At 71.5% G+C, this 57671-nt stretch carries 46 protein-coding genes and 1 pseudogene (1 of these 47 running past the window's edge); 25 read left to right on the top strand and 22 right to left on the bottom strand.

Features of this window, described 5'->3' with window-relative positions; all coding sequences use genetic code 11:
* The 5 genes from IQ279_RS21260 to IQ279_RS21240 form a co-directional block, all read right to left on the bottom strand.
* Positions 1-6, bottom strand: partial view of an NAD(P)/FAD-dependent oxidoreductase gene (locus tag IQ279_RS21260; RefSeq protein ID WP_206350544.1) — the 5' end (the start) only. It extends 1410 nt beyond the left edge of the window; only the first 6 of its 1416 coding nucleotides appear in the window; the start codon lies at positions 4-6; its stop codon lies off the left edge, out of view.
* Positions 3-1250 (bottom strand): MAB_1171c family putative transporter, encoded by a 1248-nt coding sequence (locus tag IQ279_RS21255; RefSeq protein ID WP_206350543.1) that lies wholly within the window; start codon positions 1248-1250, stop codon positions 3-5. The genes IQ279_RS21260 and IQ279_RS21255 overlap by 4 nt, the downstream gene beginning before the upstream one ends.
* A 16-nt stretch (positions 1251-1266) precedes the next feature.
* Positions 1267-1806: a toxin-antitoxin system, toxin component family protein gene (locus tag IQ279_RS21250; protein ID WP_206350542.1), complete on the bottom strand. Its 540-nt coding sequence runs from the start codon at positions 1804-1806 to the stop codon at positions 1267-1269.
* 50 nt (positions 1807-1856) lie between these two features.
* Positions 1857-2480, bottom strand: a complete 624-nt coding sequence (locus IQ279_RS21245; RefSeq protein ID WP_206350541.1) for a hypothetical protein — start codon at positions 2478-2480, stop codon at positions 1857-1859.
* 239 nt (positions 2481-2719) lie between these two features.
* Entirely contained in the window at positions 2720-4273 is a 1554-nt protein-coding gene (locus IQ279_RS21240) for a pectate lyase family protein (RefSeq protein WP_206350539.1), read from the bottom strand.
* An 825-nt stretch (positions 4274-5098) separates the two neighbouring features.
* Between IQ279_RS21240 and IQ279_RS21235 the strand changes: the two genes are divergently transcribed.
* Together IQ279_RS21235 and IQ279_RS21230 are read left to right on the top strand one after the other, a co-directional pair.
* Positions 5099-5746 (top strand): PadR family transcriptional regulator, encoded by a 648-nt coding sequence (locus IQ279_RS21235; protein ID WP_206350538.1) that lies wholly within the window; start codon positions 5099-5101, stop codon positions 5744-5746.
* A 24-nt stretch (positions 5747-5770) separates the two neighbouring features.
* Positions 5771-7492: an acyl-CoA dehydrogenase family protein gene (locus tag IQ279_RS21230; RefSeq protein WP_206350537.1), complete on the top strand. Its 1722-nt coding sequence runs from the start codon at positions 5771-5773 to the stop codon at positions 7490-7492.
* A gap of 222 nt (positions 7493-7714) precedes the next feature.
* Here IQ279_RS21230 and IQ279_RS21225 read toward each other — a convergent pair whose 3' ends face one another.
* From IQ279_RS21225 to IQ279_RS21210, 4 genes are all read right to left on the bottom strand, one after another.
* Positions 7715-7978: a helix-turn-helix domain-containing protein gene (locus IQ279_RS21225; protein WP_206350536.1), complete on the bottom strand. Its 264-nt coding sequence runs from the start codon at positions 7976-7978 to the stop codon at positions 7715-7717.
* On the bottom strand, positions 7978-8475 hold the full coding sequence (locus IQ279_RS21220; RefSeq protein WP_206350535.1) for a DUF2975 domain-containing protein: 498 nt from the start codon (positions 8473-8475) through the stop codon (positions 7978-7980). The genes IQ279_RS21225 and IQ279_RS21220 overlap by 1 nt, the downstream gene beginning before the upstream one ends.
* Positions 8476-8809: 334 nt before the next feature.
* Entirely contained in the window at positions 8810-9412 is a 603-nt protein-coding gene (locus IQ279_RS21215; protein ID WP_206350534.1) for a dihydrofolate reductase family protein, read from the bottom strand.
* The gene (locus tag IQ279_RS21210; RefSeq protein WP_206350533.1) at positions 9409-10290 is read right to left on the bottom strand and encodes a metalloregulator ArsR/SmtB family transcription factor; all 882 of its coding nucleotides are present in this window, start codon (positions 10288-10290) and stop codon (positions 9409-9411) included. Before IQ279_RS21210 ends, IQ279_RS21215 begins: the two co-directional genes overlap by 4 nt.
* Before the next feature lie 48 nt (positions 10291-10338).
* Here IQ279_RS21210 and IQ279_RS21205 point away from each other — a divergent pair, with 48 nt between their 5' ends.
* The 7 genes and pseudogenes from IQ279_RS21205 to IQ279_RS21175 all read left to right on the top strand — a co-directional run bounded on the left by IQ279_RS21205 (position 10339) and on the right by IQ279_RS21175 (position 18132).
* The gene (locus tag IQ279_RS21205) at positions 10339-10740 is read left to right on the top strand and encodes a cellulose-binding domain-containing protein (protein WP_206350531.1); all 402 of its coding nucleotides are present in this window, start codon (positions 10339-10341) and stop codon (positions 10738-10740) included.
* A gap of 203 nt (positions 10741-10943) precedes the next feature.
* Positions 10944-13715, top strand: coding sequence for a glycoside hydrolase family 9 protein (locus tag IQ279_RS21200; protein ID WP_206350529.1), 2772 nt, complete (start codon positions 10944-10946; stop codon positions 13713-13715).
* Positions 13716-14000: 285 nt separating this feature from the next.
* A pseudogene (locus tag IQ279_RS21195) lies at positions 14001-14990 on the top strand (alpha/beta hydrolase); the annotation flags it as partial.
* A gap of 281 nt (positions 14991-15271) precedes the next feature.
* Positions 15272-15841, top strand: coding sequence for a TetR/AcrR family transcriptional regulator (locus tag IQ279_RS21190; protein ID WP_206350527.1), 570 nt, complete (start codon positions 15272-15274; stop codon positions 15839-15841).
* Between the two features lie 109 nt (positions 15842-15950).
* Positions 15951-17177 carry a GDSL-type esterase/lipase family protein gene (locus IQ279_RS21185; RefSeq protein WP_206350525.1) on the top strand — a complete coding sequence of 409 codons (1227 nt, stop codon included), beginning with the start codon at positions 15951-15953 and terminating at the stop codon, positions 17175-17177.
* Positions 17174-17497: a hypothetical protein gene (locus IQ279_RS21180; protein WP_206350523.1), complete on the top strand. Its 324-nt coding sequence runs from the start codon at positions 17174-17176 to the stop codon at positions 17495-17497. Before IQ279_RS21185 ends, IQ279_RS21180 begins: the two co-directional genes overlap by 4 nt.
* Positions 17498-17820: 323 nt before the next feature.
* Positions 17821-18132, top strand: a complete 312-nt coding sequence (locus tag IQ279_RS21175; RefSeq protein WP_206350521.1) for a hypothetical protein — start codon at positions 17821-17823, stop codon at positions 18130-18132.
* 193 nt (positions 18133-18325) lie between these two features.
* Here IQ279_RS21175 and IQ279_RS21170 read toward each other — a convergent pair whose 3' ends face one another.
* The 3 genes from IQ279_RS21170 to IQ279_RS21160 form a co-directional block, all read right to left on the bottom strand.
* On the bottom strand, positions 18326-18481 hold the full coding sequence (locus IQ279_RS21170) for a DUF6131 family protein (protein ID WP_206350519.1): 156 nt from the start codon (positions 18479-18481) through the stop codon (positions 18326-18328).
* A 140-nt stretch (positions 18482-18621) separates the two neighbouring features.
* Positions 18622-19080 carry a CBS domain-containing protein gene (locus IQ279_RS21165; protein WP_206350517.1) on the bottom strand — a complete coding sequence of 153 codons (459 nt, stop codon included), beginning with the start codon at positions 19078-19080 and terminating at the stop codon, positions 18622-18624.
* Positions 19081-19780: 700 nt separating this feature from the next.
* Positions 19781-20353, bottom strand: coding sequence for a helix-turn-helix domain-containing protein (locus IQ279_RS21160; RefSeq protein ID WP_307792464.1), 573 nt, complete (start codon positions 20351-20353; stop codon positions 19781-19783).
* Between the two features lie 255 nt (positions 20354-20608).
* On the opposite strand from IQ279_RS21160, the gene IQ279_RS21155 reads away from it, so the two are divergent.
* From IQ279_RS21155 to IQ279_RS21145, 3 genes are all read left to right on the top strand, one after another.
* A complete protein-coding gene (locus IQ279_RS21155) occupies positions 20609-21406 on the top strand; it encodes an aldolase (RefSeq protein WP_206350515.1) in 798 nt (265 codons plus the stop codon).
* A complete protein-coding gene (locus IQ279_RS21150; RefSeq protein ID WP_206350513.1) occupies positions 21406-22344 on the top strand; it encodes a dihydrodipicolinate synthase family protein in 939 nt (312 codons plus the stop codon). The genes IQ279_RS21155 and IQ279_RS21150 overlap by 1 nt, the downstream gene beginning before the upstream one ends.
* 186 nt (positions 22345-22530) lie before the next feature.
* On the top strand, positions 22531-23061 hold the full coding sequence (locus IQ279_RS21145) for a flavin reductase family protein (RefSeq protein WP_206350511.1): 531 nt from the start codon (positions 22531-22533) through the stop codon (positions 23059-23061).
* Between the two features lie 661 nt (positions 23062-23722).
* Here the strand turns inward: IQ279_RS21145 and IQ279_RS21140 are convergent.
* Entirely contained in the window at positions 23723-24853 is a 1131-nt protein-coding gene (locus tag IQ279_RS21140) for a DUF3103 family protein (protein ID WP_206350509.1), read from the bottom strand.
* Between the two features lie 402 nt (positions 24854-25255).
* Here IQ279_RS21140 and IQ279_RS21135 point away from each other — a divergent pair, with 402 nt between their 5' ends.
* Complete coding sequence (locus IQ279_RS21135; RefSeq protein ID WP_206350507.1) at positions 25256-26902, top strand: YhjD/YihY/BrkB family envelope integrity protein; 1647 nt, start codon at positions 25256-25258, stop codon at positions 26900-26902.
* A gap of 13 nt (positions 26903-26915) precedes the next feature.
* On the opposite strand, the gene IQ279_RS21130 is transcribed toward IQ279_RS21135, so the two are convergent.
* Genes IQ279_RS21130 through IQ279_RS21120 form a run of 3 tightly spaced genes read right to left on the bottom strand, consistent with a single transcriptional unit; the run spans position 26916 to position 30377 of the window.
* Entirely contained in the window at positions 26916-28409 is a 1494-nt protein-coding gene (locus tag IQ279_RS21130) for a phytoene desaturase family protein (protein WP_206350505.1), read from the bottom strand.
* A gap of 1 nt (position 28410) precedes the next feature.
* Positions 28411-29535: a glycosyltransferase family 2 protein gene (locus IQ279_RS21125; RefSeq protein ID WP_206350503.1), complete on the bottom strand. Its 1125-nt coding sequence runs from the start codon at positions 29533-29535 to the stop codon at positions 28411-28413.
* A complete protein-coding gene (locus IQ279_RS21120) occupies positions 29532-30377 on the bottom strand; it encodes a carotenoid biosynthesis protein (protein WP_206350502.1) in 846 nt (281 codons plus the stop codon). Before IQ279_RS21120 ends, IQ279_RS21125 begins: the two co-directional genes overlap by 4 nt.
* Before the next feature lie 283 nt (positions 30378-30660).
* Between IQ279_RS21120 and IQ279_RS21115 the strand changes: the two genes are divergently transcribed.
* Positions 30661-31341 (top strand): Lsr2 family DNA-binding protein, encoded by a 681-nt coding sequence (locus IQ279_RS21115; protein WP_206350500.1) that lies wholly within the window; start codon positions 30661-30663, stop codon positions 31339-31341.
* A gap of 406 nt (positions 31342-31747) precedes the next feature.
* Positions 31748-34489: a cation-translocating P-type ATPase gene (locus tag IQ279_RS21110; RefSeq protein ID WP_206350498.1), complete on the top strand. Its 2742-nt coding sequence runs from the start codon at positions 31748-31750 to the stop codon at positions 34487-34489.
* Between the two features lie 34 nt (positions 34490-34523).
* Here the strand turns inward: IQ279_RS21110 and heR are convergent, their stop codons facing one another.
* The 5 genes from heR to IQ279_RS21085 all read right to left on the bottom strand — a co-directional run bounded on the left by heR (position 34524) and on the right by IQ279_RS21085 (position 42722).
* A complete protein-coding gene (gene heR / locus IQ279_RS21105; RefSeq protein WP_241028493.1) occupies positions 34524-35306 on the bottom strand; it encodes a heliorhodopsin HeR in 783 nt (260 codons plus the stop codon).
* Positions 35307-35623: 317 nt separating this feature from the next.
* Positions 35624-36664 carry a vWA domain-containing protein gene (locus tag IQ279_RS21100; RefSeq protein ID WP_206350497.1) on the bottom strand — a complete coding sequence of 347 codons (1041 nt, stop codon included), beginning with the start codon at positions 36662-36664 and terminating at the stop codon, positions 35624-35626.
* 253 nt (positions 36665-36917) lie between these two features.
* Positions 36918-37715: an aminotransferase class IV family protein gene (locus tag IQ279_RS21095; protein ID WP_206350495.1), complete on the bottom strand. Its 798-nt coding sequence runs from the start codon at positions 37713-37715 to the stop codon at positions 36918-36920.
* 372 nt (positions 37716-38087) lie between these two features.
* A complete protein-coding gene (gene car, locus IQ279_RS21090; RefSeq protein WP_372445200.1) occupies positions 38088-41633 on the bottom strand; it encodes a carboxylic acid reductase in 3546 nt (1181 codons plus the stop codon).
* A 180-nt stretch (positions 41634-41813) separates the two neighbouring features.
* Complete coding sequence (locus IQ279_RS21085) at positions 41814-42722, bottom strand: quinone oxidoreductase family protein (protein WP_206350491.1); 909 nt, start codon at positions 42720-42722, stop codon at positions 41814-41816.
* A gap of 258 nt (positions 42723-42980) precedes the next feature.
* Between IQ279_RS21085 and IQ279_RS21080 the strand changes: the two genes are divergently transcribed.
* Both IQ279_RS21080 and IQ279_RS21075 read left to right on the top strand, forming a co-directional pair.
* Positions 42981-43688 carry a ScbR family autoregulator-binding transcription factor gene (locus IQ279_RS21080; RefSeq protein WP_206350489.1) on the top strand — a complete coding sequence of 236 codons (708 nt, stop codon included), beginning with the start codon at positions 42981-42983 and terminating at the stop codon, positions 43686-43688.
* Between the two features lie 51 nt (positions 43689-43739).
* The gene (locus IQ279_RS21075) at positions 43740-44504 is read left to right on the top strand and encodes a glucose 1-dehydrogenase (RefSeq protein WP_206350487.1); all 765 of its coding nucleotides are present in this window, start codon (positions 43740-43742) and stop codon (positions 44502-44504) included.
* Here the strand turns inward: IQ279_RS21075 and IQ279_RS21070 are convergent.
* Entirely contained in the window at positions 44494-45435 is a 942-nt protein-coding gene (locus IQ279_RS21070) for a ScbA/BarX family gamma-butyrolactone biosynthesis protein (RefSeq protein WP_241028490.1), read from the bottom strand. The two genes, IQ279_RS21075 and IQ279_RS21070, sit on opposite strands and share 11 nt — an antisense overlap.
* Before the next feature lie 152 nt (positions 45436-45587).
* Here IQ279_RS21070 and IQ279_RS21065 point away from each other — a divergent pair, with 152 nt between their 5' ends.
* From IQ279_RS21065 to aroA, 8 genes are all read left to right on the top strand, one after another.
* Positions 45588-46256, top strand: coding sequence for a ScbR family autoregulator-binding transcription factor (locus tag IQ279_RS21065; protein ID WP_206350486.1), 669 nt, complete (start codon positions 45588-45590; stop codon positions 46254-46256).
* Between the two features lie 272 nt (positions 46257-46528).
* Complete coding sequence (locus IQ279_RS21060; protein ID WP_206350484.1) at positions 46529-47674, top strand: IS701 family transposase; 1146 nt, start codon at positions 46529-46531, stop codon at positions 47672-47674.
* Positions 47675-48224: 550 nt separating this feature from the next.
* Positions 48225-49430 (top strand): IS701 family transposase, encoded by a 1206-nt coding sequence (locus IQ279_RS21055; protein WP_206350482.1) that lies wholly within the window; start codon positions 48225-48227, stop codon positions 49428-49430.
* Positions 49431-50004: 574 nt separating this feature from the next.
* Positions 50005-51240 (top strand): 3-deoxy-7-phosphoheptulonate synthase, encoded by a 1236-nt coding sequence (locus IQ279_RS21050; protein ID WP_206350480.1) that lies wholly within the window; start codon positions 50005-50007, stop codon positions 51238-51240.
* Positions 51241-51477: 237 nt separating this feature from the next.
* Positions 51478-52155: an isochorismatase family protein gene (locus IQ279_RS21045; RefSeq protein ID WP_206350478.1), complete on the top strand. Its 678-nt coding sequence runs from the start codon at positions 51478-51480 to the stop codon at positions 52153-52155.
* Positions 52152-54227 carry an anthranilate synthase family protein gene (locus IQ279_RS21040; protein WP_206350476.1) on the top strand — a complete coding sequence of 692 codons (2076 nt, stop codon included), beginning with the start codon at positions 52152-52154 and terminating at the stop codon, positions 54225-54227. Before IQ279_RS21045 ends, IQ279_RS21040 begins: the two co-directional genes overlap by 4 nt.
* Positions 54220-56322 carry a transketolase gene (gene tkt / locus IQ279_RS21035; protein WP_206350474.1) on the top strand — a complete coding sequence of 701 codons (2103 nt, stop codon included), beginning with the start codon at positions 54220-54222 and terminating at the stop codon, positions 56320-56322. The genes IQ279_RS21040 and tkt overlap by 8 nt, the downstream gene beginning before the upstream one ends.
* A complete protein-coding gene (gene aroA, locus IQ279_RS21030; RefSeq protein ID WP_206350472.1) occupies positions 56319-57659 on the top strand; it encodes a 3-phosphoshikimate 1-carboxyvinyltransferase in 1341 nt (446 codons plus the stop codon). Before tkt ends, aroA begins: the two co-directional genes overlap by 4 nt.
* Positions 57660-57671: the final 12 nt, after the last annotated feature.

The raw sequence follows: 57671 nt of genomic DNA, 5'->3' as shown, positions 1-57671 counted from the left end.
TCTCATGGGGCGGGGGTGTCGTTCCATGCGGCGGGTGTGCTCTCCGACCTGGCGGCCACGCTGCGGCGGACCGCCTCGACGATGCTGGGACGGCGCAGTGCCCCGGAGACGGCTTCGACGTCGCGGAGCAGGTTGTCGGGATTCCTCCACTGGGCGCTCCTGCCCGGATCCTCCGCGCGGGCGGCGATCGCGGCGGAGACGGCCACGGCGCCGGCGACGCCCTCGGCCTCCCGGAGGGTGAACCGCCTGCCGAGCAGCTCCCCGAGCACGGGACCGGGGTCGAGGGCCGCCCGGCGGGCCCGGCGGTGCAGCTCGTGGTCCAGATAGGGGGCCAGGGTGTAGAGGCTGTCCCGTATCTCCTTCTCCCTGATCGTCAGGGAGGTGTGGATGTCCGGCTTGCCGACGAGTGTGGAGGGCCCGGCCGGAACGTGCTCCTTCAGCAGCCGGCACAGGGGCAGGAGCCTGCGGTGGCGGAGGGCGGCCTGCCAGAACTCGTAGGCCGCCTGGCCCGCGTGAGGGATCAGGAAGCCCGCGCCGACCAGGATGGAGCCGATGGCGCCGGCCAGCGGGGCGGCCTGGGTGCTGAGCCAGTCCAGGTCGTGGCCGCTCCACCGGCCGACGACCGCGACGGTCTTGAAGCCGTTGAAGGCGAGGGTGGCGATGTAACCGGTGCCCATGAGCAGCAGTCCGGTGCGGAGCCAGGCGTCGACGCCGCGCACCCGGCGTTCCCACGACCACAGCAGCACGAAGTTGACGGTGTTGGCGACGGTGTGGGCCACGATGTAGAGCGTGATCATCTCGCGCAGATACGGCTCGTCGGCGTAGTACGTGTCGAAGTCGCGCAGGCGCTCGACAGCGGGGTCACCGAGGGCGAAGAGCACCCACAGCGCGACGATGACCAGCGAGTACACGGCGATGACCCATCGCATCACGCGGCCGGCCAACGCGGTGGTCCCGTCCCGCCACGCGGTGAGCATCAGCAGGCAGCAGGCGCTGAACGCGGTGAGCAGGCTGTAGACCCAGGGCGCCGCGATGTTGGTCACGCCGGTGGTCCGGTTGATCAGCGCTATGCTCTGGGGCGCCGCGGAGGCGAGGACGAGGAAGGCCATGATCAGCAGGAGACTCGCCACGCGGAGCAGCGATTCGTGCCGTGCGCGGATGGTGGACCGCATTTTGAGGAACAGGGGCAGCAGCGCCACGACCGCCGCGAGGTAGTAGATGTGGGGGATGACGTCTTCGGAGGCGTCCATGGGTGGTCCGGCCGCCTCACCGGGGGCCGAGGGTGGTCCGCAGCCGGGTCACGACCGCGTCGGTACGGGCAGGGCGGGGGACGGCCAGCGGATCGTCCACGAGCCATCTGCGGAAATCCCGGTACAGGCGCACGCCGAACGCCTCGGCCTCCCCCTCCTCCCGCGCGTCGCAGTGGCTGCGCGCCGCGGCGCACAGCACCGTGCCGTCACCGGGGTACAGCATGCGGGCGGCGGCCGTGCCGCCTTCCGCACCGCTCGGGTAGCTGCTGTGGCCACGGTGCAGGTGCCACAGCTCGTGGCCCACGATGATCGGCTTCTGCGGGGCGTCCACCCTGCGCTCGACGAGGATCACGTCCCGCTCCTCCAGGGACAGCATCAGGCCGGTGATGCCGCCCGCCTCGCGCGGCAGTTCCTCGACCCTCAGCTCCAGGGGGCGGCCCCGGAGCGTGCCCATCTCCCGGCACAGCGCCCGGCACAGTGACTCCGCGTCCGTCGGCACCTGCAGCACGGGATCGCGGCTGAGGCCGTCCATGAGCCGGCGGGCGAGCTCGTCCATGGCCTTCCGGGTGCTCCTGCCGATGCCCCTGCGCTCTCTGCCCTCCCGCGTCATCGTCCGGGCTCCGAGTCCGCGACGAAGTCGACGACGAACCTGGCGATGGCCTTCCGCTGGGCGATGGTGAGGGTGGACCCGCCGCCGCGGGCGGCGATCGCCCTGGCGCCGTGCTCTCCGACGAGGGCGGCCAGGGGGTCTTCGAGTCCCATCCCGGCCGACTCCGACTCCAGCCGGCCCACGACCGGCAGCAGTTCACGGGTCAGCGCGTCGCGGGGAGGGTCGGTGAAGAACGTCAGTGACACCCCGAAGTAGTCGGCCAGCGCGGCGAGATGCGGCACATTGGGGCACTTCCCGCCCTGGAGGAGGCTGCGGGCCCAGGCACCGGTCACCCCCAGGCGGGCCGACACCTCGCCGACGACGTCGGCCGGCCTCCTCCCGCTTTCCCTCAGAAGCCGCTCGTACAGGAAGTTCACCCGCCGGGGAGCGGTCTCACCCACCTTGCGCTCCCGCACCCTCCCGCCCCTCAGCAGGGTGCGGATCTCCCTGGTGCCGAGGCCGGTGGCGGCCGACAGCTCACCGAGGTCCAGGATGTCGTCGCGGGTGAGTCCTCTGCTCTCCGACAGCGCGTCCAGGCGCTCCAGAACCTCGTCTAAGGGGTTGTGAGAGGCCTCGGTCACCATGCCCTCCGAACGGTCGTCACCCGATGGTAGTCCGAGACTACGGCCTATGCCGCGGCCAGGGCCATTTTCCGCAACGATCGTTGCCGGAAGGAGAACTGACGTTGGCGTCCGCGCCGCCGTCCCCGCGGGCGTGTGAACGCGTCGGCGGGCGGCGGCCGGGGTGAAGCTGCCCAGGACGCGCCGCCGCCCGCCCGGGGCCGGGGGTACCGGGCCCGGACGGGCGGCGAATCGCGCCGTTATCCGGCGTAGGTCTCGAACTCGGCGACCTTCGGGGTGCCGGACGAGCCGGTGATCTCGAACGTGATCTTGCGCAGCGAGGTCTGCGGGAAGGTGATGACGCCCGCTCCGCTGCCCGAGGTCAGGACGGCGCCGGTGTCGTGGTTGACGACCCGCCAGGAGCCGATATTACCCTCGGAACCCGCCGCCTCCCTGATGTTGATCTTGGAGACGGTGGTGGCGGAGCCCCACTTGATCGAGATCGACCCGGTCGAACCGGTGGGCGACCAGTAGGAGCTCATGTCACCGTCACGCACGTTGCCGTAGCTCGTTCCGCTCGCCTTGCTGGAACCGTCGGAGCCGGCTCCGATGCTGAGGTTGGTTCCGCTGGGCTGGGACGGAGTGGGCGTGGGGTCGGTCGGCGTCGGTCCGGGGTCGGTCGGCGTCGGGGTCGGGTCCGGCGTCTGCGGCGAGCAGCTGCCGTCCGACACCTTCAGGCCCTTGCCCGCCCCCGCCGTCTGGCTCACGACGCCCGGCACGCAGTCGGCGCCGTCGAGGTCGTAGGAGTAGGGGATGCTGACGGTGGTGTTGGACTGCGGGTTCGGCCCGGCCGGGTTGTTCTCGCCGCTGCGGCTGGACCAGGTCACGTTGTCGAAGACGTTGCCGCCGACCTGCCAGTAGCCGGCCTCGTCGGTGTAGAAGGTGCCCAGGACGTCCTTGGAGTCCTCGAAGTAGTTGTTGTCCACCTTGGCGCGGGCCCCGGCGCGGGAGTTGATGCCGGACTTGCTGATGCCCACGTAGTGGTTGTTGTAGATGTGGGCTATGCCGCCGCGCAGCAGGGGAACGCGGGAGTCGATGTTCTCGTACAGGTTGTGGTGGTAGGTGATGAAGCCGTTGGAACGGTCGCTCTCGCTGGAGCCGACCAGACCGCCGCGGCCGGAGTTGCGCAGGATGCTGTAGGACAGCGTCACGTACTTGGTGTCGTCCTTCATGTCGAAGAGGCCGTCGAACCCCTCCGACTCCCCGCCCGACGCCTCCAGGGTGACGTGGTCGACCCAGACGTTGCGGACGCCGCTCTCCATGCCGATGGCGTCACCGCCGTTGGAGGTGGGCGAGCCCGACTTCTTGACGTTCTTGACCGTCACGTTCTGGATGATGATGTTGCTGGCCTCGCGGATGTGGATGCCCAGCTGGTCGAAGACGGCCCCGTTGCCGACCCCGACGATCGTGACGTTGCTGATCTGCTTGAGCTCGATCCTGTCGTCGTCGGTGTTGCAGCTGTCGCCCGACACCTTGCTGGTGTTGCCGTGGTTGATGGTGCCCTCGACCTGGATGGTGATCGGGGTGCTGTCGCTGGCCCGGCTGCACAGGGCCTGGTGGATCGCGGTACCCGTGGTGGCCCGGACGGTCTGCCCGCCCGCACCGCCGGTGGTGCCGCCGTTCTGGGTCGCGTAGCCGGTGGGGCCGCTGGGCGCCGCCGACGCCGCGGGCATCGTCAGAACCACGCCGGTCGCGGTCGCGAGCCCCATCGTGGCCAGTCCCGCGTAGAGCCGCAGTGCGACTGCTCGTCTCATCTCGTCGTCTCCCGTTTTCTCTTCGAACGCCGAACGGTGTCACTTAATGTCGTGCGCATGACATCCAACTATCGGTACTGCCTGGCGGGCCGGAGGCCGGCCCGGGAGTGGATCCTCTCCTTTGGTGGGGGGGGGTTCGGTGGTTCGCCGCGAGCGTGGGCCGGGGGCTGAGGTGGCTGCGCTCCCGGCCGTCCGTCGGGCGGCGCCGGGCGTGGCGCCCGGCTGCGGGGCGGCTGCCGGGGCGGTGGTGCGGCCCGCCGTCCGCTTCGTGAGTCCGTCGCCGTCGAAGTCGCTGTGGACGGCGCGATGTGTCTTCATCGTGACGTATGCCCTTTCGCTTCGTTGCGCGTCGGCATCCCTGTCGGAGTCTTCGCGGCGGGCCGGTGACGACCTGCGTACGAGGTCGTGGCCGGTGCCGCGGTCGCCGCCTCCGGCGGAATGGTCCTCATGAAGGAGGGAAAGCGCTTTCTGTCGGTGAGAATAGGGTGACGCCGGCTGGAATGGCAAGGCTCCGGAAGGTTGCGGAGTACACCCTTCCGTCCCGTCCGGCGACCACCGCCGAAGGCTGTGACACGAGGTTCCGCACGTGAAGGACCCGCAGGCGCGGGCGCGGCGCCGGTCCCGCCAACGGCCTTTCGGTGCAAGGGAGTCCAGCGGACGCGGCCGTGCGCCGGCCCCGCGGCCCGGTGCGGACCGCGACCGGAACCCGCCCCGCCTCCGCGGGTGTGCGACACCGCCCGGAGGGACTTTCCGGAGGCGTGAACTGCGTCTCACCGGAGCGGCCCGAGCTTGCCTATGCAACAAGTTGCATATCAGGATCGCGGTATGGCGCTCGAACACGCGATCCTCGTCTCCCTGCTGGAGAAGCCGGGCTCCGGCTATGAGCTGGCACGGCGGTTCGAGCGGTCCATCGGGTACTTCTGGACCGCCACCCACCAGCAGATCTACCGCGTCCTCAAACGCATGGAGGCCGACGGCTGGATCGGTGCGCGCGACGTGCCGCAGCGGGGCCGGCCGGACAAGAAGGAGTACTCGGTCTCGGCAGCCGGCCTGTCCACCCTGACCGGGTGGCTCGGCGAGCCGGTCCAGCCGGAGAGCGTCCGGCACGAACTCGCCGTGAAGCTCCGCGGAGCCGCCTTCGGCGACCCGGCCGCCCTGACCGGCGAGGTCGAACGGCACCGGCGGATGCACCGGGACCGGCTCGCGCACTACCTGGCGGGACAGCGGCGGGACTTCGGCGGGGGCGGCACCGCCGAAGACCCCGGGGCCGAAGCCTCCGGCCCAGAAGACCTCGACCCCGGACGGGAGCTCCAGCACGCGGTCCTCCGGGGAGGGATCGCCTACGAGCGGATGATGATCGCCTGGCTCGACGACGTGCTCGCCACCCTCCACCGGCTCTCCCCCCGCCGGGACCCCGGCCCGTCCGGCGGGCGGCCCGCCCAGGCCGGCCCCGCCCCCGATCCAGCACCCTGAACACCGAACCGGAGATGAGCACTCATGGCCGACCCGCTGCTGTTCAACCCCCGCACCTACGACCCGGAGCACTTCGACCCCGAGACCCGCAGGCTGCTGCGTGCCACCGTCGACTGGTTCGAGTCCCGCGGCAAGCGCAGGCTGATCGAGGACTACCGCAGCCGCGCCTGGTTGGCGGACTTCCTCTCGTTCGCCGCCGGGGAGGGGCTGTTCGCCACCTTCCTCACCCCCGCCTCCGAGAGCGGCGGCCGGCCGGGTGTGCGCTGGGACACCGCGCGGATCGCCGCGCTCAACGAGATACTCGGGTTCTACGGCCTCGACTACTGGTACGCCTGGCAGGTCACCATCCTCGGCCTCGGACCGGTCTGGCAGAGCGGCAACGCCGAGGCCCGCGCCCGTGCCGCCGAACTGCTCTCCCGGGGCGAGGTGTTCGCGTTCGGCCTGTCGGAGAAGGCCCACGGCGCCGACATCTACTCCACCGACATGCTGCTCGAGCCCGACGGAGAGGGCGGCTTCCGGGCGAACGGATCCAAGTACTACATCGGCAACGGGAACGCCGCCGGCCTCGTCTCCGTCTTCGGCCGCCGTACCGATGCCGAGGGCGCGGACGCCTACGTCTTCTTCGCGGCCGACAGCCGCCATCCGGCCTACCGCCTGGTGAAGAACGTCGTCGACTCCTCGAAGTACGTCAGCGAGTTCCGCCTCGAGGACTACCCGGTCGGCCCGGGGGACGTCCTGCACACCGGGCGGGCCGCCTTCGACGCCGCGCTCAACACCGTCAACGTCGGCAAGTTCAACCTCTGCACCGCCTCGGTCGGCATCTGCGAGCACGCGATGTACGAGGCGGTCACCCACGCCCGCGAGCGGATCCTCTACGGCCGCCCCGTCACCGACTTCCCGCACGTACGGCGAGCGCTGGCGGACGCGTACGTCCGCCTGGCCGGAATGAGGCTGTTCAGCGACCGCGCCGCCGACTACTTCCGCTCCGCGGGCCCCGACGACCGCCGCTACCTGCTCTTCAACCCGATGACGAAGATGAAGGTGACCACCGAGGGCGAGAAGGTCATCGACCTGATGTGGGACGTCATCGCGGCCAAGGGCTTCGAGAAGGACACCTACTTCGCCCAGGCCGCCACCGAGATCCGGAGCCTGCCGAAGCTGGAGGGCACGGTCCACGTCAACCTCGCGCTGATCCTCAAGTTCATGCGCAACCACCTGCTGGACCCGGCCGGCTACGAGCCCGTGCCCACCCGCCTCGACGCCGCGGACGACACCTTCCTCTTCCGCCAGGGGCCGGCCCGCGGTCTGGGCTCCGTCCGCTTCCACGACTGGCGTCCGGCCTTCGACGCCTACGCCCACCTGCCCAACGTCGGCCGCTTCCGCGAGCAGGCGGACGCCCTGTGCGAGTTCGTCGACACCGCCGCACCCGACGAGGAGCAGAGCCGCGATCTCGATCTGCTCCTCGCGGTCGGCCGGCTGTTCGCCCTGGTCGTCCACGGCCAGCTGATCCTGGAGCAGGCGGGCCTGACGGGATCGGACGAGGACGTGCTCGACGAGATGTTCGCCGTGCTGGTCCGCGACTTCTCCGCGCACGCGGTCGAGTTGCACGGCAAGGACTCCGCGACGGCCCGCCAGCAGGACTGGGCCCTGGGCGCGGTCCGGCGCCCCGTCGCCGACGGCGCCCGGTCGGCGCGCGTGTGGGACCGGGTCGAGGCCCTCGCCGGGGCCTACGAGATGGCTCCGTAAGCGGTCCGGCGCCCGGCCCGGGAGCGGGCCGGGCGCGTCCGGGCCGGGTCTCCAGGACGGTCTTGCCTCCCCGCACGTGTTCGGTCGCGGTGTGCGCCGCCCGGAACAACACCGTTCCGGGCGGCGCACACCACCGGGATCGGCGCGGACGGGCCCGGGCGGCCACCGCCGTGCGCCCTGTCCGGGAGCGGCCCTGCGGTGAGCGTGCTCATGCCCCCTCGGTCACGGGTGCCCGGCTCCACGCGCAGTGTTGCCCTCGGCGCCCTCGGCGCCCTCGGCCTCTTCGGGCTCCCAGCGCAGCAGGTCCCCCGGCTGGCACTCGAGCACTTCGCAGAGCGCGGCGAGCGTGGTGAAGCGCACCGCCTTGGCGCGGCCGTTCTTGAGTACGGCCAGATTGGCGGGTGTGATCCCGACGCGGTTCGCCAGTTCACCCACGGACATCTTCCGCCTGGCCAGCATCACGTCGATGTCGACGGTGATCGGCATCAGATCACCTCCTCCAGTTCGGCCCGCATCCGCGCCGCCTCGACATCGCGTGCCACGGCCTGGGCGAGCAGCATCCGCAGCACGAGCACGACGAGCGCCACCCCGAAGACCGCCAGACAGACCCCGCCCAGCAGGAGGATGACACCCGGAGCCACGGCCTCACCCGGAGCGAGGAGCACCCCGAGCGCGAACACCAGGAGGGCGGCCGCGACGAAGGCGCCGATCACGGTGTGCACGTACCGGAAGGCGGCGTGGGAGAACACCGTCCCGCGCCGCACCATCGTCACCAGCCGCCACACGCAGGCCAGGACGACCTGCACCGTCACGACGCCCAGGACCGTGATCACGAGGAACGGAGTGCGCAGGTGGGCGAGTTCCGGGTCGAGCCCTTCCAGGTCGGCGGCCAACAGCGGCACCATCACCGCCTGAACGAACACCGAACCGGTGAGCAACACCGCGAGCACGGCCCGCAGTGCGAGCACCGCCGACTTTCCCATCGCATCTCCTCTTGTCGAACAGCGATAGGAATCTATCGAAATTCGATGGGACGGGCAAGGTGTTCCGCTGCTGCGGCCCGATGAGGGCGAAACGGAATCCGGCCGGATGGTCCGCAAGCAGGGCTGGTCGGTGCCGCCGGCGCCCTTCTCCATGGTCCGGCGCCGTGGTCTGTGTCATCCGGGCCCGAGCCGTCCGGTCGGCGCGGCCTGTGAGCCGGGCGCCGCCGAAGGCTGACCGGAGCCTCCCGCCGGCTCCCGGCTCTCCGGGGACGGCCTGCGGGTGGCGGCCGGGTGTGCCGGAGGCGATACCGGCCGAGCCGGGTGACCGTCCGGCTCAGCGGACCCGGTCGTAGACGAGGGCCAGCGTGCCGTGCTCGCCCGCGGCCTGACCGGCGAGCGCCCACCGCCCCGCGGGCAGGCCGTCGTCGAACAGGCGCGGCCCGCCGCCGAGGAAGACCGGGAAGACCGTGAGGGCGAGCCGGTCCACCTCGTCGGCGGCCAGCAGTGCCTTGATGACACTCGCGCTGGAGAGCACCAGGATGTCTCCGCCCTCCGCGGCCCTGAGGTCCGCGACCACCTCGGCGGCCGGTCCGCCGGCGACCGTCGTCCGCTCCCACGGGGTTTCCTCCAGGGTGGAGGAGAGAACCACCTTGTCGGTTCCGACGAGCCACTTCGCGAAGGCCTCGTCACGCGGGTCGGTGCCTTCCATTCCGATGACGGTGGGCCAGAAACCCAGAAAACCCTCGGCGTTGACCCGCCCGAGCAGAGCTGTCGTCGCCGGCTCGTGGAGAGCGGCCATGTGGTCGCGGGCGACGTCGGTGTGGGCGTAGGGCATCACCCAGCTCATGTCCAGCGGGTTGTCCGGCGCGGCGTAGCGGCCGTCGAGGGAGAGGGCCATGTTGGCGACGACCCTGCGGCCGGAGGTCTGCTCGGTCACTTGGTGCTCCTTGTGTCGGTGCTGTCGGTGCTGTCGGTGCTGTCGGTGCCGTCGGTTCCGCGTGTGTCCGCGGTGAGGGCCGCCGCGAGTTTGTCGAGACTCTGACCGAAGCCGAGCTCGATGCCCGCGACGAAGTCGGCCGAGTCGACGGTGCTGTCGGTGATCCGGTAGTGGACGTCGAGATCGGTGCCTGTGCCGGTGGGCCTCAGGTCCATCTCGACGTGGGCCGTGAAGGCGAGACGACCGTCGGCGAGCAACGGGGAGAGCCGGTAGGCCAGACGCTCCCCGGGACGCACCTCGTCGACGGTCCCTTCCGCCCGCCCCGCGATGGGGTCGGAGTTGTCGACGTCCTCCGCCTCGCGGTACTCGTGGAGGATCCGCCCGCCCTCTCGCGCCTCGAAGACGAGTTCGCAGACGCGGAGGTCGTCGGGCGTCCACCACCGGGCGAGCAGAGAAGGCTCGGTCAGGTGGCGCCAGACCAGCTCGGGACGTCTCACCAGCGACTGGAGGAACCGGAAGGAGCGGCCGTCGGCCCACCCCGGCCCCTGCGCGGCGAGCCGCTCCGCGCGCAGGCTCGATCCGTAGCGGTCGTAGGTCGTGCGGGGGCCGCCGGGTCGGTCCGCTGCGTCGGCGAGCCGGCCGAGCTCGGCCGCCAGGTCCCGCAGGGGACCGGGGCGGAGCGCGTAGATACGGCGCTGGCCGGATCGCTGGGAGACGACGACGCCGGCGCGCTCCAGGGTCTGCAGGTGTTTGGTGGTCTGCGGCTGGCGTGCCTCGGCGAGCCGGGCGAGGACGCCGACCGGGCGGGGCCGCTCGGCCAGCAGGACCACCAGCCGCCAGCGGGCCGGGTCGGCCAGTGCGGCGAGGAGTTCGTTCACGGGTAGCGATTATTCCCGCAAGAGAATATTCCTGTCAAGGAATATGCGATGGCCGGTGAGAGTGGAGAGGGGCACGGGGGTTTCCCGGACGGAGCGGTCGGGCGTCCAGGTCCGCCGGTCGGAGGGTTTTCCGCCGAGTGCTCTCATGTCGGCGGTCCGGCGGTCCGGCTGCCCGGCGGTTTCACGGCCGACGTCAAGATCACCAACACCGGTGACCAGGCCGTCGAGGGCTGGCGGCTGCGCTGGGACTTCACCGCCGGACAGCGGGTCGACCAGGGCTGGTCGGCCCGGTGGAGCCAGGAGGGTGAGACGGTGACCGCGGAGAACCTCAGCTGGAACGGCAGGCTCGCACCGGGCGCCTCCACCACGATCAGTTTCAACGGCAACAGCGCCTCGGACAATCCGGAACCGACCGCGTTCACCCTCAACGGGCAGGAATGCGGCGGCTGACCCGGCCCCGCTCCACGCGGCCGCGGGTACCGGGGGAGAGCCGTCCCGGTGCCTGCGGCACCGCCTTCCGGCGCCGTCCGGAAAACAGCCGCGCCGCACCGATTGACGCTTCCCGGCGACTCGCTGAGCATGTACAGGCCATCTCATGGGAGCGCTCCCAGATCGATGACTCCCCCTGCCCGAAGTCCGAGAAGGACGGTGCCATGTCCACTTCCGCAACGACGTCCCCACCTTCCGGCGGACCGGACCCCGGCCGCCGCGGCCGCGGCTTACGCCGGATCGCCACCGCCGCGGCGGCCTTCCTGACGACCGCCGGACTTCTGCTGCCCGCCACCGGCGGCGTCGCCCGCGCCGATGAGGCCGCGTCGCCCGCCGCGGCCTTCGACTACGCCGAGGCGCTGCAGAAGTCGATGTACTTCTACGAGGCACAGCGCTCCGGCGACCTGCCGGAGGACAACCGCGTCGCCTGGCGCGGGGACTCGGCGCTGGACGACGGTTCCGACGTGGGCCTGGACCTGACCGGCGGCTGGTACGACGCCGGAGACCACGTGAAGTTCGGTCTGCCGATGGCCGCCACCACCACCCTGCTCGCCTGGGGCGGTCTGGCCGCCGCCGACGGCTACGAGCGGGCGGGACAGACGGAGTACCTCAAGGACAACCTCCGCTGGGTCAACGACTACTTCATCCGCGCCCATCCCGAGCCCGACGTCCTCTACGCCCAGGTCGGCGACGGCGACGCCGACCACAAGTGGTGGGGCCCGGCCGAGGTGATGCCGATGGAGAGGCCGGCCTACCGGGTGCATCCGGGCTGCCCCGGATCGGACGTGGCCGCGGAGACGGCCGCCGCGATGGCCTCCTCCTCGATGCTCTTCGCCGAGGACGACCCGGACTACGCGGCCACCCTGGTGCGGCACGCCAGACAGCTCTACACCTTCGCCGACACCTACCGCGGCAAGTACTCCGACTGCGTGCCGGCCGGCGACTTCTACCGCTCCTGGTCCGGTTACCAGGACGAACTGGTCTGGGGCGCCTACTGGCTCTACAAGGCCACCGGCGAACGGGCGTACCTGGACAAGGCCGAGAGCGAGTACGACCTTCTGGGCACCGAGCAGCAGACCACCACCCGCCAGTACCGCTGGACCCTCGCCTGGGACAACAAGCAGTACGGGGCCTACGTCCTGCTGGCGATGGAGACGGGCGACGCCAGGTACGTCGAGGACGCCAACCGGTGGCTGGACTACTGGACGACGGGTGTGGACGGCCGGCGCGTGCCGTACTCCCCGGGCGGACAGGCGGTCCTGGACACCTGGGGGTCGCTGCGGTACGCCGCCAACACCTCCTTCGCGGCGCTGGTGTACTCCGACTGGCTCCGGTCCCGGGACGCCGCCCGGGCCCAGCGGTACCGGGAGTTCGGCGAGCGGCAGATCGACTACGCCCTGGGTGACAACCCGCGGGGCTCCAGCTACGTGGTCGGCTTCGGGGAGAACCCGCCGCGCGATCCGCACCACCGCACCGCGCACGGATCGTGGACCGACCAGATCACCTCGCCCGCCGAGACCCGGCACGTGCTCTACGGAGCCCTCGTCGGCGGTCCCGGCTCGGCGGACGACGCCTACACCGACAGCCGCCAGGACTACGTGGCCAACGAGGTCGCCACCGACTACAACGCCGGTTTCTCCGGAGCCCTGGCCCATCTGACCGCACGGTACGGCGGCACGCCACTGGCCGACTTCCCGCCCGAGGAGGCGCCCGACGGGCCGCAGATGTACGTTGAGGCCCGGCTGAACTCCTCGGGAGCCGGCTTCACCGAGGTCAAGGCCATCGTCCGCAACCGCTCGGGCTTCCCGGCCGAGAACCTGGACGACGCCCGGTTCCGCTACTGGTTCACCCTCGATGAGGGCGTGGAGCCGGAGGACATCACCCTGTCTTCCGGATACTCCGAATGCGCCTCGCCCCTGCGCGGCCCCTTCCAGGCCGAGGGCGACCTGTACTACGTGGAGGTCGACTGCGGCAGTCGGGACATCTTCCCCGGCGGCCAGTCCCAGCACCGTGCCGAGGTGCAGTTCCGCATCACCGGCGGGGCCGGCTGGGATCCGGACAACGACTGGTCCCACCAGGGGCTGGACTCCACCGACCTGGTGCGGACCGAACGGATCACCCTCCACAACGGCACGGACCTGAAGTGGGGACAGCGGCCCGACGCCACCCCCGACACCCAGGCGCCGACCGCGCCCGGCACGCCGGTGGCCGAGGAGGTGGGCGACACCGGCGTGACCCTGGTCTGGCCCCCCGCCGACGACGACTACAGTGTGGCCGGCTACACGGTGCACGCCTCCGCAGACGGCTCGGGCGACCCGGTGGTCTCCACCACCGGTACGCACGCCACTGTCTCCGCTCTGGAACCCGGCACGGAGTACACCTTCACCGTCCGGGCCAGGGACGGAGCCGGCAACGTCTCCGCTCCGTCCGGCGCGGTCCGGGTGACCACCCTGCCCGGCGACGGCGATCCCGACCCGGTCGAGGGCGGATTCACCGTGCTCCACCGCACCCAGGACGAACCGGTGACCACCTCGGTCCGGACCCAGCTGAACCTGGTCAACAACGGCGACGAGGCCGTGGACCTCTCCCGCGTCACCGTCCGCTACTGGTTCCGGCGCGACGGTCTGGCCCCCGACCGGTGGACCACCCACTGCGACTGGGCCGCGATGGACTGCGGCTCCATCGGCCGCACGGTCCACGAGGCGCCGGCAGGACCGGACGCCGACGGCTACCTGGAGCTGGGCTTCGCGGACGGCACCCTGGCGGCCGGCGGTTCCACCGGTGAGATCCAGTTGCGGATGAACCGCGCGGACTGGCGTTCCTTCGACCAGAGCGGCCACTGGTCGTACCGGCCGGACGCGCAGTCCTACCAGGAGAATCCGCGCATCACCGTCTACGTGGACGGCAGCCTGGCCGCCGGCCGGGAACCGGCCTGACCGCGCGACGGGGGGTGCCCCACCTCCCGGCTTCAGCTCGCCGGGAAGAGCGGGGCAGGTGACCGGAGGGAACCGGACGGTGGGGCCACCACCGTCCGGTTCCCTCCGGTGCGGGGCGGTGCGGCATCCGAGCGCCGCACCGCCGCGGGACACCGCGACGTGGTCCGTCGCCCCCTCCGTGCCCGGGCGGTCGCGGTGGGTGAGGGGGCCGTCCGGGTCGGTATCAGGGGCGACTTCGGTGGCATACCGGATGCCGGCGGGCCCCGGCCCGGTAACCCTGAGGACATGACTCCGTACACCCGTACTCGTATGCGCCTCGGCCTCGTCGCGCCGGTGGCCGTCCTGGTACCGGTCCTCGGGCTGCTCCCCGCGGCGGTGTTCCCCGCCAAAGGCGCCCCGACCACCGTCTCCGCGTCCCATGAGCCTTTGGCGACCGGCTCCCGGCGTCCGGCCCGTGTCGTCGGCGAGGAGCGGATCGGCCCACGTCTGCTCGACCTGACCATCCGGTCCCCGGCCCTGGCGGACACCGCGAAGGTGCGGCTGCTGACCCCGGACGGATGGGACTCGCGGCGCCCCGGTGACCGCTGGCCGGTGCTCTACCTGCTGCCCGACGGCAGCGGGGACTACCGCACCTACAACGACGACTACCGCATCGAGGAGTGGCCCGAACTGCGCGAGACGCTCGTCGTCGTGCCCCAGATGCCGTTCTACGGCTTCTACAGCGACTGGTGGAACGGAGGGGAGGGCGGCGCGCCGGCCGTGGAGACCTTCCACCTCGACGAGGTGGTCCCCATTCTGGAGCGCGACTACGGGGCCGGGCGGCAGCGTTCGACCGCCGGGCAGTCGCAGGGCGGGTACGGGGCCGTCAAGTACGCGGCGCACCGCCCCGGGATGTTCGGGGCGGCCGCCAGTTTCGGAGGCTTCCTCCACCCCCTCCAGTACCCCGAGGCGGTCAGCGGCGGCGCGGAGTACATCGGTGTGCCGTGGCGGAGGATCTGGGGCGACCCGGTCCGGCAGCGCCACGTCTGGGAACGGAACGATCCCTACCATCTGGCGGAACGGCTCCGCGGCACGCGGGTCCACATCGCCGCCGGGGACGGCACCCCGGGCGCCCTCGACCCGCCGGGCACCGAGCCGGACCCGGACATCCCCGGACTGGCGGATCTGGCACCTCTCTACCAGGACGAGGTGATCTCGCTGACCGAGGCCGTCATGGGCGACGAGTCCCGCACCGTGGCCCGTCGCCTCCAGGAAGTCGGGGTCGACGTCACCACGCACTTCTACCGGGGCACTCACAGCCCGCCGTACTGGGAACGCGAACTGCGCCAGGTCCTGCCGGTACTGCTCGACCCGTGAGACCGGGCCTCCGCCCGAAGCTCCGGGCGGAGGGCTCACCGGCGTACCGCCGCCGGTGGTCGGCGGCGGTACGCACCACCTCGGGGAGAAGGGGCCACGCCTCAAGGGACGCACATCCGACGCACAGGCTTGGAGGGTAAGCCGTTTGCCTAATGGCTATAGGTTTTTTGCATAATCCCTTCAGGGCGAGGAGGGAAGACATGGCGAGGGCAGGGCTGACCGGAGAACGTCTGGTCCGGGCGGGGGCGGAACTGGCCGACGAGGTCGGTTTCGAGCATGTGACCGTCTCGGCGCTCGCCAGGCGTTTCGGTGTCAGGACCGCGAGCCTGTACTCCCATCTGGAGAACTCCCAGGAGCTCAGGACCGGGATCGCCCTGCTGGCCCTGGAGGAAATCGCCGACCGGGCCGCCGACGCCCTGGCCGGGCGAGCCGGCAAGGACGCCCTGGAGGCCTTCGCGAACGTCTACCGCGACTACGCCCGGGAGCACCCCGGCCGCTACGCCGCGGCACGGCTGCGGCTCGACCCGGACACGGCGGCCGCGAGCGCCGGAGGCAGACACGCGCAGATGATGCGAGCGATCCTACGCGGCTACGACCTGGCGGAACCGGAGCAGACGCACGCCGTCCGGCTGCTGGGCAGCGTCTTCCACGGTTACGTCAGCCTGGAGGCGGCCGGCGGCTTCAGCCACAGTGCCTCCGGCGCGCAGGAGAGCTGGGCCTGGATCCTGGACCGCCTCGACGCCCTGCTGCGGGGCCGGCCCGCCGGCTGAACACCGCCGCCGGCCCTCACGGCCACCTGTGCGCGGCCGTGAGGCGCTCCGTGCCGGCGCACTTGCAAGCCCTGGACAACCCGACCGACCCCGACCGACGGGCTGGGCCATGGACAACACCGAACACGACCGGATCGCCACCCCCGTCACCGCGGCCCTCCTGCGTGGCGCCCTGGACCTGGAGCACACCGCGCGAGGCGTCCTGCCGCACCGGCTGCCCGCCCGGGCCCGAGCCCAGTGCACCGACGGGCAGCTGGCCATGGCCGAGTCCCAGCCCTCCGGGGTCCGGCTGGTCTTCCGTACCCGTGCCACCGCCGTCGAGCTGGACGTGCTGCCCACCAAACGGGTCTACACCGGCGCCCCGCCCCGCCCCGACGGCGTCTACGACCTGCTCGTCGACGGCCGCCTCGCCGGCCGGGCCGGTGTGGCCGGCGGCGACACCCTGACCATCGACATGTCCACCGGAGCCGCCGAACTCCGGCCCGGCCCGGTCGGCACGCTCCGCTTCACCGGCCTGCCCGGCGAGGCCAAGGACGTCGAGATATGGCTCCCGCACAACGAGACCACCGAACTGGTCGCCCTGCGCACCGATGCTCCCGTCGAGCCGGTGCCGGACCGGGGCCGCGCGGTGTGGCTGCACCACGGAAGTTCCATCAGCCAGGGCTCGGACGCCGCGAGCCCGGCCACCACCTGGCCCGCGCTCGCCGCCGCCCGCGCCGGTGTGGAACTGGTCAACCTGGGCTTCGGCGGCGGCGCCCTGCTCGACCCGTTCACCGCCCGCACCCTGCGCGACACCCCCGCTGATCTGATCAGCATCAAGATCGGCATCAATCTGGTCAACAGCGATCTGATGCGCCTAAGGGCCTTCGCCCCCGCCGTCCACGGCTTCCTCGACACCATCCGCGAGGGCCGGCCCACCACACCGCTGCTGGTGGTCTCGCCCATCTGGTGCCCCGTCCACGAGGACACCCCCGGCCCCAGCGTCCCGGACCTCACGGCCCTCGGCGCCGGGCGGCTGAGCTTCCGGGCCGCGGGTGATCCCGCGGAACGCGCCCAGGGGAAGCTGACCCTGGGCGTCATCCGGGAGGAGCTGGCCCGGATCGTGGAGCGGCGGACGGAAGAGGACGCGAACCTGTACCACCTCGACGGCCGCCGCCTCTACGGCCGGGCCGACGCGGCCGAGCTGCCACTGCCCGACCGGCTCCACCCCGACGCCGCCACCCACCGCCTCATCGGCGAGCGCTTCGCGGAGCTGGTCTTCACCGCCGGGGGCCCCTTCGCGCACCGCGGCGCCATCGCCGAAGCCGGCTCCGCCGCAGAGGCGGCCGGCTCGTGAGCGTCCGCCGGCGGATCGTGGCGGCGTGGGCCGTGCTGTGCCTGGCCGGCCTCGCCGCCACCTTTGCGCTGGAGACCGACCCGTCCGCGGGCACACCGTCTCCCCGGGGCGGGGAGCCTGCGCCGGCCGACACGCGTGCCGTCGACTGCCGGGAACTCGCCGCCGATGTCGCACGGGCCCGCGCCGAGGCCGAACGCGGGCGACGCGAAGCGCTCGACCCGTCCGTGACCCCGGTGCGCCCGAACACGACTATCAGGACCATGGCGGTGCCGCCGGAGTGCGTGGACGAATTCGAGGATCGCGGGCTGATGACACGGTGAGCGCGGCGTGTCCCGCGCCCCCGCCGCCCCGGCCGGAGACGGCAGTCCGGGGCACTGGGACGGGGAACCGGGCCGGAGAGGTGGTCAGTCGGCCTTCCGGGCGCTTTGCCGGACGTCCGCCGGGGTGTGCCGGTCCGCTTCCGCGCCGCCGAGGAGACGGCGCCGCAGGGGCGCGAACCCGGCCCTCCGCGCACGGCGGCTACCGTGACCGTGGCCGGGTGCGGTGGCGCACTGCCGTCGTGCGCAACCGCCGTTCGCCCTCTCCGCCCGAGCCCCGTGTCGGCCCACCCCGGGTAGCATGGCGCAAACAGACGCGGGAGCGGGTGCTGGCCGAAGCCGGCGCCACCCCCTTCATCGGTGCGGTGCTGACCGCGGTGCGCGGCGGCACGGACGCACTGCTGCCGTTCCTGACGAGCAGGCCCGACCCCGTCTTCACCAGCGCCTGGCGCCTGCTGGCGGGCTGGCTGGGCGAAGTGGTGCCGGAGGTGCCGGAGGAGCGGCGTGTGGAGGCGGCCGATCTTGTCGTGCGGCTGCTGGTCAGCCACATGCTGCTGCCCTCCTTCCCGACCGCGGACGTGCCCGGGACCGTGTCCCGGGCCGCTTGCGCGGTGCTGGGTGTGGCGCGCGATCCCTGAGGCGCGGGGAGTTCACGGCCGAGTGGGAGGAGGCGGACGCCGCCGCACGTCCGCGGGGCGCGGGCGGGGCCTCGTGAGGACGCCGACCTGCGGCGAGCCGGGACACCGGCCCAGGCCGGCCCGGCGGCCGGGACTGATCCGTCAGCCGCTGACCGAAAGAGCCTCCCTCCCGCTCATCGCCTGTGGAGCCCGGTCACCAGTAGTGCCGGCGTCCTCCCACGGCGCGCCCGGTGGCGCCCAGGAGCCACAGGACCGCGCCGATCACCACGAGGATGATTCCGATGGTCCACAGGATCGATACGTCGGCGATGAAGCCGATGGCGAGCAGAATGACACCGAGGATGATCATGGCATCTCCCACATGTGGCGCTTCTCGTTCCATTGTGCGCCGAAAGCCGCGCAGAAGGTGTTCGATCCCCGTCGAGGGCTGCCGGCACGGGAGGGCGTGGACCGGCGGCGGAACAAGCCGGTCCTGCCTCCCGTCCCGGCTCATCCCTGGGAGAGGAAGTACTCCATCAGCCGTGCCGCGGTGACCGCGCCCACCGTCCGCGTCCGCTCGCCGTCGTTCTCCACCACCGCCACCAGCGGCGTGTGCGTCGTGGCCATCAGCGCGGCGATCCGGACGGCGCTGGTATCCCGGCCCACCACGGCGGGGACGGTGCCGTGCCGGGGAATCCACTGCGCCACCGTGAGTCCGTCGAGTTTCTCCGCCAGGCGCTCGACGTGACCGTCCCGCAGGACATCCGCCAGGACCGGTTCGTACAGGACGAAGTCCGGCACGGCGGCCCTCAGCAGCTGTGAACCGGGCACCACCGCGTACGGCTGCTCCTCGGAGTCCACCACCAGCAGTGCCGGCAGGCGCCGCTCCGTGAACAGCCGGGCCGCCGCCATCGCGTCGTCATCGGTCGACACCCACGGATAGGGATCCGCCAGATCATAGGCACGCACAGCCCGCCACCTCACTTCCCCGGTCGGCACAGGCGCACGGGGGGAGGACCGGAGCCCTCCCCGGTCTCGTCCGGAGGCCGGGTCTTCGGCACATGACACGCGCTTCACGGCTTCCTCACCCCATTGTCCCGGATCTGCGCCGGGGGCGGCCGACGGGTTCGGGGAAGTCGGCATCCGTCGCCATGTCCACGCAGGTGGCGATGGAGGCGGCCGTGCCAGCCAGGGCTTGACGCGGGGCGTTCCGGTGCAGGACCGGGACAGCGCTTCCCTCGTCCCGCTCCACTTCGCAGGCCGGGTGGAGCCGTCTCAGGGGCAGGAAGGCTGAGTTTTGTTCGATATATCGAATAACTTCGATTTTCGAACGAAAAGGTATGAGTGAAGAAAGCAGGCGTCAATGCTTCGTGCACGCCGTATCAGGAAGCGGAGCGCCGCCCGGGCGCCCGCTCCCCGGTGGGTCTCCACCACGGCCTGGACGCCGCCGACCGCCGCCTCTCCGTGTACGCCGAGCAGGCGGCGTCCGCGGGCCTTCGGGCCGGGCCGCGCCGAAGGGGCGGCGGATCGTCTTCGTCCGGCACCCGCCGCGCAGCGGCCACCGCACGGCCGGCGCGGGCCGGCCGTGCGGGCCGGTGAGGACCCCGGCCGCTGCGCGCGCCACGGGCGGGGCCCCGCGCCGGCCTGACCGGCACCTCCGCCTCCCGGGTCAGGGCATGTGCGGGTGCGGTGTCTCCGCGCCGTCGCGGTCGTCGGTCACCAGCAGCAGCAGTGCGGCGCGCTCCGCGCCCAGGGAGCGCACCTTGTGAGGTGCCGTGGCCCTGAAGTAGGCGCTGTCGCCTGTTTCGAGGACGACGGTCTGGGAGGGGAAGATCAGCTCGGCTCGCCCCCGGTGGACGAAGAGGAACTCCTCGCCGGGGTGGTCCCGGAAGGGGACGGGGCCCGCGTCGTGCGGCGGGTGGAGCATGAAGGGAGTCATCCGCTTGGATCCAGCCTGCAGGGCTATGCCCTCGTAGCGACTGCCGGGCTCCCGGTCCGAGGTGAGCGGCCGCCGTTCCCCGGCCCGCGTGACGGTGACTTCGGCGAGTTCCTCCGCGTCGGCGAACAGCGTGTCCAGCGGGACGTCCAGGGCCTTGGCGAGCGAGGCGCTGACGGCGATCGACGGGACGCTCCGGCCGCGCTCGACCTTGGACAGGTAGCTCTTGGTGACGCCGGCGTGCTCGGCCAGCGCCTCCAGGGTCATCAGCCGCTCCTTGCGCAGCTGCCGTACGCGATTGATCACTGACGTCTTCCCTTCGCGCGCCCGGCGTCGGAACGGGGCCGGGCGGACCCCCAGTATGTCCCGCGACGCTCCTCCGGTCCGCCTCCCCCGCGCGGCCGATCCCTCCGGCCCCTGTGGGCCCATGCCGTCCCCGGCCGCCCGTTGCGTCATGACACTTTGTGTCCTAAAGTGAACTCAGTTTCCTCACGGTGCCGGCTCGGACGGCACCCGAAGCGGGGCCCGCCGACAGGCCGGGCCCCGGAACCGGAGCAGAACATGGCAGACACCCTGCGGGATCCGAAGGGCGTGCTCGTCGACCGCGCCAGGCGGCAGATGGACGACCACTTCGGCGACCCGAAACTGACAACGCGGCAGAAGCTGGCCCTGACGTGCCGCATCGCCTTCGACGGCGGACACGACTCGGGGCTCGCCGGCCAGATCAGCGCGCGCGGGCAGGAGCCCGGCACCTACTACACCCAGCGTCTGGGGCTCGGCTTCGACGAGATCACCGAGGAGAACCTCCTGCTGGTGGACGAGGACCTCCAGGTCGTCGAAGGGGAGGGCATGCCCAACCCCGCGAACCGGTTCCACTCCTGGATCTACCGGGCCCGGGAGGACGTCAACTGCATCATCCACACGCACTCGCTGCACACGGCGGCACTCGCGATGCTGGAGGTGCCCCTGGTGGTCTCCCAGATGGACACCACCCCCCTGTACGACGACTGCGCCTTCCTCAAGGAGTGGCCCGGCGTCCCCGTGGGCAACGAGGAGGGCGAGATCATCTCCGCGGCCCTCGGGGACAAGCGGGCCGTCATCCTGGCCCACCACGGCCAGCTCGCCACCGGATCCACCATCGAGGAGGCGTGCAACCTGGCCGTGCTCATCGAGCGCGCCGCCCGCCTCCAACTGCTGGCCATGTCGGCGGGGACCATCCAGCCGCTGGACCCGGTCCTCGCCCGCGAGGCCCACGACTGGACCTCCACCGGCCGGCGCAACGCGGCGAACTTCGCCTACTACGCGCGCAGAGCACTGCGCAACCACCCCGACTGCATCAAGGGCCAGGTGGAACTCTGATGACCAACCCGCCCCTGACGGGCATCATCTCCTACCCCGTCACCCCCTTCGACCCCGTCACCGGAGAGGTCGACCTGGCCGCGCTGCGCCGGCTCACCGGCGATCTGGTGGACGCCGGAAGCCACGCCGTCGCACCGCTGGGAAGCACCGGCGAGAGCGCCTACCTCGGAGAGGCCGAGTGGGACGCCGTCTGCGAGACCACCCTGCAGACCGTCGCCGGCCGGGTCCCCACGGTGGTCGGCGTCTCGCACTGGAGCACCGAGGGCACGATCCGCCGTGCCCGCGTGGCCGCCCGCCACGGAGCCACCGCGATCATGGTGCTCCCACAGGTGTACTGGAAACTGACCGAGGCGGAACTCGTACGGCACTACACGGCGGTGGCGGCGGCGACCGACCTTCCGATGATGCTCTACAACAACCCGGGCACCAGCGGAGTCGATCTGGAGCCGGAGGCGGTGGTCTCCCTGGCCCGTGAGGTCCCCAACCTCACCATGGTCAAGGAGAGTTCCGGCGACGTCACACGCTTCCGTGCCATCCGGGAGCTGTCCGACGGGGCGCTGTCGGTCTACAACGGGAACAACCCGGTGGCGCTCGAGGCGTTCCGCTCCGGTGCCGCCGGCTGGTGCACCGCGGCGCCCTGTCTGGTCCCGCGGCAGGTTCTGGAACTCCACGCCGCGGCGACGGGCGGGGAGCGGGAACGGGCCGACGCGCTGCTGGCGGAGCTCCTGCCGTTCCTGAGGTTCATCGTCGGCCACGGCCTGCCACGGGCCGTCAAGGCGGGTCTCGCGATCCAGGGCCGCGGGGTCGGCCTGCCGCGGCCGCCCCTGCTGCCCCTGCCGGACGAGGAGACGGAGCGACTCGGGGAGATCCTCCGGCCGCTCGGCTCCCGCCCCCCGGCGGACGGCGCGGCGGCGAGCGCCGCGGGATCCGCGGTCTGAGACCGCAGGCGCCGCTCGCGTCCCTGCCCCAGGCCGAGCGAGCGGCGCCGGCGAGGGCGCACGCGGACCTGGAGCACCCCGCACAGGGGGCGTGGACAGCGCCCCCTGTGCGGGGCACCGGGCCCTCCCGGGGCGATGCCGCCGGAAGGAGCGCCCACCCACCACGCCGCAGAGCGAAGGAAGAACATGACCCACACCACCACCTCCGGCCACGGGCGGGGGGAGGCGGGTGCCGCCAGGGCCGCCCTCCTGCGCCGGACGCTGCGACGCCACGCGGCCGGCGTCACGATCATCACCGTGCCGGGACCGGCCGGATTCACCGCGACCTCCTTCGGATCCGTCTCCCTGGAACCCGCCCTGGTCTCCTTCTGCGTGGCGACCGCCGCCTCGGTCGCAGGGGCCGTACAACGGGCCGACCGCTTCGCCGTCCACCTGCTGGGAGCAGGCGACCGGGAACTGGCCGACCGCTTCGCGCGCGGCGGCGTCGACCGGTTCGCCGGTACGGCGTGCCTGCGCGAATCCGGCGGACTGCCGGTCCTGACCGCCGCGCCGGCCTGGCTCAGTGCCCGCGTCGTCGCCAGGCACCCCGCCGGGGACCACGTCCTGGTCATCGGCGAGGTCGACGCCGGCGGGATACGGCAGGAGGCGCCGGCGCTGGTGCGCCACGACGGCTCCTACGCCACGACGGCCCGGCTCCCGCCGCTTCGGGCTCCCTGACGGCGGCAGGAGCCGGCGCACCGACTCCCGCCGTCCGACCCGCTCGGCGTACTCGCCCAGGGGGGCCGGGGGGTGGTGCAGGAACCGCCCGCCGGGAAGCTCGCGGCACAGTTTCTGGTAGAAGACGGTCTGCAGGATCGACTCGTGCCAGGTCTCGTCCACTTCCTTGGTCAGGGGCAGGAAGGTGGCCTCCTCGGCGGAGACGATGTAGAGGAACTTCAGGCACTCGCCGAGCTGGGCGTCGATCTCCACATGGGACCGCTCGGGGAGACGTGCGCGGAGAACGTGCACAACCTCGGTGGGGACGTACGACATCACATCGATCACGGGTGGCCCCTGTGGCCGGGGAGCGGGCGGCGGGCGCGACGGGCGGCCGTCGCCCGCTCCGGGAGAGCGTCGGTGTGCTCCGCGTCACTCGACCGCGGCGAAGCAGTTTTCCCTGGCTTCCTCGAGGAGTTCGAACATCTCGTCCTCCGCGAGCACTTCCTGGACGTCGGCCAGAAGCATGCCGCCCCTCCCTCGGTTATGACGGCTGGGATAATCGCCGGGGCGCATCGTGAGGCGTGCCCCGGGGAACCGTCAAGACCACGTCCGTCGGCATCGCAGGCGTCCGGCGCCGGGCACCGGCGGCTCCCGGGGCCGCCCGGCCGGGACGGTACACCTAGAAGGCCGACACCCAGTACGGTTCGAGCGTCATGGTGCCGTTGCCCCGTGCGCCCCTGAACGAGCCCGCGCTGTTCCGGGCGAGGGTGTACCAGGAGTCCACGTAATCGGGATCGTCGGTCCACCAGTGGTCGGGCATGGCGTCCAGTACGGCGTTGACCAGCGGGATGTGGGCGCCCATGTCGATGATGGTGAGCAGGGCGTCGGCGAGGGCCTTGGCGAGCGACCGGTAGTTGGTGCCGCTGTCCTCCTCCATCATCACGACGTCGGCGAGGTTGTACTTGTAGTACGACCAGTTCACCAGGATCTGGTTGGGCTGGTAGGTCCTGCCGTCCTCGTCCAGGTACGGCATGTCGACCGGGTCGACGCGTACCTTGCCGTCCGGGCCGAAACCGGTCACCAGCGAGAAGATCTCGGCATCGCCCTTGATCCAGGGCTCCTCGTCGTCGGACAGCCTCACGGAGGTGATACGGCTTGTCCAGAAACCGTCGCTCGCGGTGCTCGCGGAGTCCACCGGGCCGGCTGTGGAGAGGCCGTGCCGGGCGAGTTCCTCGCGCAGGACGGCCATGCCCGCGGTGACGGCCCGCTCGGCGTCGACACCGACCACGTAGACGGGGCGTTCGGGGAGCCGGTGCGCGTCCAGTGTGTGGGTGCGGCCCGCGCTGTCGTAGGCGGTGACCGTCGCTGCGCTGTCGTCGGCGGGTGCGACCGCCACCAGCGGTTCGGCTCCGGCCTTGAGTGCCTCGCGCATCGACTCGTCGGCGAGGCGGAGCCGCAGCAGGGGGCCGGCCTTGGTGCCGAGGCCCTTGGCCGCAGCCAGGTCCCGGTCGGCGTCGGCGACCACCGATCCGAAGTCCTTCGCGGCCGGTGAGGACGCCTTCCCCGCGAGACCGCCGAGACCGACTCCGTCCGAGGCGAGGGCGGCCTCCTCGATCCGGGCCTGCCAGGCGGGATCGGAGAGGGAGGCGGCCAGTGAACGGGCGGTGCTGTCCTCGATCGCGGTGACGGTCGCGGACCCCCGGGATGTGTCGGGTGGCGGGGAGGCCGAGGCGACCCCCTGGACGCAGCCGAGGCCGAGGGAGAGGAGGGCGGCGCACACGACTGTGTTCCTGAACCTGTGTCTGACCACGCGGGTCTCCTGTGGGCGACGGAGTGGATGGATGAGGGGCGGTACACGGGCGCGGGCGGCTTCTTCTATGCGGGTAGAAGCCACCGCATGGCCCAGAATGACGATGACATGCCAAGGCGGCAAGGGGTGGGATCAAGACATCCCCGGCCCCGTCCCGGAGACCCCGGAGGCGCCGCGAGATCCCCGCCGGCCGGCCTCTGCGGCGGACCGCGCCCGCTCCCGGGGCCGGTGCCGCCGCGGGCACCGCCGGATGCGGTGCGGAGGGCCGGACGCCCCACAGTCCCGCGCCGAGGCCGCGGCGAAGGTGTGCGCGCCCATGGGGGGACCGCTGTCGCGCTGTCTCCTGTGTATCGTCACGTCAAAGCACGCATATGCCTCATGACGCACGCAGAGGAGCCGGCGGTGCCGACTGGTGCTACGCACACAAGGCGGGGTGCGCTGCGTCTGCTCGTCCGCGAGGTGCGCGATGGCCTGCACGGCAGACAGGTGGCCCTGGTCGCGGCGGGAATCTCCTTCTTCGGAATGATCTCCGTCGTTTCCCTGGCACTGCTCCTGCTCCGGCTGTGCGCGTTCGCGATCGGCGCGGACGGCATCCGGCAGGCCGTGGCGCAGATCGCGGACGCGCTTCCCCACGGGCACGGGGTGCAGACGGGGCTGCGGACCCTGGCCGAGGCGGCGGTCGGGCTGTCCTGGCCCGCTCTCGCCATCACACTGGTACCCGCCACCGTGTACGGCGAAGGACTGCGCCGGGGCTTCCTGCAGCTGTCCCCGACGGCGGCGGAGGAGGACACGTTCACCGGCTGGCGCGGCAGGCTGGGGATGGTGCCCGCGCTCGTGGCGGCCCCGCTGCTCATGGGCGCCCTCCTGTACGCCGGCCCGGCGCTGGCCCGGCAGGCCGAAGCCGGCGGCCCGCAGGCCGCCCTGTCCGCCTTTCTGGCCTTCCACCTGCTGTGGGTCCTGCTCTCCACAGAAGTGCTCCTGGTCTTCCGGTTCGTCGGCGTCGGCGCCGCCGCTTCCCGGGCGACGGTCCCGGCCGCGTTCGTGACGGGGGCGTTCCTGTGCGGGTTCCTCGGCGGCTTCGTGGTGTTCCTGGCCATCCCGGTCGACTGGAGCCTGCCGTTCGGCGGGCTCGTCGTCCCCGGCGTCACCGTGGCGCTGGGGCTGTGGCTGTACCTGCTGCACGCGGTCCTGCTCGTCGGCTACCAGCTGATGCTCTGCCTGGAGGGCCGCACGGAGACCCTTCTCGCGACGCTCCGCCCTTTCCGGAGGCACCGGGCCCCGGGTGGCCGGCCGCCCGGTGAACCGTCCCCTCCGCCGAGGTCCGAAACGCCCCCGGCCGTGAAGAAGCGCTTCCGCCGCGGGACACCGTTGACAGGACCCGGGACGCACGGCCGCGACGACGCCCTGGCCCGGTGGGCCGAACTCCACGCAGGGCACGACCCCTCAGGAAGCGCTCTGGCCTCGGCGTGGGTGGTGCTGGTCCAGCGCTGCGCCTCCACACGTCCGCTCCGAGCCCTGCCGCCCGACCTCCTCTCGCTGGCAGGTCCCCTCGCGGCGGCCGCCGCCGTGGCACCGGCGGCCGAGGGCGGCCGCTGGCCGCTGGCCGCCTGCGCGCTCGTCGTCCTGTCGGGCCTGTTCGACGGACTGGACGGCGCGGTCGCCGCGGTCACCGGCCGGGCCCGCCCGCTGGGCGCCGTGGTGGACGCCCTGGCCGACAGGGTGGCGGACCTTCTGCTCGTCGCGGTCCTGTACGTTCTGGGGGCACCGGCCTCCTGGTGCCTGGCGGCCGCTCTCCTGACCCAGTTGCACGAGTACGTCCGGGCCCGGGCCAACGCGGCGGGAATGCGCGGGGTGGGAGCGCTGAGCGTCGCCGAACGGCCGCTGCGGGTGGTGCTGAGCGCGGTCGCGTGCCTGGGAAGCGGTCTGCTGCCCGACGGCACGCCGGGGACGGGGTGGGACTGGGCGACGGTGTGCGCGGTGTGCTGGACGGCGGCCGGAGCCGTCGGCCTCGCACAACTGGCGGCCGGGGTGGCGCGGGCGCTGAGATAGCGGCTCCGCGCGGTCAGGCACCGCCGATCTGCGCCGCGGCGATCTCCGCCGACAGCGCCACCAGCGGGAGGCCGCCGCCGGGGTGGGCCGATCCGCCGACGAGGAAGAGCCCGGGGACGGGGGAGCGGTTGGCCGGGCGGAGAAGGGCGGCGCGGACTCCGTTGGAGGAGGCGCCGTAGATGGCGCCGCCCGGACTTCCGGTCTCGCGTTCCAGGTCGAAGGGGCTGCGGACCTCGTACCAAAGCAGGCGCGGTCGCACGTCCGCGCCGCGGGCGGCCATGATGTCCAGGATCCGCTCGGCGTAGGACTCCTTGAGGCCCGGGACGGTCCAGTCGACGGTGCCGGGCGTCCCCCGCTGTCCGTGCCGGGGGGCGTTGACCAGGACGAACCAACCCTCGTGTGCGTCACCGGGACGCAGCGCGGCGTCATCCGGCGCGCTGATGTACACCGCCGGGTCGGCGGCGGGACGGGCCCGGGCACCGAAGACGGCGTCGAACTCCGCGTCGTAGTCCGCCGGAAACAGGACCCGGTGGTGCGGTGTCAGGGGATCCCGCCCGCGCAGCGCGAGCAGGAGGACGAACCCGGACAGCGAGGGCCGGGCACGCGCGAGGGTGCTCAGGGGCCGGCGCCCGCGCCGGTCCGCCGCCAGACGTCCGTAGAGGACCGCGGCGTCGACGCCGGAGACGACGACGTCCGCCGCCGCCGTGCCGCCGTCCGCCGTGCGGACCCCTGTGACGCCCCGGCCCGAGGTGTCCACCGCCGTGATCTCGCAGCCGTAGCGGAACCGCACCCCCAGCTCGGCGCAGCGCCGCTCCAAGGCCTCGGCCAGCAGGCGGAGACCGCCGGGGACGTACCAGCTGCCGTAGTGCTGCTCCACGTACGGGACCACCGACATGACACCGGGCACGCGCCGCGGGTCGGAGCCGCTGTAGGTGGCGTAGCGCTCCAGCCACATGCGCAGCCGGGGGTCGCTCAGATACCGCCGTCCGGTGCCCCGCAGGGTGCGCCAGGGAGCGACGGCGGCCAGGCCGCGGGGGCGGACCGCGTGGCGCACCAGTCCCGCCGGGCCGCCGAGCGGACGCCGCAGCACGTCCTCGCCCACCAGCCGCCACAGCTCGCCGGAGGCCGTGTGCAGCCGGGCCCACTGCGCTCCGGCGCCTTCGCCCAGGGCATCGTCCAGCGCACCGGGCACCAGTCGCGGGTCGCCGGGCATCGCCAGGCGGGCCCCGTCGGCGAACCGGTAGACGCAGGCCGGCTCCACCGGCCTCAGCGGTACGCAGCGCTCCAAGGGCTCGCCGGTGTCCGCGAACAGCCGGTGGTAGACCTCGGGCATGGTCAGCAGCGACGGCCCGGTGTCGAAGACGAAACCGTCCCGGCGCACGGTGCCGAGCTTGCCCCCGCACACGGCCGCCCGCTCGTACACGGTGACCCGGTGCCCCCGCCGGGCGAGCCGGGCGGCGGCCGCCAGGGCACCCATACCGGCACCGATCACGGCGACGCGGGCCACCTCAGCGCACCCCTCGCAGCGGTCTGCCCTTCCACGTCAGCGTGGAGCGGCGGTGACCGAGCCAGGACCGCGCCGTCAGCGCCACCAGCAGGCTCACCGAAAACGGGTGGGCCAGCGCGTCCGGCCAGCACCGCCCGCCCGTGCGCCGCGCGGTCAGCGCCCGCCCCGCCACGGCCGCGGCGTATCCGGCCGCACCCCATCGCGACCCCCGCAGCGCCGCCAGCGGTGGCACCACATAGGCCCAGGTCAGGAGGGCGCACACCGCCGCCGCGCCACCGCCGGAACCGAACGCCGCCCACAGGGACTTGCCGTACCCCTCACGCAGATCGCGCCAGCCGTCGTACATCCGGCACCTCGCGATCCGGCTGCCGTCCACGATCCCGCCCCGGCCGCCGGAGCGCTTCAGCGCCCGGACGAGCGCCATGTCCTCGAGGACCTCGTCCGTGACTGAGGCGAAGCCGCCGCAGCCGCGCAGGACGGTGGCGTCCACGACCAGGAACTGGCCGTTCGCCGCGGACAGCGCCGGCCGCGGCGAGGTCTCCGCCCGCCGCAGCGGCAGTGACGTCAGCCACGACCACTGCAGCAGGGGCTGGACAAGCCGGTTGGCGGACCCCTCGGCGACCTGGCGGGGGAAGGGGGAGACCAGATCGAGTCCGGCCGAGCGCAGCAGCGCCACCGAGGACGCCACCGCATGCGGCGCGAGCACCACGTCCGCGTCCACGAAGACCAGCACGCTGCCCCGTGCGAGCGACGCGAGCTGGTGGCAGGCGTGCGCCTTGCCCGGGGAGCCGGGCCTGGGCGCCGTGCCGCGCACGACCCGGGCGTGCCGGTACGGTCCGCACAGGCGGCGGACCACGTCGCCGGTGCCGTCGGTGGACTGGTCGTCGAGCACGATGACCTCCGCCCGGGGCACCCGCTCCTGAGCCAGCAGGGACCGCAGCGCGGGGCCGACGCGCCCGGCCTCGTCGCGCACCGGCATCAGCAGGGACACGGACTCGGCCACCGGCGGCGGATCCACCGGCGGGGTCCGCAGGGCCCTGCTGTTCCAGGCGCTGTGCACGGCGCCGGCGACCGCCAGTACCGAACCCGCCGCGACCGCCGTCCGCGCGAGGCCGGGCCGGCTCACACCCGTCTCCCGGCGGCGCCCGCCACCCGCACGGCCAGCGGCACGGCGACCAGGCCCATCAGCGCTCCCCCGACCAGCGCCACCTGCGGGCGGCCGAAGAAGACCAGGCAGGCCGTCACCGACGAGGCGTAGGTCCACAGGTACAGCACGACGGCCGGGCTGCCGGTCGTACCGCTTCCGGCGGGCCGCCGCACCGAGCGCCGGGAGACGGCGTCCACGGCGGCGACCATGGCCACGGACACGGCCACCCACCCGGCGAAGTTGGTCAGCGGTACGCCCTCCACGCCCGGGAGCCCTGGACGGGGGTGCGACCAGACCCAGTGACCGGCGTCGATCATCTGCGGATCGAGGAAGACATCCCAGGACGCCAGGGCCCACCCCCCGACCACCGCCGTCCGCATCCGGGACACGGGCGCCCCGGCACGCCCGCGGTCCCCGGCCAGTACGCGCCCCGCCTCCAGAGCGGGCCAGGCCATCATCATCCAGGCGAGAGGCACCACCACCGGCACCCCCGCCAAGCTCGGTCCCAGGGAGCCCGTGTAGTGGTAGGAGCCGAACGGAAAACCCGTACGCACCCCCACGGCCTCCACCGCCAGGCCCCCCAGCCCCGCCACCGTGAACAGCGCCAGCGGGCCCCGCGCACCGTGCCGCAGAGCGGCGGCCGTGAGGGAGGCCAGACAGAAGACCGCCACGCCGGCGACGGTGAGCGCATCGCGCCAGGGACCGGATACCAACGGGTAAGGAATCTGGCACAGCACCGCGGCCGCGGCCAGAGCCCAGGCCGTTCGCCGGCCGGCTCCGTGCCCACGGCGCAGCGCCGGCCGTTCCCGTACCTGAACCATGCGACGAGCATAGGGAGACGGACCGGTCCCACAGCCGAGGCGGCGAGACCGGCACCACGGGCTTCACCGGTACGGACCACACGACGGCGCGAGGCCCGCGGACGCCCTCGGCACGGCGCAAGGGCCCGCGCGTACGAGAGCGTCCGCCGCCGTATGGACCATGCCCGCAAGGGCCTGCGACCAGGGCGCACCGCCTCGCGACAGAGACACGCGGATACGCTGACGCCCTGGCCACCAGAACGATCCCGCCTGCACAGCAGCAGCGAAACCGCCGAGGAGCCCTGTGACCGCTCTCGACGACCTGATCCGGCTCTGCCCTCCGCCCGCCGGCGCCCCGGCCGTGGACTGGCCGACCGTCGAGACCACCCTCGGCACGCGCCTGCCCGGTGACCACAAGCACCTGGCCTCCGTCTACGGGCCCGGCGCGTTCTGCGACTTCCTCCACATTTACCACCCCCACGCTCCCACCCCATGGGCCAACCTCACCGGCCCCATGCCCGCCACCCTGCGCGACCAGCTCACCCGGGACCGCGGCCAGGGCAGGTTCCCCGTCCCCCATGATCCTCAGGCGCTGTTCGCCGTCGGGGTGACCGACAACGGCGACCACTTGTTCTGGATCACCGCACCACGCACCGCCCCCGATACCTGGCGCATCACCGTCAACCAGTCCTGCGGCCGCACCTGGTACACCTTCGACGGCCCCCTCACCGGCTTCCTCGCAGCCGTCCTCAGCCGGCGAGTCCAGGTCCCCGTCTTCCCCGAAGACCTCCTCGGCGCCGGGACCTTCTTCACCCCGTCACCCGCCCGCACCACCTCCGCGTCGGTGCCGGAGCCCGGTCGCGGGCGGCGCATCGACTCCCGGGCCGTACGCGCCTGGGCCCGCGCCAACGGCTACGGCCTTCCCGACCGCGGACGCATCCCCGCGGTGGTCCTCCAGGCGTGGGAAGAAGCCCACCCCGGATGAGCCACGGCGCGGTCCGGCCGCCGGCCGTACCGGCCGGCGCGGTGGGCATCGCGGTGACCGGACGAGCCCGGGGATCCGGCGGGAGCCGGTGGGTATCCGAGCACCGATGCCGTCGCTCTCCCGGTCCGTGCGTGCCTGTGCAGGCCGGTGCCCGACAGGGCCGGCCGGCCCCCTTGGGGAACCGGTCGGTCCCTGGCCGAAGGGAGCGGTGTCGCCGAGGCTGGAAGACGGAAGGCCGCTTGCCGGCGGCCTTCGGGGACAGGAGAGCGGGATGAGTGCCCCGGTGGCCGTCGAAGGGGAAGGCTTCGCCGCCTGCCCCCGGAGCGGCGCCGTCACCCGGTCGGCCGGGCCCTGCCGTGCCACCTCCCCACCCGCCGTAGCCCTGCGCGTAAAGGAGTAACCGTTCATGGCCCAGCAGCCGCCCGGCGCGGCCCCGCCGCACGCCCTTGAACCGGTGGCCGACGCCCATCTGCGCGATGCGGCGCGGGTGGCCGGGCTTCTCGGCGTGGACCCGTCCGCGGGCCTGTCCGCGCAGGAGGCGCAGCGGCGGGCCGCCGACTGGGGCACCAACTCGCTGGCCGAACCCGCCCGTCGGCCGCAGTTGCTGCGTCTGCTGGACCAGTTCCGCAGCTGGTTGATCGGCATCCTGCTCGCCGCCGCGGTCGTCGCCGGCGTCATCGGCGAGATCAAGGACGCCGTCGTCATCACCGCCGTCCTCTTCCTCAACGCCGTCATCGGCTATCTGCAGGAACGACGTGCCGAGCGCAGCCTGGAGGCGCTGCGGCAGATGCTGGTGCCCACCGCCCGGGTGCGCCGTGACGGACGGGTACAGGTGGTCCAGGCCCGCACCCTGGTGCCCGGTGACGTGGTCCTGCTCGAAGCCGGTGACCGTATCCCGGCCGACGGCCGCCTGGCGGTCGCGGAGTCCGTCGAGGCCGCCGAGGCCACGCTGACCGGCGAGTCCCACCCCGTCGCCAAGTCGACCGCGCCCAACCCGGCCGGCGGTGAGGACCCGGTGCCCGTCGCCGAACGCACCGGCATGCTGTTCATGAACACCGCCCTGACCCGCGGCCGCGCCGAGATGATCGTGACCGCCACCGGCATGCGCACCGAGGTCGGCCGGATCGCCGCGGCGCTGCGCGCCGGCACCGAACCGCCCAGCCCGCTGCAGGTTCAGATGGACAGCCTGGGTCGGCGACTGGCCCTGATCAGCGGTGTCGCGGTGGCCGCCTACACGATCGCGTCCCTGGTACGCGGAGAGGACCTGGCCGATCTCGCTCTGCGCGCCGTGGCACTGGCGGTCGCCGCGATCCCCGAAGGCCTGCCCGCCGTCCTCGCGCTCACCCTGGCCCTGGGTGTGCACCGGATGGCCCGCCGGGGCGCCATCGTCAAGCGCCTGGCCTCCGTGGAGGCCCTCGGTTCCGCGACCGTGGTGTGCAGTGACAAGACCGGCACCCTGACCCTGAACGAGATGACCGTCCGGTCCCTGTGGTCGGCCGGACGCTTCTACGAGGTGACCGGCGACGGCTACGGCACCGCCGGCAGCGTGCGCCCGGCCGGCACCGGGCCGGCGGCCGCGGACCCGCGGGACGCGGCCCTGCCGTTCGCACTGTGCAACGACGCCCGTCTCACCGGCGACGGCATCATCGGGGATCCCACCGAAGCCGCCGTGCTCGTGCTCGCCGCCAAGACCGGCCTCGACCCCGAGACGCTGCGCACCCGCACACCGCGCACCGGCGAGGTGCCCTTCGACCCGGCCGCCAAGTACATGGCCACCTTCCACACCGAGGCCGACGGGTCCACCCGCGTCCACGCCAAGGGCGCCGTCGACGTGCTGCTGGACCGCTGCACCCACCTCCTGACCGAACAGGGCCCCGTCCCCATGGACGACGAGCGGCGCCGGGAGATCATGGCCGCCGCCACCCGGCTGGGTGGCCAGGGCCTGCGCGTCCTGGGCGCGGCCACCGCCACCACCGCCACCACCACCGGACGACCGCAGCCGCAGCAGGTGGCGGGGCTGACCCTGACGGCGGTCGCCGGAATCGCCGACCCGCCTCGTGCCCAGGCCCGCGACGCCGTCGCCCTGGCCCAGGAGGCCGGGGTCACCGTCAAAATGATCACGGGGGACCACGCCGACACAGCTGCCGCCATCGCCCGCGAACTCGGCATCACCGGCGATGTCGTCACCGGCGCCGAACTGACCCGGATGAGCGGCGAGGAACTCGCCTCGCGCATCGACGGGATCGGCATCTTCGCCCGCGTCGCCCCCGAGCACAAGGTCACCATCGTCCGTGCCCTCGCGCAGCGCGGCCACATCGTGGCCATGACCGGTGACGGGGTCAACGACGCCGCCGCCCTGCGCGCCGCGCACATCGGTGTCGCCATGGGCATCACCGGCACCGATGTCGCCAAGGAGGCCGCCGACATGGTGCTGACCGACGACGACTTCTCCACCATCGTCCGGGCGGTGCGCGAGGGCCGCTCCATCTACGACAACATCACCACCTTCGTCCGCTTCCAGCTGTCCACCAACGTCGGCGCCATCCTCACCCTGCTCACCACCGTGCTGGCCGGACTGCCCGCCCCCATGACCGCGATCCAGCTGCTGTGGGTCAACATCATCATGGACGGGCCGCCCGCCATGGCCCTGGGCATCGACCCGCCGCGGGACGGCATCATGCGCCGTCCGCCCCGGCCGCCCGGCGAGCGCATCCTGGGCGCCCGCCGGCTGGGTGCCATCGCCCGCGCCGGCGCGGTCATGGCCGCCGGCACGCTGGCGGTCTTCGCGGTGGCCCGGGACCTCACCGACTCCGCGACCGCCGCGACCATGGCCTTCACCACGTTCGTGCTCTTCCAGTTGTTCAACGCGCTGAACGCGCGCAGCGAGGACGGCCCCGTCCTCGGCCGCCACCAGTTGCGCAACCGCACTCTGTGGGTCAGCCTGGCGGTCGTCCTCGTGCTGCAGATCGTCGCCGTGCAGGTCCCCTTCGCCCACGGTGTCTTCGACACCGTCTCCCTCACGCCCGCGCAGTGGGGGGTGTGTCTGGCCACCGCCTCCTGCGTGCTGCTGACGGAACACCTCTGGCGCGTCCTGCGGGCGGGACGGGGCCACGCGGACCGAGGGCACACGGCGCGGCGCGGCGCGTGAGACCCCTGTGCCCGGCCTCCGGGACGATCCGGACTCAGCCGGCCAGCGAGCCGGCGAAGATCTGCCAGGCCAGGAGTGACTTCGCCACCAGGCTGAGGACCAGATAGGCCTTCTCGCCGTACGCGTAGTCGGACCACCGGCCGACTCCGCGGTACTGGAGCCACTGGTTGAGACCGAAGCTGAAGAACAGGGCCGCCTGGACGAGGACGATCCCGTACACGAAACCGGGGACGGTCTCGGCCGCGACGATGTTGTACGCGATGGAGATCCACGGCGTCACGCCCACCAGCGTCCCGAACCAGAAGGGAAGCATCGTGGTCGCCACCCGGCCTGGCGGGTTCATCACCTCCTCGACCCAGCCGAACAGGATCATCCCGACATTGGCCCCGATGACGGTGATGACGGCGTTGATGTTGGTGATGCCCGAGTAGAAGCCGATGAGGAGCACCATCAGGGTCGCGCTCAGCGCGTACTCCAGCCACCGGAACCGGTTGATGCCGCGGCTGAGGTCACGTTCGTAGACGCCGCGGAACACCGTCGCCGTCAGCAGATGGTCCAGCGCCGCCAGGGCGAGGAAGACGGCGACGGCCCAGCCGATCGGCACGTCGAACAGCGCTTGGGGGGCGGGCGCGGCCGTCCCGGGCGGTCCCTCGGGGACGGAGGAGGTGACGGTGATCGAGAAGCCCCCGGCCAGGAGCACGACCGCCGCGGCCTGGACCAGGTGCAGCAGCGTGAGCCCCAGATTCCATGCGCGGAGTCCGGCCAGGCGTTCGGCGGTGACGCCGGTGGCCACCGTTGTGCCGTCCTGTCTCCTCATGGTTCCTCCCGGGGGTCGACGACGCCGCACCTGTGCATGGTCGTACCGGCTCGTCCGGAGCCACGGCAGTCACGGCACCGCCCCGCCGGAAGCCACCGGATTGGCTCAGGGGACTGCCACAGCCCGGCTTCCGCCCCGGTACGGTCCACGGTCCGGCCGATACCGTCACTTCCGTGGCGGCGCTCGGTCCGGCGCGGAGGCGGCGCCGGACCGAGCGCCGTGTGCTCCCGCGGTACGCCCGCGACCGCCGGCTCCGTTGCCGACGGGGTGCGTCGGGACGGAACGGGCATCCAGGGCGCGACGGGGTTTCCGGGGCGTCAGAGCATGAGCAGCAGCCGCGTGTTCGGTATGAGTTTCCGGTTCACGCTGGTGCTCTGCACGAAGATCGTGAAGTCGTCGTTGTGGTCCGGCTTGACGCGCACTTCCACGTCCGGCAGGCCGAGCAGGGCCCGGGCCTCGGGCCCGGTGTAAACCCGGTCCGTCTTCTTCTCCAGCACTGCGATCCGCTTCCGCGCCTGGACCTTCTCCGACTTGCTCAGCTGGTAGAACGCACCACCGGTGCGGTAGGTGTGCCCGCACTCGACGACCCAGTCCCGGATCGCCGCCTCACGAGTCACCGGTACCAGCTGGTACTTCGACGCGTCCACCGGAGTGAGACCGGCCGCCTTGATGGTGTCCTTGTTGACCGCCTCCGCCCCCGTGGAGAACACCGCCCGCGACCCCCGGATGCCCTGGGCGCGGCCCACCATGAAGTTCTCGGTGGCCTGCCGGATGACCTGCCCGGCCTCCTCCAGGCCCTGTGTGCTCGTGGCGTCCCAGATGGCGATGTTGTCCTTGGGGAAACCGCACTGCATGGCCTCGCGCCTGCCCATCTGGTCCGGTACGAGCACGGCCAGTGTCCAGTTGTCCTCCTGCGTCCTGATCATTTCGGCCACGGCCCGGACCAGCTCACGCGGGTTCCCGTCCGGGGCGTCCGGGCAGCGGTGGCTCACGTTCTCCTGCCCGTCGGTGAGCACGAACGTCAGGAAGCTGTGGTCTCCGTACAGTTGGGCTGTCTGCGCCAGCTCCCGCTGCGACTTCAGCGCGGCCGCCAGCAGGGCCGTCATTCCCCCCACCCGGTACAGCTGCTTCAGCGACGGCATCCGCAGCACGTCCTTGTCGTAGATGACGCACTCCACCTTGTCCGCGAAGACGTACACCGTGACGCGGGTCTCCTGGTCCAGCTCCCGCGACCGGCGGGCGAGATACGCGATCTGCTGGTCGGCGACTTCGACGACCTTGCTGCTCAGGTGCGACATGGACGAACTGGCGTCCAGCACGAGAGCGACGTGGTTGATGTAGTTCTGGCTTCCGGACACGGCAGCCCCCCTCTTTCCGGTTCTCTCCGGTTCGACGTCCCTACCGTCCCACCCGCCGCTGACATTCGGAGCCTGGTGCCGGACCGGGGCGGCTGCCTCCACCCGGCCCGTACGTACTCCCGGTGCCGCTCGGTCACCTTCCGCGGTCCGTCACCGTCTCACCCGGTCGGTACCTGTCCGTCGACGGGGACGCCCGGCCCGCCGGCCACGGCCCTCGGGTGGATCGGGGGTGCCGGGCGGCTCCCGGCCCCTCTCACAGGGGTGTCGGTGCCTCGGTCAGATACGCCCGTCGGAGCAGGTCCGGGAAGGAGGGCGCACCGGGCAGGGGCACGGAGCCGATCCGGCGCACCGGGATTCCCGGTGTCCAGGAGTTCATCACCGCGCCCCCGTCCAGAGACCGCAGGTCCTCGAGCGTCACCTCCCGGACGTGCTGGGGGACGCCCAGACGGTCCAGACCTCTGCGGACGATGCCCATCGTGACTCCGTCCAGTACGTCGGCCGCAGGCCAGACCACGGCGATTCCGTCCCAGAAGACCAGGTTCCAGATCGTCCCCTCGCTCAGCCGCCCCCGGCGGTCGACGAAGACCGCGTCGTCGAACCCTTGCGCGGCGGCTCGGCGCAGGAAGTACGTCTTGGCCACCTCCCCGACATGCTTCACGGAGGGAAGAGGGCGCTCGTACTCGGCCGCCGCCAGTGCCAGCGGTCCCTTCGGGCCGGACGCGGGCGGCCCGGTGCGGACCAGTATCTCCGGCTCGGCGTCCGCCGCCGTGAACTCACCGGCGGGGGAGTAAACCGTGGCCGTCAGCGACACGTCCGCCGGGCCGGCTTCCAGAGCGGCCCGCAGGAACAGGCGCATACGCTCCTCCGGCAGCGACCGGCCGAACAGCTCCACCGAGGCGGACCGCAGCCTCTCCAGATGCAGGTCCAGGCCCCGGACCCGGCCCTCACGCACCTGCATGGCGGTGAAGTGGGCGTATCCCGCGAAGGCCAGCGGTGCCAGCTCCTCGGAGGTCGCCGCCCTGCCGTTGCGGTGAACGACGAAGGAAGTCATGTGTTCCGTCCCTGTGGGTGTGGCGGGCTCTACGGGAGGTCGCCGCGGCCGCCCGGACGGCATGCGGACATCGCGCGCCGGACGGCCCTCGACAGGAGGAGGAGAGGTGCCTCGCGCAGGAGGGACCGCCTCACCGGTTCCCGGCATCCTCCGAGTGGCCCAACGACAGGCGGGTGCCGGGGAAACGCCGCGTCCCCTGTTCAGGGGATGCGGGCCGGACGGCCGGCTTCCCGAGGGAGCGGAGTGGGCGGAGCCGTGCGAACACACGGCCGGCCGGACCCGTCGGGGTCCGGCCGGCCGGTGGGCGGGTCCGGGGACGTCACTTCGGCGGGGAGGGCCGGTCGGCCCCTCCCCGCCCGTGCCGCCGTGTGTTCAGACGGTCAGCAGCCGCTCCAGATCGGACGCGTACTTCCTGACGAGGGAGCGCGACAGATGAGGTATGTCCCCGTCCGGGCCGATCCCGGCGGTTCGGACGGCTGCCTGGAACCGCTCGGAAGGTATGACGGATCCGGGGGAGGCCTCCTCGGGATCCCTGAAGCCGTGGGCGATCGGCAGCGCCGAGTACTTCCGCTGTGCCTCGGGCAGCGCGCGCATCGCGGCCTCGAAACGGGTGAACCAGTCCGCGTGGTCGTCTATCCGCTCGATCCGGTGACCGTCGTCGACCAGCCAGTCGACGAAGGTGTCGAGCGATGTCCCGTCGTCGTGCGGGTTGACCAGGCTGAAGGTCCGGTACTCCTCCATGGTCCGCCATCCCCCCAACTCCACGACCGCCGCCGCGGTGAAGTCCACGGGAAGTCCGTCGTAGTGGGCCTGCCGGCGGTTCTTCCCGTCGCCGTCGCGGTAGAAGGAACGCGGGGCGATGCCCGTGGCGATGACGCTGAACAGCAGGCGTGTGAACATGTCCGGGACGTTCAACTGCCCGCCGTACCGGCTGTGCGCGAGGATCATGTTCGACCGGAAGGTGGTGACCGGAAGACCGCACAGGTCGTGCGCCTCCCGCAGCAGGACCTCTCCGGCCCACTTGCTCGTCGCGTAACCGCCGGCGTAACCCCCGTCGACCTCCTGAACAGGTATGGCGGTGCGGACGTCGGAGTCCTCGTCCAGGGCCGGCCCCCCGGCCCTGGAGGTGGCGACGGCCACGCTGGAGATGTAGGTGAACGGCTTGATCCGGCCTGTGAGCGCCAGCCGGATGAGTTCGGCGGTCCCCAGGACGTTGGCCTCGAACAGGTGGTTGTACGGGAGGACGTGGTTCACGAGAGCGCCCGCGTGGACGATCAGGTCCACTTCGTCGCGGAGCCGTTCCCAGGTCGGGGCGTCCAGACCCAGCCGCGGCTCGGTGACGTCGCCCGCCACGACCTCCAAGTGCCCGGCGGCCAGCTCCCGGAACCTGTGGATCAGTTCCGCGTCCCCGCTGTCGAACGTGTCCTCCAGCCGCTTCCAGGCCGCTGCCGCGTCCTTCCCGCGCACCAGGCAGACCAGCCGTCCACCCGTCAGGGCCAGCTTCTGCAGCCACTCCAGGCACAGGAAGCGACCGAGGTAACCGCTCGCTCCCGTCAGCAGCACGGTCCCGGGCGGTCCGCTCGGGCGGGGAAGCGCCCGGGCGCCGGCGATCGTGCGCGGGTCGACGAACTTGTCCAGTGTGAGGTCCTCCGCCCGGACCCGGGTGCTACCGGCACCGTGCACCGATTCGAAGGTGGGCCGTTCCGGTCCGCTCCCACGCTTCGTCTCGATGTACTCGGCCAGCCGCTGCAGGTCGTAGGCCGGGCTGATGACCCTGTCGACGGGAACCCTGACTCCGAAGACCTCCTGGAGCAGGTTGGAGAAGGTGACGGCGGACAGGGAGTCCCCGCCCAGGTCCCTGAAGTGGCTGCTGAGCTCCACGTCGGTCCCCGAGCCTCCGAGCAGTGCTCGGGCGGCCCGGCGCACCGTGTCCGGTACGGGGCGTTCCGCGGCTCCACGGCGCACCTCCTGCAGCTCCTCCTCCTCCCGCGCGGACACGTCGGAGTACAGCTGCTCAAGCCTTTCCCCGTACCGCTCCTGGAGCCGGGGCCACAACAGCTTGCGGTGATCCGAGAGCAGGCCGTTGGCCTGGCTGAAGGGCTCGGTCTCGATCAGGAAGTCGCGTGGGATCTCGTACGAGTTCAGTCCGGCTTCCCTCGCGATCTCCTGGAACGACTCAGCGATGAGCCTCTTGAGGGTTTCCCGCTCACCGCCGAACCGTTCGAGGCTTCCGGGGGTGGGGACGATCACGGCGAGCAGGTAGGACCTCTCACTGTTGCCGTACACGAAGATCTGACGGACCAGCGGACTGGCGGCGAAGACGGACTCCAGCCGCGAGGTGGCCACGAACTCGCCCTGCGAAAGCTTCAGTACGTTCTTGCGGCGGTCCACGACGGCGAGCCGGTCCGGCTCGATCTCCGCGACGATGTCCCCCGTCCTGTAGTAGCCGTCCTCGTCGAGGAGGTCCGCCATCAGCTCGGGCTGCCTGTAGTACCCGGGGATGATGGCCTCGGTCCTCAGCAGGAGCTCTCCCCGCGGGTGCGGCGAGTCGGTGCGGTAGTAACCGAGTTCCGGCACGTCGTCCAGCTTGTAGTCGACCACCGGTGGGCGCAGAAGCTCTCCGTCGACCATCACGCCGGCTGCTTCCGTCGAGCCGTAGACGTTGTGCAGTTCGAGCTCCAGCAGGGACTCCATGAAGGCGTTCAGCTCCGCGGACAGAGGTGCGGAACTGCAACTGGCCCATGTGACGCGGCCACCGAGGACCTTCTCCCGGAACTCCTTCCTGACCTCCGTCTCGACCGCCTCCCGGTCGACGCCGTCCACCGTCCGCCGGTCGACTTCGCTCCGGTACTTCTGATGGATCATCTCGCACACGCGCGGGACCAGGGAGATCTCCGTGGGGCGCACCAGAGCGATGTCCTCGAAGAAAGTCGACAGGTCGCTGCTCGCCGTGAAGTAGCTGACCCCACCGCGGGCCAGGGTGTTCTTCAGCGAGGAGTGCCCGGCGACATGGCTCATCGGCATGTAGTGGATGTTGACGGCGTGTTCGTCGGAGAACAGCTTCGACCAGGCGCCTCCCCACATCGCGGCCGCCAGCCGCTCGGTGTACATGGCGCCCTTCGGCGTCCCGGTGCTTCCCGAGGTGTAGATGAGCATGGCCAGCGAACTCTCGTCCCCGGCCGTGTACAGAGGCGCCTCGGGCAGTGCGGTCCCCCGCTCGACGACCTGTGCGAGGGTGTCGACGACCACATCGCGTCCGGCCTGTGCCAGGCGGTCGCACGCGGACGTGTACTTCTCCAGATGGGTGTCGGCCTCCGGGTGATAGTCGAACACCAACAGGCGCCGGACCGAAGAGTTGCCCAGGAGTGCTTCGACGGCGACGTCCAGGCGTTCGAGGCTCGTGGCGAGGACGAGTGGTTCGGTCTCCTCGACGACGGACTTCAGCTGCGGCAAGGGGGAGCTGGACTGGAGCGGGACACTGACCGCGCCGAGGCATATACAAGCCAGATCGAGCGTGGCGTAATCACGGCTCGTGAAACCGAGCACGGCCACCCTGTCGCCCGGTTTAACCGGGTTTTCCGTGTTGTGATGCCATTCGTTCGCCACCGCGCGTATGCGTTCCCACAGTTCCCTGTAACTCGTGGTTTCGTACTGCGGCAGCAGGCGGAGTGAGACACGGCCCGTATCAGGGTCCCGGGAGAAGTCTCTCACTCGTTCGCCGACAGCGGGCCGGTCCGCGTGGCGCTCCATCACATTTGCCAAAACTTGCGCAAGTCGCATTTTTGACTCCGCGTCGCATCGCCGGATGACTTCCATGGCCGAGAATCGAATGGCTGGTGCTCGTTGACGTTGACGTACACGTCGGCTACGCCATGCCCGCCGGGATTCTTCGAATTCCCGTTCAGCTCGCGGCCCGATGCTACCCAGGACCCGGCCGGACGCCCGAGCAGAGGAGAGTGATCTGTCATGTCGGCAGTGCGGGAGGGGGAACACCGGGGCCCGTCGGCTCGGGGAAGCCGTGACGGACGGGACCGCACCACCGTCCCGGGTGCTCGTACGGCGCCCGGGCGCCGTACGAGCACCCGGGCGTACGCGCCGCTACGGGCGCAGAACCACTTTGCCCACGGTGCGCCGGGCCAGTAGGTCCTCATGCGCGCGCCGTGCCTCTGCGAGGGGGTACGCGTACCTCGCCACTGGCCTGATCCGCCCCTCCGCCACCAACGTGAGAAGCTCCTTCAGCGGGCCGTCGAACGCCCCCGGCGCGTTCAGTGTGGGACGCAGCCAGAAGCCGACGACCGAGGCGTTGAGCCGGCCGAGGCGGGCCGGATCGACAGGAATGAACCCGGCGCGCGCGGCGTTCCCGTAGCTGACCAGGCGCCCCAGGGAGGCCAGTGAGTCAAGTGCGCGTTCGAAGAGATCACCGCCGACGGCGTCGAGGATCACATCGGCCTTGTCCTCCAGGGGATAGGAGACCACCGCGTCCGCGCCGAGTTCCAGGGCCAGACGGCGTTTCTCCGCGGAGGACACCTGGGCCCACACGCGCGCCGCCCCGAACTCCTTCGCCAGCTGGACGGCGAGACTGCCGACACCCCCCGCCGCGGAATGGACGACGACCGTCTCCCCGGGGCTCATCCTGGCCGCCGAGCGCAGCAGATGCCAGGCGGTCAGCCCCTGCACGAGCAGAGCGAGTGCCACGCCGGCGTCCAGGTCCTCGGGAATCTCCAGGAGGGCCGACTCCCGGGCCACCACCTGTTCCGCGTAACCGCCGGATACCCTGGCCAGAACCCGCCGCCCGTCCGAGGTGCGGCCCACCACCTCACTGCCGGGTATGTGGGGCAGCATGTCCGCGGTGAGGTAGGAGCCGTCGACCTGGTGTGTGTCGGCGAAGTTCACGCCGGCTGCCTCGACGGTGACCAGGACCTCCCCGGGACCGGCCGCGGGTGCTGGCAGGTCGACGGCCCTGAGGACTTCCGGACTTCCGAAGCGGGTGATCTGAATGGCAAGCATGCCGGGTATGCTATCGCGCCATCCTCGATAAACCTGTACCGCGCGAGTTCCTGACATGGTAATAATTGCAGGGCGCATGTGGATATGCGCGCGATGCCCTCTGGATTGCTGCGATCGCACCCTTCCGGGTACCGGTCCTCGCTGACCACGTCCCTGTCGGGTTACTCCGCGACCGGCCTGGGTCGAGTGTCCCGTTATCGCTCCGCGGCATATTCTTCATGCAGTTCCCCATAGCACACCACCTCTTCGGAGCGCTTCATGGCCAAACAGGACCGTGCCGTGCGTACGCGTCGGGAATTGATTCATTCCGCTGCAGAGACTTTCGACCGGTTCGGCTTCGCCGATGCCTCCATCGCCCAGATTTGCACACGGGCCGGCGTCAGCCACGGTGCCCTGCACTTCCACTTCGGCAACAAGCAGGCCCTGGGCGAGGCGGTCGAGTCCGCCGCGGCACGGACGCTGCTGTACATCACCGGGAACGTCCCGCTCCGGCACCCCATGCCGTTGCAGCTTCTGGTGGACACCTCGCACGCGTTGGCGCAGTGGTTCTCCTGCGATCCGGTGCTGAGGGCCGGGTTCGGGCTCGGCCACGACGCCACCTGGCACGGCCGTGCGGATCTCTGGCAGCAGTGGCAGGACTGGGTCCGGCTGATGCTGGCAGTCGCCGAGAACCGCGGTCACCTGGCCCCCGACGTGAGACCCGACGACACCGCCTCCGCCATCACGGCCATGATCGCGGGACTTGAAGTGCTGGGGCGCTACGACGCCCACTGGCACACCTACCAGGCGGTCACACCCTTCTGGCGGCTGGTGCTGCCTCAGTTGTCGGCGGAAGCGGTGCGGGGCCGCATCGATGCCGCGGGCACGTGCAAGGCGCCCTTCGCCGTGCAGAAGCGCTCCATGGACGAGGCCCGGGACGGCGACTGGAGGATCTCGCGGGCCTGCGACGCCTTGCCGGGATGCTGACCGCGGAAGGCGGTGCGGTGTGGCGGGTGACGGACCTGTCACACTTCTCCCATGACTGGTGGTCTCCTCTCCGGCAAGGTAGCCCTCGTCACGGGCGCGAGCAGCGGTATAGGCGCGGCGGCGGCACGGGTGTTCGCCCGGGAAGGCGCCGCGGTGGTTCTCATGGCCCGCCGGAGGGACCGGCTGGCCGCCATGGCGGACGAACTGCGGGAGGGAGGCGCCCGGGCGGCCTACACGGTGGGTGACGTCTCCCTCGCCGCAGAGGCCGCAGAGGCCGTGGCATTCACGCTGTCCGAGTTCGGACGTCTCGACGCGGCCTTCAACAACGCGGGTGTGGGCGGGGACCGCACACCCCTGCACCTGATGCCTGAGGACGCCTACGACACCGTCATGGACACCAACGTCCGGGGCGTCTTCAACTGCCTGCGCCACCAGATAGCGGCGATGCTGGAGCACGGCGGGGGCGCCATCGTCAACAACAGCAGCGTGGGCGGGTTGGTGGCCATCCCGGCCGCCGCCACGTACATCGCCTCCAAGCACGCGGTCGTCGGCCTCACCAGGGCCGCCGCCGACGAGTACGCCAAGCAGGGTATCCGTGTCAACGCCGTAGCACCCGGTACCACACGCAGCGAGATCACGGCCGACTGGTTCGCGCGGAACCCCGGCCTCGAGGACATGGTCAACTCGATGACCCCCCAGGGGCGGGTCGCGGAGCCGGAGGAGATCGCCGCGGCCGCGGCCTGGCTGCTCAGCGACCGGTGCCCGTTCCTGACGGGTACGGTGCTGCCGGTGGACGGCGGCTTCGTCAACCAGTGAGGCGCCTTCCCTCCCGACCGGGATCCCGTCGGGGTCCCGGTCCGGTGAAAACAATCCGGACGGCCGGTTTCCCGTCCTGTCGGCCGACGATCCGGACGGCCTTCCGGCCGGGCCCGGGGGAAGGCAGGGACTCGGCTTCGATCCAGCAGGGCCGGGCGAACTCGACGTACCGTTCGTAGGCGGCGTCGATGCCGGTGACGGTGAGGCCTTCCGGAGCCAGGAACGCGTGGACGGCCTGGTCCGCCGCCTCCAGCAGCGCCAACCCCGGTACATGGTCCACGGGATGGTCGAAGAGCAGGTGGTTGTCAGTGTTGTTGCGGAGTATCCAGCGATGCGGCCGGTCCCCATGGGCGAGCGCCACATCGGTGGACGAGTGGCGGCCGACGAGTTCCGGAGCCACGGGAGGCGGCACAGGCCACCCTCCCCAGTCGACGGTGTGCCGGGGACCGCGCAGGCGCCGGTAGGCCGCGGGTGAGACGCAGCTGAAGTCGGCCTTTGACCGGACGACTTCGACATCATCCCGGAGGATGCGGAAGTCCATGAGCAGGGATCCGGTGGTCCTCCGGCCCTTCAGGGCCTCCCGCACGGTGGTTCGGACCTCCAGTGAGGAGGGCCGCCCGCGGGGGACGCGGAAGTCCGGGTCGATCGTGATGGTCAGGGCGCTCAACACCGTGTGGTGGGTGCGCGGCACATCGTACTCGGCGTGCGCGACGATTAAGCCGCTCTGTCTGATGGTCTGTGCCAGTACGCGAGGATCATACGCCAGGTCCTCCTGGACGGCCGGCCAGTCGATCCTCAGCGAGAAGTCGTGGGGGCCGGTGCGTTCCCAGTCTGTGACAAGCACGGAGTCGCCGTGTTCCAGATGGGTGTAGGCGCGGAGCAGAGCGGGTGACACCGTGGACGGTTCCGGCGTGAGGATAGCGTCGGACAAGGTCCCCCCTTGGCGTGGCTGGTCTGCACACTCCCGCGAATCATACGGTTAAAATGCCGGACGGACGGTCTGTTTTGAGTCAAGGTGGGAGGATGTTCGACTCCTGACAGCACGGGAAGCGGGAAGCGGGAAGCGGGAAGCGGGAGGCACGGATGGCACGGCAGGAACGCGCGGCTTACACCCGCAGGAACATCCTGGAGGCCGCGGCTGAGCTGTTCAACGAGTTCGGGTACGACGCCACGACCATCGGCGGTGTCATCGAGCGTGCTCGGATCACCCGGGGCGGCCTGTACTTCCACTTCACTTCCAAGGAGCATCTGGCGCGCGGAGTGCTGGACGAGGCGGTGACGATGGAGGGGCTGTCCCCGCAGGCGTTCAAGTTGCAGGAGTGGGTGGACCTGGCGCTGCTCCTCGCCCACCGCCTGCCCAAGGAGCCGATACTCAGCGCTTCTCTGCGGCTTTCCGTCGACATCCGGGCCCGTGCCCTCTTCGGGACCCGGTGGCCCGACTGGATCGATGTGAGCGGGGGGCTGCTCACCGAGGCCCGGGAACGGGGGGAGCTGCTCGTGCATGCCGACCCGCCCGAGATCGCGCGACTGACCGTCGGAGCGTGGACCGGGATACAGCTGGTCACCGAGACGCTGCCGGATCGCACCCTGTCCGAGGAGGTGTCCTGCTTCCTCGGGGTCCTCCTCCCGAGCATCGCCGTACCCGGCGTCCTGGCGAAGCTGGACATGTCACCGCACCGCGCCGAGTCCCTGCTTCGGACGCGGGAGTCCGCGGTTTCTCCGTCTCCCTCCGGTGACGTGCGCCTTTCCTGAGGTCCGGGTAGGACAGGAACGCGCCGCCGCCGCGACAGCCCCCGGTGGGCGGGGTCCCGGCCGTGCCTTCCGGATCCATGTGGAGCGCGCACCGGGTGCCGGAACAGGACATGCGGTTCCTCCGTGGTGGAACGAGGACCGCGGTACGCCGGGGGAGCCTGTATAAAGAAAACAGGACGGTTGTCCTATTTCCGGAACGCGAAGCCGCTGCTTCCCGTGCAGCGTGGTGTCTCACACCACCTGGCGGGGCGCCGGCTCAGGGGGAGGTCGGAATGCGGGAACCTCGGCGACATACGGACGTACCCGGGAGACCGGGCGGCAGGTCCGCCCTGGACGCCGAGTTACGCGATTCGCTCTTCGGCTCGCTCCCGCGCAGCGGACAGCGGGCCAACGCGCACAGATACGTCCTCGGTCTGCTGTCGGTGCAGGGACGCAAGACGCTCCGCAGCATCGCGGCGCAGTTCGACGGAGCGGCTCCGCGCCAGAACGTCCATCACTTCATCAGCACGTCTCCATGGGACTGGGTACCCGTACGGCACGCCCTGGCCCGGTACACGTGCCGGAAACTGGAACCGGACGCCTGGGCGATCCTCCCTCTGCTGATCCCCAAGGCCGGTGATCATTCCGTGGGGGTCGACGAGCAGCCGGCCCCCGCCGGACAGGCGTTCAGGGGCCAGCGCGCGGTGGGGGCCTGGCTGGCGTCCGGACGGTCGGCGGTGCCCGTCCACTGGCAGCTGCGTCTGTCCGATCGGTGGATGGCGGACCCGCTGCGGCAGCGCGCGAACATCCCCCGCGAAGCCGCGGCCGGAACCACCGAGGAATGCGTCCGCCTGGTGGTGACCGAGCTCCTGGGCTCCAGCGGCACACCTCGCGGACCGGTCGTCGTGGACATGGATGACGTGGACGCGGTGTCGGTCGCGCGTTTCCTCTCACTTGCGGGGGTCCCCTTCCTCGTCCGCGCGGGTTCGGACGTCCGGTTGAGGCTGGACCGGTTCAAGTTGCCCAGGTACGGGGGATGGGAGCGCACGGTGAGGGAACTCACCGACTCCCTGCCGCGTCTCCGGCAGCGGGTGGACCCGGGCGACGGCCCGGCACTGGCATCGGCAATACCCGTGGCGGTCTCGCCCGCCCGAAGTGACAGGATGCTGTTGCTGGGCGAGTGGGATCCGGCAGGCCACCAGTGCCACCGCGTGTGGCTCACCAATGTCACTACCGTCGCCGCCCTGCGGCTTGCCCGGCTGCCCGGCGTCGTCGCGCGGGACTTCGCCGCGGTTGCCGAAGACGTGGGGGTGCGGGACTTCGCCGGGCGGTCGTTCCCGGGCTGGCACCGCCACATCACGCTGGCGTCCGTCGCCCACCTCGTCGCCATCCTGGAAACGCGCGGCACGGCAGCGGAGCGGAACGATGGAGTGACATGAACCACATCAAAAAATACTACCATCCGGTAACGTGACACTCTCTTAGCTCTGGCCAATGCTCCGGTTCGTCCGCTCCCTATTCTCTGGGAGCGGGTCCGCAGACACCGCTGCTGGCACGCGCGTGCCGGAACAGGAGCCGTCCAGTGCAGCCTCGCCGCCATCTCCCGGAGCGCTGTCCGCAGCGGCCGCCGTGGGGCCTGTCCGGAGGCCGTTCGCCCAACCGCAGATCAGGGGCCCCGCCTCCGTAGTCGAGGTGGCGGCCGGAACCGCTGCGGCTCCGGCCGCCGGGACGGCTTGCCGGGGTGTTCGGCCCGGACGGGGAAGGGTGCCGCCGGGTCTCCCTCATTCCGGCGGCTCTCCGTTGCTCTCGGCCGGGCGTCCCGGCGGGGCGCGGGTCCAGCGCCGGTGCAGGCCGTCACCCGAGAGTGAAACAGACCGGACGACCGGTTTCCAGGTCCGGAGGAAGTGGGTGCCCAGGACGGGCCGACGGGACCGCCTGCGGCCAGGCCGGACGTGATCCGACTCCGTATCAGGGAAGAGGGAGAAGACCATGGTCACGGCAGCAGATGCCGACACGCGTCTCGCGGAAACGGTCCGGAGCACACGGACATCGACGCGGTTCGATCCCCACAGCGGGGCATTCGCCGACCTCTGCTCGGTGCTGTTCGCCTCGTTACCCCGCAGTGATCAGCACAGAAAGGGCATGCTGTATCTGCGCGGGCTGCTGGAGACCCCGGGGCGCAAGTCGATCCGCAACATCGCGGCGCTCTTCGGCGACCAGACCTCGGAGCAGAACCTCCACCACTTCATCTGCAACTCCACATGGGACTGGGTTCCGATCCGCAGGGCCCTCGCGGACCACTTGGTCGACGTGTCCCGTCCGCAGGCCTGGGTCGTGCAGCCGATGATCATACCCAAGGCCGGCCGCCACTCGGTGGGCGTGGAGAGATGTTTCTTCCCCACCCTGGGACAGGTGCTGAACGCACAGCGCGCCATCGGTGTCTGGGCCGCCTCGGAGAGGATGAGCTCTCCGGTCAACTGGCGCCTCCACTTGCCGGGGGCCTGGCTCAAGGACGACCTCCGGAGGAGCCGGGTGTCGATCCCGGACGGGATGGGGGTGGAGACCCTGAGTGAGTGCGTCGCCGAGGCGTGCCTGGAGAGCACGAGGTGGGGGCTGCCCGTCCGGCCGGTGGTGCTCGACGTGGGCGGGATGCACACGGCGGAGGCCTTCGTGAGACTCAACACCGACAGGGTGCCGCTCCTGGCGAGGATCGGCGGGGATCTCCGCCTCAACGTGACGGACCCGGCCCTCCAGGGCTGCGGAACCGGTTCCCTTGCCGCGCGCCTCATCATGGGACTGGCCAGAAACCTGCGGCGCCCGGCCGCGGGCAGGGAAAACGGTGGGCGGACGACCCTGGCCGCCGTCGTCCGCGTCCGCCTGCCCCACCCTCCCGGCACCCGCGCGGGTACGGCGGGCGGGGCTCCGGACACAGAGGAACTGCTGCTGATGGGGATCGGCGAGGACGGCGGGCGCTGGCCCGCCGAACTGTGGCTGACCAACATGGCGACCATGCCTCCGGCTTCCCTGGTGAGGTTGAGCAGACTCGCCGGCAGAACGGAACAGGACTTCAACGACATCGCGGACCGGGTGGGCCTCAGGGACTTCACGGGTCGTTCCTTCGACGGGTGGCATCGCCACGTCACGCTGGCCTCGGCCGCCCACGCAGCCATCGTGCTGGCCCGTCATCCCCATTGACGTCGTTCGTCCCCGGGGCGGTGGAGCGCACGACTGTGCGGAGCTTGCCCCGGAAGCGCTCCGACCGGGCCGGGAAACCCCGCCGGGTCCGCCCCGTGCCCTGCCGGGAACGCCGGGCACGCAGGCGGGAGTGCGTCGCGCTCCACACGACCTGACGGACTTTCCACCACCTGACGAACTATCAGGCAAGTGACGGAGTGCGGCGGTGGGTGTTGGTCGGCCTCCCCACCACACAACATGCTGTGAACCACCGCGAGGATCCTCCGGCGGAGCGGGAGGCCTCCGGTCCAGGAAGCAAGTCCGCCCCCGTTTCACGGCCTCGGCCCTCGCGTTTCCCGATGCTCGACCGGCATGAACGAGGAGAACCCCAGTGCATCGACACCGATGCGGTCATGGGCCCGTCACGCTCCGGGCCGGTTCTCGCCCTGAAGCATCCCCGGGCCCTCGTCTCCGGCCCGGTCCTCACCGAAACGGTGAGCGGGGTGCTCGGTCTCGCGCCGGTGCGCTCGGCAGGACGCCCGCACTCTCAGCCCGGGGCGGCTGAACCCGTCACCCACTCACGATTGGGGAACCAGTGGAAGACGCTCTGCTCGATATCCGATACGAACAGGCGCTGCAGCAGCCTCCCTGGGAAGACACCTCACGGGTTCTGCTCGCACGGAAGGAACTGGCGGCCCGTCCGGCCCTCGTCAACGCCGGGGACGTGGCCACCCTGAAGTCGCTGCTGGCCCTGGTCGCCGCGGGAGAGGCCCACGTGGTGCAGGCGGGGGACTGCGCGGAGGACCCGGCGGAATGCACCCCTGACTACATCGCGCGCAAAGCGGGCCTGCTGGACATGCTCGCCGGCACCCTGCAGATGGACACGCGTAAACCGGTTCTGCGGGTGGGCCGTATGGCCGGGCAGTTCGCCAAACCCCGTTCCAATCCGACCGAGTCGGTCGGAGGTGTCGAGCTGCCCGTGTACCGCGGTCACATGGTCAACAGCCCGGAGCCCGATCCCGAGCTCAGGCGTCCCGACCCCGGGCGCCTCCTCACGGGTTACCGGACCGCTTACGACGTCATGGGCTACCTGGGATGGCAGGACCAGGGCGGACGGGCCCGCGTCGGAGCCCCGGTCTGGACGAGCCACGAGGCGCTGCTGCTCGACTACGAGGTGCCCATGCTGCGCCGGGACGAGCAGGGGCGACTGCTGCTCGCCTCCACGCACTGGCCCTGGATCGGCGAACGTACCCGCCAGGTCGACGGACCCCATGTCGCTCTGCTCTCCCAGGTCCTCAACCCGGTGGCCTGCAAAGTCGGCCCGCGTATGACGACCGGCGAGCTGCTCACCCTGTGCGAGCGGCTCGACCCCGAGCGTGAGCGGGGCAGACTCACCCTCATCGCCCGGATGGGTGCCGGGACGGTGGCCGAGAAGCTGCCCGCACTCGTCGAGGCCGTCCGCTCCGCCGGGCACCCGGTGATCTGGCTCACCGACCCCATGCACGGAAACACCGTCAGCACCCCCGACGGGTTCAAGACCCGTTTCCTGCCCACGGTCGTCCAGGAGGTGAGGGAGTTCCAGCAGGCGGTCGGCGGGGCCGGCGGCATCGCGGGAGGACTCCACCTGGAGACGACGCCCGACGACGTGACCGAGTGCGTCCGGGACGAGTCCCAGGCTCACCGGGCCGGAACCAGGTACAAGAGCTTCTGCGATCCCCGGCTCAACCCGGAGCAGGCGCTCTCCGTGGTCTCCGCCTGGTGGGCGGCCGGCCGGGCCGCGTCGGCGCAAGCCGCCCGGCCCATGAGGACGCAGCCGTCCGCGGTGATGTGAGGCGTTCCCGCCTTTCCGCCCCGTCCCGCAAAGGGCACGGACCGGACCCGGAACCCTGCCGGGCAGGACCGTCGCCCGACGGGCCGTGCCCTGGCCGGGTGCCCGTCCCCCGGAGGCGGAACGGGCACCTCCGCCACTCCACCCGAGGCCGCGCTTCGGCGCATGCCTCGGGCGCGACGACCCCGGCCGCCCGGGCGGCCCATTACCACAGCTGTTCAGCCCGAGGAGAGGAAGGTCATGGCGGGCATACCCCCCATCGAGCCGTACCCGATGCCGACGGCGGGCGACCTGCCCGCCAACACCGCCCGGTGGACCGTTGACCCGGACCGCGCGGTGCTGCTCATGCACGACATGCAGCAGTACTTCCTGCATCCGCTGCCCGCCTCCCTGCGCGACCCGCTCGTGCGCAACGCCGCCCTCCTCCGCGAACGCGGCACCGCGCTGAGGATGCCCGTGGCCTACACGGCGCAGCCCGGCGGCATGACGGACGAGCAGCGCGGCCTGCTCAAGGACTTCTGGGGCCCGGGGATGCGGAGGTCCCCGGAGGAACGCCGGGTCGCCGGGCCCCTGGCCCCAAAACCGGGTGACTGGACGTTCACCAAGTGGCGTTACAGTGCCTTCTTCCGCTCCAGCCTGCTGGAGCGGATGCGTGAGCACGGCCGCGACCAGCTCGTCGTCTGTGGCGTTTACGCCCACGTCGGTGTGCTGATGACCGCGATCGAGGCGTTCAGCAACGACATCCAGACGTTCCTGGTCGCCGACGCCGTCGCGGACTTCTCCGCCGAGTACCACCGGCTGGCCGTCGAGTACGCGGCGCAGCGCTGCGCCGTGGTCATCACCACGGACGGTATCCTCGGCGACCTGGGAGCGGTCGGCGCCGCGACCGGGACAGACCTGAGCAGGGCCGGCATATGAGCGGGACCGAGAGGCCGGAGCCGGCCGCCGCGGAGCTGCTCGAGCGGATACTGAGCTCACAGCCTCCCGCCTTCGCCCTGCTGTACCGTCCGGAGGCGACGGGCCCGGAGGAGTTGGACGTCCTGGTCGGAGACATCACGACTCCCAAGACGCTGGCGGACCTCCCGGTGTCCGGAGAACGACCGCGCACCGGCGGCCCCCGCCATGAGGTGCTGACGCTCGTCCCCTACCGGCAGATCACCGAACGCGGTTTCGCCTGTGCCGACGACGACGAGCCGCTGATCGCGATGACCGTCACCGGCCAGGGCCGGCTGCCGGTCGCCGAGGCACTGCGGCGGCTCCCGGACGTGCCGATCGACCTGGCCGACGGCGACTTCGACGTCGACGACGAGACCTACGCGGACGTGGTCCGCAGGGTGATCGCCGATGAGATAGGCACGGGCGAGGGCGCCAACTTCGTCATCAAGCGCTCGTTCGTGGCCGACATCGCCGACTACACACCGCACAGCGCGCTCTCGTTCTTCCGCAGGCTCGTGCGGAAGGAGTCGGGTGCCTACTGGACCTTCGTGATCCACACGGGATCCCGGACCTTCGTCGGCGCCACCCCTGAGCGGCACGTCAGCCTCTCGGGTGGCACCGCCGTCATGAACCCCATCAGCGGCACCTACCGCTACCCGTCGTCCGGCCCCACGCTGCCGGAGGTCCTGGCCTTCCTGACAGACCGCAAGGAGTCCGACGAGCTCTACATGGTCGTCGACGAGGAACTCAAGATGATGGCCCGGATCTGCGACTCGGGTGGCCGGGTGGTGGGCCCCCGCCTCAAGGAGATGGCCAGACTCGCTCACACCGAGTACTTCATCGAGGGCCGCAGCGCGCAGGATCCGCGCGAGATCCTGCGCGAGTCGATGTTCGCTCCCACCGTCACCGGCAGTCCGCTGGAGAGTGCCTGCCGGGTCATCAGCCGGTACGAGCCCCGGGGCCGCGGTTACTACAGCGGAGTGGCCGCCCTCATCGGCCGCGACGAGCACGGCGAGCCCGCCCTGGACTCCTCCATCCTGATCCGTACCGCCGACATCGGTGACGGAGGGCGGATGACCATCGGGGTGGGCGCCACGCTCGTGCGCCACTCCGACCCCGTCTCCGAGGTCGCCGAGACCAGGGCCAAGGCGGCCGGACTGCTCGCGGCGCTGCAGGCGGCCGCTCCCGCCCCCGGATCCCGCTCACTCGCCCACGACACGACTCCTCCCGCGCGGTTCGAGGACCACCCGGACGTCCGGGCCTCGCTGGAGCGGCGCAACGCCACCCTGGCCGGCTTCTGGCTGGCCGAGAGCACGGTACGGAACCGGCCGGATCCGGAACTGGCGGGTCGCCGGGTGCTGGTCGTAGACGCCGAGGACACCTTCACCGCGATGATCGGCCACCAACTCCGTTCCATGGGGCTGTCGGTGACCATCCGCCGTTTCGACGAGCCGTACACCCTGGATGGACAGGACCTCGTCGTCATGGGGCCGGGCCCGGGCGATCCGAGGGAGACGAGTCACCCCAAGATCGCACACCTGCGGTCGGCGATCGACACGTTACTGGAGGAGCGGCGTCCGTTCCTCGCGGTCTGCCTCAGCCACCAGGTGCTCAGCATGCGGCTCGGGTTCGACCTGGTCCGCAGAGAGGTGCCGAACCAGGGTGCGCAGCGGGAGATCGACCTGTTCGGAGCCAGGGAGAGGGTCGGCTTCTACAACACGTTCGCCGCGCGCAGCGCCGGGGACGAAGTCGAGTGCGGCGGGGTGGGGACGGTGGAGGTGAGCCGTGACGCCGAGACCGGCGAGGTACACGCGCTGCGCGGCCCCCACTTCGCCTCGATGCAGTTCCACGCCGAGTCGGTTCTCACCGAGGACGGGGTGCGCATCGTCGGTTCCCTCATGGCGGAGGTACTGGGCGGTAACGGCCGCGGACGCACACAGCGCGCGTCGCACGGGCCCCGGACGGGCAGGTCCCCGCTGACCGGCCCCCACTCCGCCGAGAGCGGTGGGCGTCCCGTACGGGTGGACGGCCGGGAGGTCGCCCGACATGTGTGAGACGCTTCGGTGGACCGATCTCGACCGGCGCGCAGTCGACACGGTGCGAGGCCTGGCGCTGGACGCCGTGGAGACGGCGGGACACGGGCACCCGGGGACCGCCATGAGCCTGGCTCCGGCGGCCTACCTGCTCTTCCAGCGGCTGCTGAGACACGATCCCGGTGATCCGCGGTGGGCGGGGCGCGACCGCTTCGTGCTGTCCTGCGGTCATTCCAGTCTGACCCTCTACACCCAGCTCTACCTGTCCGGGTACGGTCTCGGGCTCGATGACATCAGGGCTCTGCGGACCGAGGGAAGCCTCACCCCGGCCCACCCCGAGTACGGACACACCCCGGGCGTGGAGACCACGACCGGGCCTCTCGGCCAGGGGCTGGCCAACGCGGTGGGCATGGCGATGGCGGCCCGCCGCGAACGCGGCCTCTTCGACCCGGACGCCCCCGTCGGCCGGTCCCCGTTCGACCACACCATCTGGGTCCTCGCCTCCGACGGTGATCTGGAGGAGGGCATCGGCCACGAGGCGTGCTCACTCGCCGGACACCAGAGGCTCGGAAGCCTCGTCGTGCTCTACGACGACAACCGGATCTCCATCGAGGGCGACACCCGGATCGCCCAGTCCGAGAGCGTGCTGGAGCGGTACCGGGCGTACGGCTGGCACGTCCAGCAGGTGGACTGGACGGCCGGCGGCGGCTACCGGGAAGACGTACAGACGCTGTACACCGCTCTGAGCGCCGCCCGGGACGAGACCGGCCGGCCCTCCATCGTGTCGCTGCGCACCGTCATAGGGTGGCCCGCTCCGAACAAGCGGAACACCGGGGGCGTCCACGGCTCCGCGCTGGGAGCTGCCGAGGCGGCCGCCACCAAGAGGATCATGGGGATGGATCCGGACAGGACCTTCGAAGTCCCCGACGACGTCCTGGAGCACACCCGCGAAGTGGCCGAACGGGGCCGTGAGGCACACGCCCTGTGGAACAAGCGGTTCGAGGACTGGCGTGCCGCCAACCCTGACCGGGCCGAGCTGTGGGACAGGCTGTCGTCCCGTGGTCTGCCGCCCGGCTGGCACGAGGAGCTTCCGGAGTTCGAGGCGGGCAGGAGCGTCGCCACCCGCGCGGCGTCCGGTGAGGTGCTGAACGCGCTTGCCCCCGTGCTGCCGGAACTCTGGGGCGGCTCGGCCGACCTGGCCGGCTCCAACAACACCACGATGAAGGGCGAGCCGTCCTTCGTGCCCCGCGAGTTCCAGACCGACGTCTTCCCCGGCCACGAGTACGGCAGAACGCTCCACTTCGGCATCCGCGAGCACGCCATGGGGGCGATCCTCAACGGCATGGCGCTGCACGGCGGCACACGGCCCTACGGAGGGACATTCCTGGTCTTCTCCGACTACATGCGCCCGGCCGTCCGGCTCGCCGCCATGATGAGGCTGCCGGTCGTCTACGTCTGGACGCACGACTCGATCGGCCTGGGGGAGGACGGTCCGACCCACCAGCCCGTGGAGCACCTGTGGTCGCTGCGCGGCATCCCGGGCCTCGACGTGGTCCGCCCCGCAGACGCCGGGGAGACCGTCGTCGCGTGGCGCTCCGTCCTGGAGCGGACCGACCGGCCGGCCGGGCTGTGCCTGACCCGGCAGAACGTCCCGGTGCTCGACCGTTCGCCGGGAAGCGGCCTCGCCTCCGCCGAGGGCGTGGCTCGCGGCGGATACGTCCTGGCCGAGGCCTCGAAGGGGAACCCCGAGGCGGTCCTGCTCGCCACCGGCAGTGAGGTCCACATCGCCCTGGAGGCCCGGCGGCTCCTCGAGGACGAGGGCGTCACGACGCGCGTGGTGTCACTTCCCTGCCTGGAGTGGTTCGCGGAGCAGGACCGTGAGTACCGCGACGCCGTCCTTCCACCGGACACAGCGGTCCGGGTCTCCGTGGAAGCAGGCAACGCTCTCGGCTGGCACCGGCTGCTCGGCGACTCGGGGGTGGCGGTGAGCGTCGAGGAGTTCGGGGCGTCGGCGCCTCCCAAAGCCCTGTACGAGAGGTTCGGCCTCACTCCTGAGCACGTTGTGGCGGCAGTCCGCTCCAGTCAGGCCCTCGCCGCGCGGAGGAACCGCTCATGAGCGCCGGCCGGCCCGGGGCAGGCCGCACGGACACCGCCGCGCTCCCCGTGGCGTTCGTCCCCGAGATCCCCGGGTCGAAGAGCATCACCAACCGGGCCGCTCTGCTGGCCGCCGCGGCCGCCGGCACCACCAGGCTGCTGCGCCCGCTGGTCAGCGAGGACACCCTCGCCTTCCGCGAGGCGCTGGTGGACCTCGGTGCCCGTGTGACCGCCGGGCCGCGGGACGAGTACTGGGAGATCACCGGCTTGGGAGGCGCTCCCGCCGGACGAGCCCGGGTCTGGTGCGCCGACGCCGGGACGGCGGCCCGGTTCCTGCTGCCCTTCTGCGCAGCGGGGGAGGGCCGGTTCCTCCTCGACGGCACCGCGCAGTTGCGTGCACGCCCGCTGCGCCCCCTGGCGGACGCCCTCACAAGCCTCGGCGCCACGGTGCGAACGGCGCCGGGGGCCGCTCTGCCCCTGCAGATGGACGCGGCGGGCCTCCACGGCGGCGAGGTGGATCTGGACGGCTCCTTGAGCAGCCAGTTCCTGAGCGGCCTTCTGATGGCGGCGCCCCTCGCCCGCGCACCTCTGACCATCCGCACCCGCAGCCTGGTCAGCCGCCCGTACGCCGACATGACCCTCGCGCTGATGAGGCACTTCGGCGCGGACGCCGAGGAGACCTCGCCGGGGACGATCGAGGCCCGGCCCGGCGGGTACGCCGCCTCGCGCCTCGCGATCGAGCCGGACGCCTCCTCCGCCTCCTACTTCTTCGCGGCGGCCGTGATCGCCGGCCGTACGGTCACGGTGCCCGGCCTGGGCAGGGAAAGCCTGCAGGGCGACCTCCGGTTCGTCGAGGTGCTGCGCAGGGCCGGTGCCCGGGTGGAGACCACCGGGGAGGCGACGACGGTCACCGGCACCGGGCACGTCCGGGGTGGGTTCGCCGTCGACATGGGCGAGATATCGGACACCTTCATGACGCTGGCGGCGATCGCGCCTCTGGCCGACGCCCCCATCACCATCCACGGTGTCGGACACGCCCGGCTGAAGGAGTCCGACCGCGTCGCCGCTGTCGCCCGGAACCTGCGTGCCTGCGGAGTGGACACGGAGGAGGGGCCGGACCGGCTCACCGTCCATCCCGGCCGGCCGGTCGCGGCACGGATCGCCTGCCACCGGGACCACCGGATCGCCATGGCGTTCTCCGTGCTCGGCCTGAGGGTGCGCGGCGCTCTCACCCTCGACGACCCGGACTGCGTCGGCAAGACCTTCCCCGGCTTCCACGAGGAACTGAGCCGTTTCCGTACCCGGTACGGCATCCCGGTTGGCGGTGGAGGTACGCATCGGGCAGTTCACCATCCGTGATGTGACGTGACA

It is taken from the genome of Streptomyces verrucosisporus, from assembly GCF_017114865.1.
GTDB lineage: Bacteria > Actinomycetota > Actinomycetes > Streptomycetales > Streptomycetaceae > Streptomyces > Streptomyces fenghuangensis.
The sequence above is the reverse complement of the archived record's forward strand: the minus strand, read 5'-3'. Positions and strand labels throughout refer to the sequence as shown.

What these genes read in the sequence shown, in the direction of transcription:
- IQ279_RS21220 (WP_206350535.1), bottom strand. Translation starts at nt 8,475, where the DNA reads ATGGGAAAGTCGGCGGTGCTCGCACTGCGGGCCGTGCTCGCGGTGTTG.
- IQ279_RS21095 (WP_206350495.1), bottom strand. Translation starts at nt 37,715, where the DNA reads ATGACTTCCTTCGTCGTTCACCGCAACGGCAGGGCGGCGACCTCCGAG.
- IQ279_RS21170 (WP_206350519.1), bottom strand. Translation starts at nt 18,481, where the DNA reads ATGATCATCCTCGGTGTCATTCTGCTCGCCATCGGCTTCATCGCCGAC.
- IQ279_RS21145 (WP_206350511.1), top strand. Translation starts at nt 22,531, where the DNA reads ATGACCCACACCACCACCTCCGGCCACGGGCGGGGGGAGGCGGGTGCC.
- IQ279_RS21250 (WP_206350542.1), bottom strand. Translation starts at nt 1,806, where the DNA reads ATGGACGAGCTCGCCCGCCGGCTCATGGACGGCCTCAGCCGCGATCCC.
- IQ279_RS21040 (WP_206350476.1), top strand. Translation starts at nt 52,152, where the DNA reads ATGAGCGGGACCGAGAGGCCGGAGCCGGCCGCCGCGGAGCTGCTCGAG.
- IQ279_RS21065 (WP_206350486.1), top strand. Translation starts at nt 45,588, where the DNA reads ATGGCACGGCAGGAACGCGCGGCTTACACCCGCAGGAACATCCTGGAG.
- IQ279_RS21055 (WP_206350482.1), top strand. Translation starts at nt 48,225, where the DNA reads ATGGTCACGGCAGCAGATGCCGACACGCGTCTCGCGGAAACGGTCCGG.
- IQ279_RS21240 (WP_206350539.1), bottom strand. Translation starts at nt 4,273, where the DNA reads ATGAGACGAGCAGTCGCACTGCGGCTCTACGCGGGACTGGCCACGATG.
- tkt (WP_206350474.1), top strand. Translation starts at nt 54,220, where the DNA reads ATGTGTGAGACGCTTCGGTGGACCGATCTCGACCGGCGCGCAGTCGAC.
- IQ279_RS21150 (WP_206350513.1), top strand. Translation starts at nt 21,406, where the DNA reads ATGACCAACCCGCCCCTGACGGGCATCATCTCCTACCCCGTCACCCCC.
- IQ279_RS21200 (WP_206350529.1), top strand. Translation starts at nt 10,944, where the DNA reads ATGTCCACTTCCGCAACGACGTCCCCACCTTCCGGCGGACCGGACCCC.
- IQ279_RS21235 (WP_206350538.1), top strand. Translation starts at nt 5,099, where the DNA reads ATGGCGCTCGAACACGCGATCCTCGTCTCCCTGCTGGAGAAGCCGGGC.
- IQ279_RS21120 (WP_206350502.1), bottom strand. Translation starts at nt 30,377, where the DNA reads ATGGTTCAGGTACGGGAACGGCCGGCGCTGCGCCGTGGGCACGGAGCC.
- heR (WP_241028493.1), bottom strand. Translation starts at nt 35,306, where the DNA reads ATGAGGAGACAGGACGGCACAACGGTGGCCACCGGCGTCACCGCCGAA.
- IQ279_RS21225 (WP_206350536.1), bottom strand. Translation starts at nt 7,978, where the DNA reads ATGCCGATCACCGTCGACATCGACGTGATGCTGGCCAGGCGGAAGATG.
- IQ279_RS21110 (WP_206350498.1), top strand. Translation starts at nt 31,748, where the DNA reads ATGGCCCAGCAGCCGCCCGGCGCGGCCCCGCCGCACGCCCTTGAACCG.
- IQ279_RS21155 (WP_206350515.1), top strand. Translation starts at nt 20,609, where the DNA reads ATGGCAGACACCCTGCGGGATCCGAAGGGCGTGCTCGTCGACCGCGCC.
- IQ279_RS21080 (WP_206350489.1), top strand. Translation starts at nt 42,981, where the DNA reads ATGGCCAAACAGGACCGTGCCGTGCGTACGCGTCGGGAATTGATTCAT.
- IQ279_RS21085 (WP_206350491.1), bottom strand. Translation starts at nt 42,722, where the DNA reads ATGCTTGCCATTCAGATCACCCGCTTCGGAAGTCCGGAAGTCCTCAGG.
- IQ279_RS21205 (WP_206350531.1), top strand. Translation starts at nt 10,339, where the DNA reads ATGGCCGGTGAGAGTGGAGAGGGGCACGGGGGTTTCCCGGACGGAGCG.
- IQ279_RS21185 (WP_206350525.1), top strand. Translation starts at nt 15,951, where the DNA reads ATGGACAACACCGAACACGACCGGATCGCCACCCCCGTCACCGCGGCC.
- IQ279_RS21190 (WP_206350527.1), top strand. Translation starts at nt 15,272, where the DNA reads ATGGCGAGGGCAGGGCTGACCGGAGAACGTCTGGTCCGGGCGGGGGCG.
- IQ279_RS21045 (WP_206350478.1), top strand. Translation starts at nt 51,478, where the DNA reads ATGGCGGGCATACCCCCCATCGAGCCGTACCCGATGCCGACGGCGGGC.
- IQ279_RS21230 (WP_206350537.1), top strand. Translation starts at nt 5,771, where the DNA reads ATGGCCGACCCGCTGCTGTTCAACCCCCGCACCTACGACCCGGAGCAC.
- IQ279_RS21075 (WP_206350487.1), top strand. Translation starts at nt 43,740, where the DNA reads ATGACTGGTGGTCTCCTCTCCGGCAAGGTAGCCCTCGTCACGGGCGCG.
- IQ279_RS21255 (WP_206350543.1), bottom strand. Translation starts at nt 1,250, where the DNA reads ATGGACGCCTCCGAAGACGTCATCCCCCACATCTACTACCTCGCGGCG.
- aroA (WP_206350472.1), top strand. Translation starts at nt 56,319, where the DNA reads ATGAGCGCCGGCCGGCCCGGGGCAGGCCGCACGGACACCGCCGCGCTC.
- IQ279_RS21060 (WP_206350484.1), top strand. Translation starts at nt 46,529, where the DNA reads ATGCGGGAACCTCGGCGACATACGGACGTACCCGGGAGACCGGGCGGC.